The 57,671-nt window shown below is 56.0% G+C and carries 50 protein-coding genes and 1 pseudogene (1 of these 51 running past the window's edge); 19 read left to right on the top strand and 32 right to left on the bottom strand.

Going from position 1 to position 57,671, the window contains the following annotated elements; translation table 11 throughout:
* The 14 genes from hflX to HHJ16_RS00775 form a co-directional block, all read right to left on the bottom strand.
* Positions 1-22: the 5' end (the start) of a GTPase HflX gene (gene hflX, locus HHJ16_RS00840; RefSeq protein WP_293639900.1), read on the bottom strand. It extends 1,139 nt beyond the left edge of the window; 22 of the gene's 1,161 nt are visible here — the first part of the coding sequence; it begins with the start codon at positions 20-22; its stop codon lies beyond the left edge, outside the window.
* A 17-nt stretch (positions 23-39) separates the two neighbouring features.
* The gene (hfq, locus tag HHJ16_RS00835; RefSeq protein ID WP_293639898.1) at positions 40-291 is read right to left on the bottom strand and encodes an RNA chaperone Hfq; all 252 of its coding nucleotides are present in this window, start codon (positions 289-291) and stop codon (positions 40-42) included.
* A 68-nt stretch (positions 292-359) separates the two neighbouring features.
* Entirely contained in the window at positions 360-1,703 is a 1,344-nt protein-coding gene (der, locus tag HHJ16_RS00830; protein WP_293639896.1) for a ribosome biogenesis GTPase Der, read from the bottom strand.
* Positions 1,704-1,729: 26 nt separating this feature from the next.
* Positions 1,730-2,875 (bottom strand): outer membrane protein assembly factor BamB, encoded by a 1,146-nt coding sequence (gene bamB, locus HHJ16_RS00825; RefSeq protein ID WP_293639894.1) that lies wholly within the window; start codon positions 2,873-2,875, stop codon positions 1,730-1,732.
* Positions 2,872-3,567, bottom strand: a complete 696-nt coding sequence (locus HHJ16_RS00820) for a tetratricopeptide repeat protein (protein WP_293639892.1) — start codon at positions 3,565-3,567, stop codon at positions 2,872-2,874. Before HHJ16_RS00820 ends, bamB begins: the two co-directional genes overlap by 4 nt.
* Positions 3,568-3,653: 86 nt before the next feature.
* Positions 3,654-5,012: a histidine--tRNA ligase gene (hisS, locus tag HHJ16_RS00815; protein ID WP_293639891.1), complete on the bottom strand. Its 1,359-nt coding sequence runs from the start codon at positions 5,010-5,012 to the stop codon at positions 3,654-3,656.
* Between the two features lie 5 nt (positions 5,013-5,017).
* Positions 5,018-6,292: a flavodoxin-dependent (E)-4-hydroxy-3-methylbut-2-enyl-diphosphate synthase gene (gene ispG / locus HHJ16_RS00810; protein ID WP_293639890.1), complete on the bottom strand. Its 1,275-nt coding sequence runs from the start codon at positions 6,290-6,292 to the stop codon at positions 5,018-5,020.
* Positions 6,292-7,212: a RodZ domain-containing protein gene (locus HHJ16_RS00805; protein WP_293639889.1), complete on the bottom strand. Its 921-nt coding sequence runs from the start codon at positions 7,210-7,212 to the stop codon at positions 6,292-6,294. Before HHJ16_RS00805 ends, ispG begins: the two co-directional genes overlap by 1 nt.
* Positions 7,205-8,014 carry a type IV pilus biogenesis/stability protein PilW gene (gene pilW / locus HHJ16_RS00800; RefSeq protein WP_293639888.1) on the bottom strand — a complete coding sequence of 270 codons (810 nt, stop codon included), beginning with the start codon at positions 8,012-8,014 and terminating at the stop codon, positions 7,205-7,207. Before pilW ends, HHJ16_RS00805 begins: the two co-directional genes overlap by 8 nt.
* The gene (rlmN, locus tag HHJ16_RS00795; RefSeq protein ID WP_293639887.1) at positions 8,011-9,159 is read right to left on the bottom strand and encodes a 23S rRNA (adenine(2503)-C(2))-methyltransferase RlmN; all 1,149 of its coding nucleotides are present in this window, start codon (positions 9,157-9,159) and stop codon (positions 8,011-8,013) included. The genes pilW and rlmN overlap by 4 nt, the downstream gene beginning before the upstream one ends.
* An 80-nt stretch (positions 9,160-9,239) precedes the next feature.
* Positions 9,240-9,665 carry a nucleoside-diphosphate kinase gene (gene ndk, locus HHJ16_RS00790; RefSeq protein ID WP_293639886.1) on the bottom strand — a complete coding sequence of 142 codons (426 nt, stop codon included), beginning with the start codon at positions 9,663-9,665 and terminating at the stop codon, positions 9,240-9,242.
* A 115-nt stretch (positions 9,666-9,780) separates the two neighbouring features.
* A complete protein-coding gene (locus HHJ16_RS00785) occupies positions 9,781-11,352 on the bottom strand; it encodes a pseudouridine synthase (RefSeq protein WP_293639885.1) in 1,572 nt (523 codons plus the stop codon).
* Between the two features lie 10 nt (positions 11,353-11,362).
* On the bottom strand, positions 11,363-12,088 hold the full coding sequence (gene scpB, locus HHJ16_RS00780) for an SMC-Scp complex subunit ScpB (protein ID WP_293639884.1): 726 nt from the start codon (positions 12,086-12,088) through the stop codon (positions 11,363-11,365).
* Positions 12,089-12,188: 100 nt separating this feature from the next.
* Positions 12,189-13,223 (bottom strand): RluA family pseudouridine synthase, encoded by a 1,035-nt coding sequence (locus HHJ16_RS00775; protein ID WP_293639883.1) that lies wholly within the window; start codon positions 13,221-13,223, stop codon positions 12,189-12,191.
* A gap of 17 nt (positions 13,224-13,240) precedes the next feature.
* Here HHJ16_RS00775 and HHJ16_RS00770 point away from each other — a divergent pair, with 17 nt between their 5' ends.
* The gene (locus tag HHJ16_RS00770; RefSeq protein ID WP_293639882.1) at positions 13,241-14,065 is read left to right on the top strand and encodes an outer membrane protein assembly factor BamD; all 825 of its coding nucleotides are present in this window, start codon (positions 13,241-13,243) and stop codon (positions 14,063-14,065) included.
* Here HHJ16_RS00770 and HHJ16_RS00765 read toward each other — a convergent pair.
* Together HHJ16_RS00765 and HHJ16_RS00760 are read right to left on the bottom strand one after the other, a co-directional pair.
* Positions 14,028-16,034, bottom strand: coding sequence for an ATP-dependent DNA helicase (locus HHJ16_RS00765; protein WP_293639881.1), 2,007 nt, complete (start codon positions 16,032-16,034; stop codon positions 14,028-14,030). The genes HHJ16_RS00770 and HHJ16_RS00765 overlap by 38 nt on opposite strands.
* Complete coding sequence (locus HHJ16_RS00760; RefSeq protein WP_293639880.1) at positions 16,034-16,237, bottom strand: YdcH family protein; 204 nt, start codon at positions 16,235-16,237, stop codon at positions 16,034-16,036. Before HHJ16_RS00760 ends, HHJ16_RS00765 begins: the two co-directional genes overlap by 1 nt.
* An 87-nt stretch (positions 16,238-16,324) precedes the next feature.
* Between HHJ16_RS00760 and HHJ16_RS00755 the strand changes: the two genes are divergently transcribed.
* The gene (locus HHJ16_RS00755) at positions 16,325-17,083 is read left to right on the top strand and encodes a protein phosphatase 2C domain-containing protein (protein WP_293639879.1); all 759 of its coding nucleotides are present in this window, start codon (positions 16,325-16,327) and stop codon (positions 17,081-17,083) included.
* Positions 17,084-17,090: 7 nt separating this feature from the next.
* On the opposite strand, the gene HHJ16_RS00750 is transcribed toward HHJ16_RS00755, so the two are convergent.
* The 9 genes from HHJ16_RS00750 to HHJ16_RS00710 form a co-directional block, all read right to left on the bottom strand.
* Complete coding sequence (locus tag HHJ16_RS00750; RefSeq protein ID WP_293639878.1) at positions 17,091-17,750, bottom strand: hypothetical protein; 660 nt, start codon at positions 17,748-17,750, stop codon at positions 17,091-17,093.
* A complete protein-coding gene (zapE, locus tag HHJ16_RS00745; RefSeq protein ID WP_293639877.1) occupies positions 17,747-18,850 on the bottom strand; it encodes a cell division protein ZapE in 1,104 nt (367 codons plus the stop codon). Before zapE ends, HHJ16_RS00750 begins: the two co-directional genes overlap by 4 nt.
* Positions 18,851-18,869: 19 nt before the next feature.
* Positions 18,870-20,297, bottom strand: a complete 1,428-nt coding sequence (lpdA, locus tag HHJ16_RS00740) for a dihydrolipoyl dehydrogenase (RefSeq protein ID WP_293639876.1) — start codon at positions 20,295-20,297, stop codon at positions 18,870-18,872.
* Positions 20,298-20,361: 64 nt separating this feature from the next.
* On the bottom strand, positions 20,362-21,630 hold the full coding sequence (gene odhB, locus HHJ16_RS00735) for a 2-oxoglutarate dehydrogenase complex dihydrolipoyllysine-residue succinyltransferase (protein WP_293639875.1): 1,269 nt from the start codon (positions 21,628-21,630) through the stop codon (positions 20,362-20,364).
* 48 nt (positions 21,631-21,678) lie between these two features.
* Positions 21,679-24,567 (bottom strand): 2-oxoglutarate dehydrogenase E1 component, encoded by a 2,889-nt coding sequence (locus HHJ16_RS00730; protein WP_293639873.1) that lies wholly within the window; start codon positions 24,565-24,567, stop codon positions 21,679-21,681.
* Between the two features lie 204 nt (positions 24,568-24,771).
* Entirely contained in the window at positions 24,772-26,694 is a 1,923-nt protein-coding gene (locus HHJ16_RS00725; protein WP_293639871.1) for a propionate--CoA ligase, read from the bottom strand.
* 36 nt (positions 26,695-26,730) lie between these two features.
* Positions 26,731-27,714 (bottom strand): MDR family oxidoreductase, encoded by a 984-nt coding sequence (locus tag HHJ16_RS00720; protein ID WP_293639869.1) that lies wholly within the window; start codon positions 27,712-27,714, stop codon positions 26,731-26,733.
* Positions 27,715-27,875: 161 nt separating this feature from the next.
* Positions 27,876-28,499: an isochorismatase family protein gene (locus tag HHJ16_RS00715; protein ID WP_293639867.1), complete on the bottom strand. Its 624-nt coding sequence runs from the start codon at positions 28,497-28,499 to the stop codon at positions 27,876-27,878.
* A 23-nt stretch (positions 28,500-28,522) separates the two neighbouring features.
* Positions 28,523-29,167, bottom strand: coding sequence for a TetR/AcrR family transcriptional regulator (locus HHJ16_RS00710; RefSeq protein ID WP_293639866.1), 645 nt, complete (start codon positions 29,165-29,167; stop codon positions 28,523-28,525).
* Positions 29,168-29,269: 102 nt separating this feature from the next.
* Between HHJ16_RS00710 and HHJ16_RS00705 the strand changes: the two genes are divergently transcribed.
* Both HHJ16_RS00705 and HHJ16_RS00700 read left to right on the top strand, forming a co-directional pair.
* The gene (locus HHJ16_RS00705; RefSeq protein ID WP_293639864.1) at positions 29,270-30,907 is read left to right on the top strand and encodes a 4-hydroxyphenylacetate 3-hydroxylase N-terminal domain-containing protein; all 1,638 of its coding nucleotides are present in this window, start codon (positions 29,270-29,272) and stop codon (positions 30,905-30,907) included.
* Positions 30,908-31,015: 108 nt separating this feature from the next.
* Positions 31,016-32,023, top strand: a complete 1,008-nt coding sequence (locus tag HHJ16_RS00700) for a D-2-hydroxyacid dehydrogenase family protein (RefSeq protein WP_293639863.1) — start codon at positions 31,016-31,018, stop codon at positions 32,021-32,023.
* Between the two features lie 190 nt (positions 32,024-32,213).
* On the opposite strand, the gene HHJ16_RS00695 is transcribed toward HHJ16_RS00700, so the two are convergent.
* The 5 genes from HHJ16_RS00695 to HHJ16_RS00675 form a co-directional block, all read right to left on the bottom strand.
* On the bottom strand, positions 32,214-34,370 hold the full coding sequence (locus HHJ16_RS00695) for a hypothetical protein (RefSeq protein WP_293639862.1): 2,157 nt from the start codon (positions 34,368-34,370) through the stop codon (positions 32,214-32,216).
* 940 nt (positions 34,371-35,310) lie between these two features.
* Complete coding sequence (locus tag HHJ16_RS00690) at positions 35,311-36,441, bottom strand: branched-chain amino acid ABC transporter substrate-binding protein (RefSeq protein ID WP_293639861.1); 1,131 nt, start codon at positions 36,439-36,441, stop codon at positions 35,311-35,313.
* Between the two features lie 232 nt (positions 36,442-36,673).
* A complete protein-coding gene (locus HHJ16_RS00685; protein ID WP_293639860.1) occupies positions 36,674-36,997 on the bottom strand; it encodes a hypothetical protein in 324 nt (107 codons plus the stop codon).
* Positions 36,994-37,431, bottom strand: coding sequence for a DNA polymerase III subunit chi (locus tag HHJ16_RS00680; protein ID WP_293639858.1), 438 nt, complete (start codon positions 37,429-37,431; stop codon positions 36,994-36,996). The genes HHJ16_RS00685 and HHJ16_RS00680 overlap by 4 nt, the downstream gene beginning before the upstream one ends.
* A complete protein-coding gene (locus HHJ16_RS00675) occupies positions 37,428-38,984 on the bottom strand; it encodes a leucyl aminopeptidase (RefSeq protein WP_293639857.1) in 1,557 nt (518 codons plus the stop codon). Before HHJ16_RS00675 ends, HHJ16_RS00680 begins: the two co-directional genes overlap by 4 nt.
* A 69-nt stretch (positions 38,985-39,053) precedes the next feature.
* On the opposite strand from HHJ16_RS00675, the gene lptF reads away from it, so the two are divergent.
* The 6 genes from lptF to HHJ16_RS00645 all read left to right on the top strand — a co-directional run bounded on the left by lptF (position 39,054) and on the right by HHJ16_RS00645 (position 44,203).
* Positions 39,054-40,178 carry an LPS export ABC transporter permease LptF gene (lptF, locus tag HHJ16_RS00670; RefSeq protein WP_293639856.1) on the top strand — a complete coding sequence of 375 codons (1,125 nt, stop codon included), beginning with the start codon at positions 39,054-39,056 and terminating at the stop codon, positions 40,176-40,178.
* The gene (gene lptG / locus HHJ16_RS00665) at positions 40,175-41,320 is read left to right on the top strand and encodes an LPS export ABC transporter permease LptG (RefSeq protein WP_293639854.1); all 1,146 of its coding nucleotides are present in this window, start codon (positions 40,175-40,177) and stop codon (positions 41,318-41,320) included. Before lptF ends, lptG begins: the two co-directional genes overlap by 4 nt.
* Before the next feature lie 19 nt (positions 41,321-41,339).
* Positions 41,340-41,717 (top strand): CbiX/SirB N-terminal domain-containing protein, encoded by a 378-nt coding sequence (locus HHJ16_RS00660; protein ID WP_293639853.1) that lies wholly within the window; start codon positions 41,340-41,342, stop codon positions 41,715-41,717.
* Positions 41,718-41,805: 88 nt separating this feature from the next.
* The gene (locus HHJ16_RS00655) at positions 41,806-42,750 is read left to right on the top strand and encodes a CysB family HTH-type transcriptional regulator (protein ID WP_293639852.1); all 945 of its coding nucleotides are present in this window, start codon (positions 41,806-41,808) and stop codon (positions 42,748-42,750) included.
* Positions 42,747-43,955, top strand: coding sequence for a pyridoxal phosphate-dependent aminotransferase (locus HHJ16_RS00650; protein ID WP_293639850.1), 1,209 nt, complete (start codon positions 42,747-42,749; stop codon positions 43,953-43,955). Before HHJ16_RS00655 ends, HHJ16_RS00650 begins: the two co-directional genes overlap by 4 nt.
* A gap of 89 nt (positions 43,956-44,044) precedes the next feature.
* Positions 44,045-44,203 (top strand): DUF3309 family protein, encoded by a 159-nt coding sequence (locus HHJ16_RS00645; protein ID WP_293639849.1) that lies wholly within the window; start codon positions 44,045-44,047, stop codon positions 44,201-44,203.
* 107 nt (positions 44,204-44,310) lie between these two features.
* On the opposite strand, the gene hrpA is transcribed toward HHJ16_RS00645, so the two are convergent.
* Both hrpA and HHJ16_RS00635 read right to left on the bottom strand, forming a co-directional pair.
* Positions 44,311-48,231, bottom strand: a complete 3,921-nt coding sequence (gene hrpA / locus HHJ16_RS00640; RefSeq protein WP_293639848.1) for an ATP-dependent RNA helicase HrpA — start codon at positions 48,229-48,231, stop codon at positions 44,311-44,313.
* Positions 48,232-48,309: 78 nt separating this feature from the next.
* Complete coding sequence (locus HHJ16_RS00635) at positions 48,310-49,530, bottom strand: GGDEF domain-containing protein (protein ID WP_293639847.1); 1,221 nt, start codon at positions 49,528-49,530, stop codon at positions 48,310-48,312.
* 205 nt (positions 49,531-49,735) lie between these two features.
* Here HHJ16_RS00635 and argA point away from each other — a divergent pair, with 205 nt between their 5' ends.
* From argA to HHJ16_RS00590, 9 genes and pseudogenes are all read left to right on the top strand, one after another.
* Positions 49,736-51,085: an amino-acid N-acetyltransferase gene (gene argA, locus HHJ16_RS00630; protein WP_293639846.1), complete on the top strand. Its 1,350-nt coding sequence runs from the start codon at positions 49,736-49,738 to the stop codon at positions 51,083-51,085.
* Positions 51,086-51,313: 228 nt separating this feature from the next.
* Positions 51,314-52,081, top strand: coding sequence for an amino acid ABC transporter permease (locus tag HHJ16_RS00625; RefSeq protein ID WP_293639845.1), 768 nt, complete (start codon positions 51,314-51,316; stop codon positions 52,079-52,081).
* The gene (locus HHJ16_RS00620) at positions 52,068-52,790 is read left to right on the top strand and encodes an amino acid ABC transporter ATP-binding protein (protein WP_293640015.1); all 723 of its coding nucleotides are present in this window, start codon (positions 52,068-52,070) and stop codon (positions 52,788-52,790) included. Before HHJ16_RS00625 ends, HHJ16_RS00620 begins: the two co-directional genes overlap by 14 nt.
* Before the next feature lie 97 nt (positions 52,791-52,887).
* Positions 52,888-53,109 carry a hypothetical protein gene (locus HHJ16_RS00615; protein ID WP_293639844.1) on the top strand — a complete coding sequence of 74 codons (222 nt, stop codon included), beginning with the start codon at positions 52,888-52,890 and terminating at the stop codon, positions 53,107-53,109.
* 35 nt (positions 53,110-53,144) lie between these two features.
* Entirely contained in the window at positions 53,145-54,665 is a 1,521-nt protein-coding gene (locus HHJ16_RS00610; RefSeq protein ID WP_293639843.1) for a 3-hydroxyacyl-CoA dehydrogenase, read from the top strand.
* Position 54,666: 1 nt separating this feature from the next.
* Positions 54,667-55,446, top strand: coding sequence for an oxepin-CoA hydrolase, alternative type (locus tag HHJ16_RS00605; RefSeq protein ID WP_293639842.1), 780 nt, complete (start codon positions 54,667-54,669; stop codon positions 55,444-55,446).
* Positions 55,447-55,582: 136 nt separating this feature from the next.
* Positions 55,583-56,308, top strand: coding sequence for a Crp/Fnr family transcriptional regulator (locus HHJ16_RS00600; RefSeq protein WP_293639841.1), 726 nt, complete (start codon positions 55,583-55,585; stop codon positions 56,306-56,308).
* 3 nt (positions 56,309-56,311) lie between these two features.
* Positions 56,312-57,421 carry a phosphotransferase gene (locus tag HHJ16_RS00595; RefSeq protein WP_293639839.1) on the top strand — a complete coding sequence of 370 codons (1,110 nt, stop codon included), beginning with the start codon at positions 56,312-56,314 and terminating at the stop codon, positions 57,419-57,421.
* Between the two features lie 58 nt (positions 57,422-57,479).
* Positions 57,480-57,671: pseudogene (locus tag HHJ16_RS00590) on the top strand (acyl-CoA dehydrogenase); the annotation flags it as partial.

The following is a 57,671-nucleotide window of genomic DNA, read 5'->3' as shown; positions in this document are numbered from 1 at the left end:
GGACGAGCGCTTTTGTTTTCACTGGAACATCGTACGCGCTCAGGTGGCGAGACTTTCTTCAGGGTCTCCGGTCGCGAAGCTAACCGCGCGACCGGGAACGATGGTAGAAATGGCGTGCTTGTAAACCATTTGAGTCACAGTATTGCGGAGAAGCACTACATATTGATCGAACGATTCGATTTGGCCCTGTAATTTAATCCCGTTAACGAGATAAATTGAAACAGGAACGTGCTCACGACGCAAGGTGTTGAGAAATGGGTCCTGAAGCAGCTGGCTTTTGTTGTTGCTCACGATATTTTCCGTGTTTGAAAATGAAGAGATGATGACCTTACCACAGCCGATCTGACCGGCGTGTAGTCCTAAGTTGATTCCTTACCCGCGAAGGGATTTTGTGAACTTTTCATCTGAATGCGCAGTGGCGTTCCGACTAACTCGAACGCTTTACGAAACCGCCCTTCCAGGTAACGCTTGTAGGCCTCTGTGACATGCTCCAGCGAGTTGCCATGAACAATGATGATCGGTGGATTCATTCCGCCTTGGTGGGCATACCGTAGCTTGGGCCGGAAGATACCCGAACGCTGGGGTTGCTGAAACTGCACCGCTTCCAACAGCAGGCGCGTCAGCACCGGCGTGGACATCTTGCGATTGGCCGACGCGTGAGCTTGAACGATAGATTTCCAAACGGGGCCCAATCCTTGACGCTTGATGGCCGAGATCGGGAGAATCGATGCAAATTTCAAAAAACCCAATCGTGTCTCAATTGAGCGCTCAAGTAGTTCGCGCTGGTAGCCATCAACTGCATCGGATTTGTTGATGGCCACCACTACCGCACGACCACTTTCAAGTATGTAGCCTGCGATATGGGCGTCCTGATCAGTCACACCCTGCGTCGCGTCAAGCAGTAGCAAGACGACGTTCGCACTTTCAATGGCCTGCAAGGTCTTGACAACAGAAAATTTTTCGATCGCTTCGAAAACCTTACCTTTACGCCGTAGCCCAGCGGTGTCAATAAGCTCAAACTTTTGACCGTCTCGTTCAAAAGGGACGGAAATTGCGTCACGGGTAGTTCCGGGCAAATCGAATGCCACCAGACGTTCCTCCCCGAGCCAGGTGTTGATCAGCGTGGATTTTCCGACGTTGGGGCGGCCCGCCACGGCGAGTTTGATGACGCTAGGGTCCTGCGGTTCGACGTCTTCTTCGGGGTCTGCCAGAGCAAGAGGAGCCAGCGCAAGATCCACCAGCGAGCGCATGCCTTGGCCGTGAGACGCGGAAACCGGCAAAACCTCTCCCAACCCAAGTTCGAAGAATTCGGAAAATTGAACGCCCTCTGTCATGCCTTCTGCCTTGTTGGCCGTGAGCAGAGTCGGCTTTCCCAACTTGCGTAGGTACTTGGCGATGTCATAGTCTTGGGCGCTAATGCCCGCCCGGGCGTCGACGACAAAAATTACTACGTCGGCCTCTGCGACGGCCTGCCGGGTTTGCTTGGCCATTTCCTTATAAATGCCCGTAGCGGCGTCAGGCTCAAAACCACCTGTATCGATAACGATGTACTCGTGGATTCCCAAATCGCCATTGCCATAATGACGGTCACGGGTCAGCCCGGCGAAGTCGGCCACGATCGCATCCCTCGTCTTGGTCAGCCGATTGAAAATCGTCGACTTACCCACATTCGGGCGGCCTACCAGCGCAATCACAGGTTTCATGAATACAATTTTTAGTTAGGCGGATGTTATTCGGGTTGAAAGCCGTACACGCCGCCATTATGGGTTACCGCAATGAGCGTGTTGCCAGCTAGCACGGGGGAGGCAACGATCGCCGATCCGTCGGTGGGCAATCGATTCAGCAAAGTGCCGTCATCGCGGGACAGTAGATGGATAAAACCCGTGAAATCGCCAACGACCACAGAACGTCCCGCCACTAAAGGAGCGGTGAGGCTACGGTAACGCAGACGATCTGTTGACCAGACTTTCTCGCCGTCAGCGCGACGCCAGGCAATCACCGTTCCGTCGGTTTCCGTGCCGAACAGCAGGCGATCGTCCCCATGTATTCCTTGTACGCCATTGGCGGGCTTGGTCCAGAGCAAATTTCCGCTGGCGGCGTTGACGCAACCTATGGTGGCCTGAAAAGCCCGCACGCACACGTTATCGCCTTCCCTGCTGACGCGCCCTACCAGATCAACAAGGCGCTCCACATCATTGATGCCACGGGGTGAAGCAATCGGCGTTTCCCATCGAATACTGCCGTTGGCAGGATTGAGACCCGCCAGGCGACCGGACAGACCAACCACCAGCGTGTCGCCAACAGCCAGCATCACGCCAGACTGGCGAAGCACCAACGGCTCGCTGGGACGCTGCTGGACCCACAGCTTACGGCCCGTCTGGCCGTCAAAGGCATTGACCGAACGGTCCGCAGCCAATACAAATACGCGTGCACCTGCCACAAAGGGCGCGGTGAAGGCTTGAGCGCTAAGCTTTTGACGCCAAAGCTCGCGCCCGTCCTGCAGTGCGATGACTTCGTTGGCTTTTGTCACTACCGCGACAACTTTTCCGTCGCTCCCGACACCTGCTGCGATGGGCGTGTTGAGGGCGACACGCCAAAGGTCGCGGCCGGTTTTAGCCTCCAGCAAGGCTACCGTGCCCTCACTGCTTGCGACAGCTACGCTGTCACCGGAGACACTCACTTCAAGCGGAAAATCCACCTTTCCGATGCGACTGTTCCAACTCTGGCGAGCCGACGCCAGTGCCGTTACTGGCTGCAGTTCTGCCGGTTGTGGTTTGGTTGCACCGCCAAAACAACCACTCAGAAACGCTACTACGATAAGCGCTAATGGTGCGCCAACTGAAAGGGCCCGAGGACTTTTAGACTGGTTATTCACTTCTTTACCTCAGAATTGGATGCAGTCGTATTTGACTGGACTTTTGCTGCAGCGGGATCGACTCCCAATGTATTCAACTTAACCTCTACCAGCCGTCGGTATTCAGCGCGCTCGTCAAGGCCTTGATAGGCTTTTTCATATTCAGTTTTAGCCTCGCTTTTTTTGCCTTGCGTCGCCAGAATGTCGCCGCGCCGATCAGCAGCAAGTGCCGCAAAGTCCTTTGGAAAAGAACCAGAGACCTGGTGAAGGGCTTCGGCATAGTCTTTCTTTTCTAAAAGAAGACCTGCAAGGCGCAATTTGGCCGTGGCTTTGTAGCCTTCATCCGACGATTGCTCGGCGACCCAGCTCAAAGCGGCGCGGGAAGCCTCCGCATTACCTTTGTCGTAATAGGCCTTGGCGGCCAGCAAGCTGGCTTGCTCGGCGTAAGTCGTGCTGCCAAAACGGTTTTTCATGTCAGACAGTGACCGATCAATCCTCGCTAATTCGCCCGATTGCACCGCACGTTCGACCTCGTCATACATCACTGCAGCCTGCGCCGCCTGATTACGCTGCCAGTATTGATAGCCGTTCCACGCTGCAAAGGCACCTAAAACTGCAATCAATGCCCAAGTAATCAGATCCCCGTATTGCTTCCAGAAGTGCTTGAGCTCGTCAAGCTGTTCCTGTTCTTCTAAATCGAGATGTTTTGCCATAAAAAAGCTGCTTGTTTCTGCCCGATAACGGCGCGGATTGAATTGGATTGATTGTAAAGGGCAGGTGTGAACCTCCGCCCTCCCGCTTAGCTTCGTAAGGTGTGAGCCCAGGCCAGCACATTGTCGAGTGGCTGAAGCGTTTGGGCCTGCGCGGCCTCGGCTTTATCACCCCGTAAAGGTTTGACGGCGACGCAGCCGCCAGCAAGCTCACTCGCGCCAAAAATCAGCGCGAATCTTGCACCGCTGCCATCGGCTTTCTTGAATTGCGATTTCATGGTGCCCATCTCCTCAGTGCTAAGCCTGGCGTGCATCTGTACACTCACTCCGGCCGCACGCAAAGCCTGTAACGTTTGCAAGGCGACCGACAGATTCGATGCCTCGGGAATCACTGCATAGGCGTCCGGCACAGAAAGCGCTACGGTTTCGCCTTGCTCCCTAATGAGTTCGAGTACGCGCTCGACCCCCAGCGCCCATCCAACAGCGGGAGCGGCCTTTCCACCCATCTGCTCCATCAAATAGTCATAACGTCCACCGGCGCAAATGGTGCCTTGCGCACCCAACCTGTCGGTCATAAATTCAAAAACCGTCAGGTTGTAATAATCCAACCCCCGCACCAATCGAGGATTCACTGTCCACTGAATTGAGTTTGCGTCGAGGATCGCTTTCAGCCCGTCAAAATGGGCCAGCGACTGGGACCCCAGAAAATCAATTAAGCGGGGAGCACTTTCGATCACTGCCTTCATCGCTGGGTTTTTACTATCCAGAATTCGCAGTGGATTGGTGTACAGACGTCTGTGCGCCTCGTCGTCCAGCGCGTCTGCATGCTGCTCAAAATGGGCGATGAGCTGGATACGGTGTTCAGCGCGTTCTTCGGGCTGCCCCAAACTGTTTATTTCCAGGCGCCAGTCGGTCAGGCCGAGTTCCTTCCAGAGTGCAGCCGCCAGCAGAATCAACTCGGCGTCAACCTCAGGGCCAGAAAAACCCAAGGCCTCCGCTCCGATCTGATGGAACTGCCGGTAACGGCCACGCTGCGGCCGTTCACGACGAAACATGGGGCCCATGTAATAGAGGCGTTTACCGCCGTCGTAGAGCAGGTTGTGCTCCGTAACCGCACGAACGACGCTTGCCGTATTCTCTGGGCGCATGGTCAGATGATCGCGGTCGCCATATTTGTCTGCGCGGTCGTCAAAAGAATACATTTCCTTTTCAACAATGTCGGTGACCTCGCCAATACCGCGCACAAACAGCTGGGTGTGCTCAAGAATGGGCGTACGGATGTTTCGGTAGGCATAGCGCCCCATCAGGGAGCGGACTTTCTCTTCAAGCCATTCCCAACGAGCTGAATCAGGCGGCAAAATATCGTTCATGCCTTTGACCGCTGTCAATTTCTCAACTTTTGCCAAAGGCGATTTCTCCGTATCAGCGGAAGTTAATTTTTCAAGCATGGGTTTTAAACGACTTCAATGGCTGTTTTCGTGCCAAAGCGTTTTTCAATGTAGTTCTGAACAATGACTTGAAACTGCTGCGAAATATTGTCGCCGCGCAAGGTCAGCCTTTTTTCGCCATCAATAAACACCGGCGCGGCCGGTGCTTCGCCCGAACCGGGCAAACTGATGCCTATATCCGCATGCTTACTTTCACCAGGACCGTTCACAATGCAGCCCATCACAGCAACTTTGAGCCCTTCGACGCCCGGGTATTGCTTACGCCAAACCGGCATCTGAGCCCGCAGAAAGTCGTCGATCTGCTTGGTCAGTTCCTGAAACGTGGTGCTGGTAGTGCGCCCGCATCCGGGGCAGGCGGTCACGCTGGGTACAAAAGTTCGCAAGCCAAGTGCCTGAAGAATTTCAGCAGCAATCACAACTTCTTGAGTGCGCGCTTCCCCTGGCTGGGGGGTCAAAGAGACGCGAATGGTGTCTCCGATACCTTCCTGGAGCAAAATCGATAGCGCTGTTGCGGAGGCTACCGTTCCCTTGGTACCCATCCCGGCTTCGGTTAGGCCAAGGTGAAGGACGTGATCGCTGCGCTTTGCCAATCCCCGGTACACGGAAATAAGGTCCTGAACGCCACTGACCTTGCAGGACAAAATAATCTGGCTGCGACTCATGCCCATCTTTTCAGCAAGCTCGGCGGACTCAATCGCCGAAGTAATCAGCGCCTCGTACATGACCTGTTTGGCGTCCCACGGTGCAGCACGTGCACTGTTGTCGTTCATAAGGCTGGTTAGCAGTTCCTGGTCCAGACTACCCCAGTTCACCCCAATCCGAACCGGTTTATCCCAGCGCATGGCCGCTTCTATCATCTGACCAAACTGGGTGTCGCGTTTGTCGCCCTTGCCTACATTGCCAGGATTGATACGATATTTCGATAGCGCCTCGGCACAAGCCGGGTAATCGGTTAGCAGGCGGTGGCCGTTGTAGTGAAAATCGCCAATCAAAGGCACATCGATACCCATGCGGTCCAGTTGCTCCCGTATGTGCGGTACGGCTTCGGCCGCCTCAGGCGTATTCACTGTAATACGGACCATTTCGGAGCCCGCCAAAGCAAGCTCTTTGACTTGAATGGCCGTGCCAATTGCATCCACCGTATCGGTGTTAGTCATGGACTGAACACGTACTGGCGCGTCGCCGCCCACAGTCACGAGGCGAGAGCCCCAGACAACTTGAGCTTGTAGGGAACGCCGACTCTTCGGAAAAGCCGACTCTATTGGAAGACCGGGTTGCATTATTTCACCTCGAATCGGGCCACGTTATCTCTGGCTACTGCAGTCAGATCAAAGGCCTGCCCGCGTATTTGAACTTGCATGACATCGGCTCTGCCGACCACGGTGGTCAACGGCAATGCGCCGGATACGCCAGCGGTTTCACCAGAGGTCAATGTACGGCGAAGCAAAACGGACCCTTTCGCATCAGTCACCTCAATCCAGGACTCACCCTTTGCACGGAATGTCACGATGCCATTGAGTGCAGTTCGTAAAATCGGTGAAATCGGGTCGCTCGATGCTGCCACTGAATCTACCAAGTTGGACGGGGAAATCTGTTCAGTGGATGCGGCAGGCGTCTCCTTAACGGCTTCATTGGCAGCCGCTACAGGCGCGGGATCACCTGGCTCGTTTTTTGCCAGCGCACTGTCCGACCCCGGCCTGCTCGACACGAAGTTCTGCTCGATGTTGGGTAGAAAAATCAAGACCAGTGCACCCAACAACAAGGCCAGACCGGCGAGCACACTGGGCCGTGAAATCTGCATTAATAAAGCCGGCCCCCGACCATCTCCCGGAGAGCGAAACGGCGTGTTGATGCAGCCAGCCGTGTAGTCCGGTTGGATGGCCCTTGCTGAGGGCAGCCGCTGAAGCACCTGAGTCGGGTCAAGTTTGAGCGTACGACACACGCTGGAGGCCAGCGCTCGCACAAAAACCGTGTCGAGCAACAGGTCGAACCGGTCGTCCTCCAGCGCTTCCAGTTTTTTTACTGGGACTTTGAGTGCTGCTGCCAACGCTGCGATGTGCACACCTGCAGCCTCCCTTGCAGCACGAAGCAAGGCGCCAGCGGTCGGCTCCGGGGCACTCTCACTTTGGCTGATACTGTTGCCAGAAATGGCGACATTCGCATCGAGGTTTCCAGAAAGTAGTAGGTTCAGGTCAGTCATTGAACAAACCTTTTTCGTAGGAGGCAGTCTCAGGAGATTGTCCAAACCGTTTCTTCAACTGATCGGCCAACTGAAGCACTGCATCCTGATTATTCAGCTTCCGTTCAATCTTGATACCGAGCCAGAGGGTTTCAGCGTTGGCTAATTCACTATTATTCAAACGACGAATATAAAACTGTGCGCGCGTCAACTCTCCGCGCTCATAGAGAAGATTGGCCAAGTTATACCCGGTGACCGGGTTGCCTGCATCAAGTTCATATGAGCGCATCAAACTTTGTTCCGCCTCGGAGCGCTGTCCCGCACGAACTTGGCACACTCCCTGAGTCATAAGCGTTTTGGCCTTACCGCTGTAAGTTGGATTGGCGGCCGCTTGAGCAAAGAACTTAAAGGAATCGTTGTACCGGGCTTGCTGGCACAGGAACCATCCATAGTTGTGCGCCACATCTGCATCACGCGGGTTCAACGCAAGCGCCTTGCGAAAACTGTCTTCTGCAAGAGGCGTATCGTTAAGCCGCATGTACACCAGACCGCGCAGGTTTAAAGCGTCTACAAAAGTCGGATCGATCACCAGCGATTGTTTGACTTCATCGAGCGCAACATTGATCTGACCCTGTTCGAAATATCCGCTTGCAAGTTCGAGGCGCAGCCGGGCGCGCCGGCGTTGTTCGGGTTCATCGGATTGAGTGACTATGTCATTTCCATTTCCGGATACCCCGGGACCAATTTGGTGGTTAGCACACCCTTGCAGCAAAAACGCACCCCAACACGCCGACATCCAGATTGCATTGGTGAAAAATCTCATGCCTTCATCCCCTTGACAACAACCACCTTGATGCCTTCGAGCATTCCTTGCCGCTGAGCGGCCATGCGCTGATCTACACCGGTCCGGTCTTGAACGTCACCAGCCAGCTGCCCGCAGGCCGCGTCAATGTCATCGCCACGAGTTTTACGGACGGTTGTAATAATGCCCGCATCCAACAGAATCTTTGCGAATAATGCGATCTGCGGCATCTTGGAACATCTCAGGCCAGAAGACGTGAACGGATTGAATGGAATCAAGTTGAATTTGCACGACAGGCCGCGGGCAGCGTACGTTTGCATCAAGGTGACAAGTTGACGTGCGTGCTCAGGCTGATCATTAACCCCTTCAAGCATGCAGTATTCAAACGTAATGAAGTCGCGCGGAGCGGACGCCTGGTAGCGGATACAGGCTTCCAACAGCTCGGCGATAGGATATTTTTTATTCAGGGGGACCAAGTTGTCTCGGAGCGCATCCTGCGGCGCATGCAGCGATACAGCGAGTGCCACCGGGCATTCTTTGGCCAGCCGGTCAATCATCGGTACCACGCCAGAGGTCGACACGGTTACCCGACGACGCGACAGTCCATACCCATGGTCGTCCAGCATGACTTTTAACGCGGGCAGCAACTGCGAGTAGTTCTGCAAGGGTTCGCCCATGCCCATCATCACCACGTTGGAAATAACGCGCTCTTTCTTGTGTAGATGCTGACGCAGGAAATGCTCCGCGAACCACAATTGGGAAACGATTTCACCAGTGGTGAGATTCCGGCTGAACCCCTGGTGCCCGGTTGAACAAAACCGGCAACCTACGGCACACCCTGCCTGAGATGAAATGCAGAGGGTTCCACGATCAGCTTCAGGGATGAAGACGGTTTCAATAACATCTCCCCCCCCCACGTCAAATAACCATTTGACGGTGCCGTCAATCGAGTCGTGACGGGACACCACCTTGGGACACTGGATGTGAGCCGACCCTGCTAGTTTTTCCCGCAAAGACTTTGCCAAGTCTGTCATCTGCGCAAATTCTGACGCCCCTTTTTGATGTATCCAACGGAAAAGCTGCGTGGCACGAAATCGCCTTTCTCCGTGTTGCTCACAAAACGCGGCCAGACCTTCCAGATCGAAATCAAGAAGGTTGGTTGTCATCGCAGTGCGCAGGTAAAGGGGCCGCCCCAGACAAGTGACGTCCCTAGGAAGGGGAAGCAAAGCATGGGGATGAACACGGTTTAGCGCGAGTAGACGTTCATGCCAGCAAAGAAGAATGCGATTTCTTCCTTTGCAGTTTCGACAGCGTCAGAGCCATGCACAGCATTGGCATCGATGCTGTCAGCGAAATCGGCACGAATGGTTCCCGCATCAGCCTTCTTTGGGTCGGTAGCGCCCATCAGGTCGCGATTCTTCAAGACAGCGCCCTCACCTTCCAATGCCTGGATCATTACAGGGCCGGAAATCATGAACGAGACCAAGTCCTTGTAGAAGGGACGCTCTTTGTGCACGGCATAAAACGCTTCGGCTTCGCCCCGCGATAAATGAACCATTTTGGCGGCAATCACTTGGAGCCCTGCAGCTTCAAAACGTGCATAGATTTTGCCGATCACGTTTTTTGCTACCGCGTCAGGCTTGATGATGGAGAGAGTGCGTTCGATCGCCATGTGTTTTCCTTAACCTTAGATTTTCAAAATATTCAAAAATTGAATAAAGCTTTTGATTTTAACCTGTGGAAAGGCGCATTCGGATGAACTTCACAAATGGATTACATCAGCGGGCTCAACGATTTCCACCTCGGTTTCCACCGCCACGGTTGGGGCCCCCGCGGCGCTGACCACCACCGCCACCCATGTCGCCAGCATTGCCACCACCTCCACTGCGCCGCTGCCCCTGGTCTTGTCGCTGACGGGTGAAAGTATCTGCACCAATATAGCCAAACGACGTTTTCATGGGATCGGGCTGCGCGCCGCCGCTACTTTTGTCGCCCCAATCATCGCGCCGCTTTTGCCGAGGCAAGCCACCGGTGGGCGCCGGTTGCCCAGACCGAGGGCCCGGGTTGAAATTACCGCTCTGGCTGCGGCCTTTCCCACCGCGCCGCCTGTCGCTTCCAGGCGCAGAGTCAGTCCGTTTAATAGGGGGCTGCAAATCATTCGGATCCTGTTCGATCCCGGCTTGCGGCAATTCATTGGGATAGCCCGCATTGTTGATTGAACGCCCGCCGCGGGCGCCGCGCGAAAGTTCATTTCTGCGAGGGCTCGGGCCTCCGCGATGCTCATCACCCCCCTCATTCGACCGATGTACTCGATTTTTTGTGGCATCCCGGGGATCGGGGCGAGCTTCGGAACGCGTCACCGCGTTGGTCAAAGACCAAATATCACGCTCGTCCAGTTCGACAAACGCGCCACGCTTCAGGCCGCGCGGCAAAAGCATCGCCCCGTACCGGATCCGAATCAGTCGGCTGACTGCATGACCCACGGCTTCAAACATTCGCCTGACCTCGCGATTACGACCTTCAGAAATTGTCACCCGATACCAGCAATTAGCACCCTCGCCGCCACCCGCCTCAATCGAGCCGAAATTTGCCACGCCGTCGTCAAGCGTCACGCCGTCAAGCAGACGTTTTTTTTCCTCGTTATTCAGCGCGCCCAATACACGCACGGCATACTCCCGCTCCAAGCCGAAGCGGGGATGCATCAACTTATTGGCCAACTCACCCGAGTTGGTCAAAAGTAGCAAGCCCTCGGTATTCAGGTCAAGACGACCCACGGACTGCCATTTGCCCTGAAACAGTTTTGGCAGCCGCCGGAACACGGTCGGTCGATTCTGGGGATCGTCGTGCGTGACCACCTCTCCTGCTGGCTTGTGATAAGCAATGATGCGAGGCGGCGGCGGATCAATCCGAACTCGAACGGGCTTGCCATTGACCTTGACGGTATCGCCGAACTGAATGCGCTGCCCGATGTGGGCCGGCTCGGAATTGACCGAAATTCGTCCCTCAAGAATTAACTGCTCCATTTCTAGCCGGGAACCCAGACCAGCCTGCGCCAATACTTTATGCAGCTTCGGCGTCTCCGGCTGCGGCAACAATACCCGTTTCGGCAAATCAAGACCCTCATTGTCTTCATCCGCGTCAAATTGACCGGTTACCACGTCTTCAAACCGGATCGTGGTTGGTGAAGACGTCGACACGCGTGGCTGGGTCGAGGGTTGTGGCGTCGAAGAACTTTTCAGCTTGCCGGGAGCTATTGAATCAGGAGCGCCTTGTGTCGAACATTGCGGCACTACAGCGCTACTTCCATCTTGCTCGGAGGGGGCCGGAATTGCGGACTCGGGATGGTCTTGTTGGTTCATACTTTTACATTCATGCGTGAGAATCGCCGGCGTCCTGCGTACAAGGCTCGGCTTCTGGACTGTTGCTGGTAGTGAGCGCTGAGGCCACCTGATTTTCAGGATTCAATTTCAGCCTAGCGGTTTCGTCGTCGGTGACCTTCAAGGAGGCGTCCAGACTCACGGATGGGATCGGTGCGGGTTCTGAAATATTAAACTCGATTTGTTCAAGCATTGAAACCTGCCCCGAGGTGCTGTCCATGGCGGGAAGCTGAGCCAGCGATTCGACGCCCATATCATCTAGGAACTGCTTGGTCGTGGCATAGAGTCCAGGCCTGCCTACGGTTTCCCGGTGACCAATTACCTCAACCCATCCGCGATCTTCCAACTGCTTGAGAAGCATGCTATTGATCGTGACGCCGCGAATATCCTCCATGTCGCCGCGCGTCACGGGCTGGCGGTAAACAATGATTGAGAGCGTTTCCAGGGTTGCCCGACTGTAGCGTGGAGGTTTTTCCGGATGCAGTCGGTCCAGGTACTCACGCATTTGCGGCCGACTTTGAAAGCGCCAGCCCGACGCCACTTGAACCAGTTCCACGCCGCGTCCCGACCAATCGTTTTGAAGGTCTTCCAGCACTAGTTTCAGGCTGTCGGCGTTGAGTACCCCGTTAAACAAGACACCCATCTCACGCAAAGGCAGCGGTTGCTGCGCGCAAATAAGTGCTGTTTCGAGGACGCGCTTTGCATCCATCGTATTCATGATTGTGATCGTTCCGAAAAAAAGCGGGGAAATGCTTGTCCGCGCATTGCATTCAGGCGCGGTCTCCTCGTCAGGGGCGCGATGTGCTGGTAGCTGAAAACTACGAAATTTGATTGTATATCAGCCCTAAATCCGCGATGGCAGCCTGCAAGTCTGGGGGCGGCGCTGATCTGAATTCCATCAGGGCGCCCGTGACGGGGTGCTGAAACGCCAGCTTGCATGCGTGCAGCGCTTGGCGGTGCAGATTAGCTACAACCGACCCCCCATAGAGTTCATCCGAGACCAAGGGATGGCCAAGAAAAGCCATGTGAACCCGGATTTGATGGGTCCGCCCGGTGTGTAACTTGCACTTCACCAGGCAGTACCGTTCTCCATTTTGAAGCAACGATAGCTCCGTGGAGGCCGACTTGCCGGAATTCCTTTCAAGATCAACCACCGCCATGCGCAAGCGATTGCGGGGATCTCGCCCAATCGGTGCATCCACCTGGCAGCATCTTGCCCCCTGCCATGCGCCATGGGCCAGTGCAATGTATTCCCGTCTGACGTTACGGGCCGCAATCAAGCCTACCAGCTGGTCCATCGCGGTTCTCTGGCGGGCGACCACCATTAACCCGCTGGTGTCTTTGTCCAGACGATGGACGATGCCCGCACGAGGTAAAAAGGACGAAGAGGGGTCATATGCCAACAATCCGTTGAGCAAAGTTCCGCTCCAGTTTCCAGGCGCGGGATGCACCACAAGCCCGGCAGGCTTGTTGATCACCAACAAGTAGGGGTCTTCAAACACAATTTCCAGCGCCATGGATTCAGGCCGGAAGGCTTGACTTTGCGGCGTAGGCCGCAACTCGATACTCAGCTCATCCCCAGCCTTCACCCTGGCGGCCGTTTTAGTCACCGTCAGGCCACCCACCCGCACCACCCCTGCCTCTATCAATTGCTGAAGATAATTGCGGGAGAACTCAGGCACAATAGCAGCCAACGTACGGTCCAAACGGCTGCCGTGGCTCGCAACAGGAACCGTCACCTGACGGATCTCCATTTCCGCAGTGCTCTCCGCGTCCTCCGGAGCGTCATATTGCTGTCCTTCAGCGGCAACAGCGCCCGATATAATCAATTTGCTTTGTACAGAATCAGTCATCAAGAAGGTCGATTGCAATGTTTTTCACTAAATTATCGGTAGGCCTCAAGGCAGTACTGCCCGCTGCAGCCGTTTTTGCATTGTCTTTTGTAATCGCAGGCTGCTCGACTACCCCAGCCCCGGATCGCACCGCCACTTGGAGTCCGAAAAAGATTTACTCGGAAGCCAAAGATGAAGCGGACTCCGGTGCCTACGACAAGGCGATTCCTCTTTATGAGAAATTGGAGGGACGAGCAGCCGGAACCCCGCTGGCCCAACAAGCTCAGATCGACAAAGCGTATGCCCAGTATAAAGGCGGAGAACAGGCCCAGGCCGCGGCAACGCTAGATCGGTTTATGAAACTTCACCCCGCCAGTCCCGCTATGGATTACGCGCTGTACCTTAAAGGTTTGGTGAACTTCAACGACAACCTTGGTATTTTCGGCTTCATTTCACGGCAGGATTTGTCTGAACGCGACCAAAAATCGGCGAAGGAATCGTTCGAATCGTTCAAGGAACTATCGACCCGCTTTCCGGATTCACGCTACGCAGCGGACTCGCGCTTGCGCATGACCTACATCGTGAATTCCTTAGCCCAATCCGAGGTTCACGTTGCTAGATATTACTATTCCCGCGGAGCCTATATTGCCGCTATTAATCGTGCTCAAAGTGCGATTTCTGACTATCGCGACGTTCCAGCACTGGAAGAGGCCACCTTTATTCTTTATAAATCCTACGACGCGCTGGGCATGATTGAATTACGAGATGACACCCGTCGCATCATGGAAAAAACCTATCCTCAAAGCCAGTTCTTGAGCGCGGGCTTCAAGTCCGTGGACAAGCCGTGGTACAAGTTTTGGTGAAACTAGCGAGCTTGTCCAGCAATTCTTGCTCCGATGTCAGCCTTTGCATCGGGGGAAGTGCTCTTAACAGACGCCGCCCGTAACCCATGGAAATCAAACGGCTGTCACAGACAACCAAGATCCCCTGATCGGTTTCCCTGCGTATGAGACGCCCCGCCCCTTGTTTCAGTGCCACAGCTGCTTCAGGCAAAAAATAGTCGTTGAACGCACTGCGCCCCTGTGATTCAAGCATTTTCGAGCGGGCTTCGGCTAAAGGTTCGTTAGGCGGAGGAAAAGGCAGTTTGTCGATGATGACCAACTGAAGCGCATCGCCAGGCACGTCGATACCTTCCCAAAACGATGCCGACGCAACCAATATGCAAGCCCGGTCCCCTTTGCTGTTTCCTTCCCGAAAGCGGTCAATCAAAACCCGTTTGGGCATACTTCCCTGAACCAGGACCTCCAGCTCGCCCGAGCGCTCGAAAGCGGTCTGAAGCGCTTCCCCAATTGCTCGCAGTGCCCGTAGCGTGGTGGTCAGCACCATCGTGCGCCCCCCCAATTGCCGCGACCAGATCACCGCCGACGCCGCAACCTTTGCGCTATGCGAAGGGTCGCTGGGTTTCGGGAAGTTGTGTGGAATATACACAGCAGCTTGGCGTTCATAGTCAAAGGGGCTACCAACCCGCAGCACTTCAGCCTCTGCCAATCCGCAGGGCTGGGTAAACCACGTGAGCTTCGGATCGTCGCCGAGCGTTGCCGAGGTAAATATCCAGGATTTTTCGGCACCTCCCGCGGCGCCCAGCACCTTACTCTTTACCGCCCTCGAAATATCCAGCGGTGACTCGATCAGCCGCAACTGGCTTCCCACGTCAATCCAGCGCACACAACCCGGCTCGCAGGCATCAACAAAACTTTTAGCCCGCTCTGCCAATTCAGTGGCACGCTCATGCAGTCGGACAAAGTCAGGCGCGAGCTCCGTGACCGTGTCCAGCGCCACACCCGCCTGTAGGCAGGACGCATGGACCGCTTCCAGTGCTTGATTCCAGACCTTGGCATTCAGGCCCTCAGGCCCTTCGTCGGTCCAGCGCAGTTTGGTGCCCGGCAACTGCTTGCCCGCACACAAGCGCAACTCGCGGGCTGCCAGCTCGGTAGCCGCAACGACTGTTTGCCAATCTACCAGCCCGCGAGCCAGTTGCAGACCGGCCGCCAACAAGTCGCGGGAAAAATCCAGTAGCTGGCCGGTTGTGAGATTTCGCCCTAAAAATTGCACCCCAATTTCATTCAACTGGTGCGCTTCATCAAATATCGCAATGCGTACCGAAGGCAGCAATTCGGCCACGCCAGACTCGCGTACCGCAAGATCGGCAAAAAACAGATGGTGGTTGACCACCACCACATCCGCTGCCATGGCCTCCCTGCGAGCAAGGTTGACATGACAAACCCGGAAACGCGGGCATTGTGCACCCAAGCAATTTTCCCGAGTAGAGGTCACCAAGGGAATTACCGGTGAGCGCTCATCCAACCCAGGGAGTTCTGCCAAATCACCAGTCCGTGTCAGTTGGGACCACTTTTCAACGCTTGCCAGCGCACGCATTGGAACGCCATCAGGCAGTGATGTCTCCTGGCGAGCCATTTCCATGCGGTGCAGACACAAATAGCTTGCCCGCCCTTTGAGTAACGCCGTACGCACCGGCAGCCCAAACGCCTTCACCAAGTTAGGTAAATCGCGGCCGAACAGTTGATCCTGCAAGGCTTTGGTCGCGGTCGACAGTAAAACCCGCTCACCGCTCAACAAGGCAGGGACCAGGTAAGAAAACGTTTTTCCCACACCGGTACTGGCTTCCACTACGAGCGGATAGGCGCCTTCTATCGCCCGCGTCACAGCTAAAGCCATCTCGGTCTGACCGGGACGCGGAACAAAATACTCCGAGGCACGGGATAAAACGCCACCCGGCGCAAACGCCTCTTCCACTGCAAACGCCAAACTCATCAGGCCGGCTCAGGAGAGTCCAACGACAATTCGAGCTGCAAGATCTGGTCGCGAAGCTGAAGCCGGCGTTTTTTGAAACGCCTGAGCAGCAGTTCGTCAATGGGCCGGGCGTGCGCCGTCATGTCTACCAAAACATTCAAGTCCGCATGTTCGATTTTGAGTTCGATCAGTTGCCGTTTCGGAGAGTGTAAATTTAAGTTCAAGGTATTTCGATCTGTACGCGATGCTTAATCTGATAATACGTTGATTGCAACCATAAATCGAGCCCTCGCGGGTTCGGCTACCACACGATGTCCAAAGGTTATCGAATCACAGCATCCACGGGCATCCACAAAGGTGATCGAGACTATCAACAGGACCAGGTGAATCTGCTGAGTCACCCGCGGGCTTCTGGCTGTCTGTTAGGCATAGTGGCGGACGGCATGGGGGGTCGCAGCGGCGGGCGTAAAGCCTCTGACCAAGTCATGCTGACGGCCAAACAGCTTTTCGAACGTTATGCCCCGGCCACTGATGACGCACCTTCAATGCTCAAGCAGATCATTGAAGAAGCCCATATCGTGATCAAACTGACCGCAATATCGGCTGAACAGGAACCTCACAGCACGCTGGCGGCATTTTTGATCAACCCAGGCGGGGCCTGCCACTGGGCGCATACCGGCGACTCCCGGATTTACCACTATCGGGGCAACAAGCTAGTGCATAGAACGGTCGATCACTCGTATGTACAAACTCTGGTCGACAAAGGAGAAATCACCGAAGAGGAGGCCAATATCCACCCTCAATCAAATATTTTGATGAGTTGCCTTGGCACCGAGGAAGCACCTTCCGTCACACAGCATTTCATCCCCCAATTGCGTCCAGATGACATTCTGCTTGCCTGTAGTGACGGAGTCTGGCACTACTTCACCGCTAACGAAATGGGTTCAGCCTTGTCCATTTTGTCGCCTCGCGAAGCGACCGAATTTTTAATTAAAAAAGCCAGATCGCGTGCGCGCGGCGTTGGTGACAATCTGTCGCTGGTGATTGTCAAGCTTGAGCCTTTGGGCTAGAAAACGCTTACTCTGGCAAAGGCAAGGGATTTGGGGTGCGCTTGTCCCGCTTCAGCTGATCGCTTTCATGCTGAGCCCGCCGAGTCCCCGCTTCTTTCTGGCGCTCGTTGAATTTTTTAGCTTCTTCCGCTGCGGTAGCGGGAATGTCCGCTCGTGATCGCGCTTTTTGCCGATTGTCTTTGAGCTTCTCCGCGTTGGCTTCACCGTTAACCTTTTCACTGGACTGAACTGAGGCTCGATCCTGCTGTTTTTGCTTATCCCGATCCAGTCGCGACTGGTAATCCTCTACGGCTTTGGCGCGCAGGTCAGCCGCTTCCTGTAGCTTTTCAGGGGATGATTTTTCTTCGGTTTTTCGAATCTGTTCCGCCCCTTTAATTTTTCGCTCCTCATCGTTAAGAGCGATCTCCCGCCCCCGCAGATCAGCCCTCGCCTCACGCCGCCTGGTGTTCAAGTGATCCAGGCAGCCGTTGACAGCAAATCTTTTGTAGCAGGCAGCATCTTCCGCTAAAAAGCCAGCCTCCAGCTTGGCCCGCTCGGCACTGATTTTTACGCGCTCTGCGTCGATAGTGCCACGCCGAGCCGGAGGGGCCGCCACTTCTCCGCCAGTTTGCGCACCTGTGAGCGCGCTTAGCGTCGCAATAAAGACGGCAAGGAAAATTTTTTTCATGTTAATGTCGTGTCAACATTTCTACGCTCCAGAGCAAGAAACTCCATTGATTGCATTTCGTTGAGCCGCGAAACCGTACGGGGAAACTCATGCACCAAGGGTCCTTCTGTATACAACGACTCAGGGGCCACAGCGGCCGACATGATCAATTTGACCCTGCGGTCATACAAGACATCCACCAACCAGGTAAACCGCCTGGCTTCTGATGCCATCCTGACCGGCATGTGGGGCACGTTGCTCAGCAGCACAGTATGAAACTGGCTGGCAATCTCCAGGTAGTCGTTTTGTGATCGTGGCCCACCGCACAAGGTTTTGAAATCGAACCAAACGGCTCCTCCGGCCTTTCGCTTTGCCCTGATTTGCCGCGACTCAATCTGCAGAACTGGAGTTTCATCCTGTGACTCCGCCAGACGATTAAAGGTGTCCGTCATCTCGGCCTCTGCCTGGGGACTGAGTGGTGTATGGTAGAGCTTCACATGCTCTAGCGTACGCCTCCGATAGTCGGTCCCGTTGTCGACACTGAGAACCTCCAGATGGGCCTTGAGCAGCTCTATGGCGGGGAGGATACGCTCCCTGTGCAGCCCGTTGGGGTAAAGATCATCGGGACGAAAGTTCGACGTTGTGACAAAGCCGACACCGTTCTCAAACAACGCGATCAGCAGTCGATGCAAAATCAAGGCATCCGTGATGTCCGCCACATGAAACTCATCAAAGCAAATCAGCCGATAGCGCTTGGAGATGCGCTTGCCCAACTCATCGAGCGGGTTCACTGTGCCCTGGAGCTCATGCAGTTCCCTATGTACTTCCCGCATGAATTCGTGAAAATGCAGCCGGATCTTGCGCTTGAGCGGTACGGCGCCATAAAAACAATCCATGAGGAAGCTTTTACCCCGTCCCACTCCTCCGTACATATAAACGCCCCGCGGAATGTCGGGCCGGTTGATAAGCTTCTTGAAGGTATTCGATCTTCGCTCTTTGAACGCCGCCCATTCAGTGGCACAGCGCTCCAACGCATCGATCGCACGTAATTGAGCGGGATCACTTGTGTACCCCCGTATCGCGAGTTCAGCCTCGTAGGCTGAACGCACCAGATAAGTCACTGATTCCGCACCCAGATCGTCAAAAATTCAGGGTGCGCTTGTCCACCGCTAATGCAGCCTCTTTGGTAGCTTCGCTGAGCGACGGGTGCGCGTGGCAAATACGGGCGATGTCTTCGCTGCTGGCGCGAAACTCCATCGCCATCACGCATTCGGCGATCAGCTCGCTGGCCATCGGACCAACGATATGCACGCCAAGAATTTCATCGGTTGCGGCATCTGCCAGCATTTTCACCATGCCCGTGGTATCTCCCATGGCGCGCGCACGACCATTGGCCATGAAAGGGAAGGTGCCGGCCTTGTAAGCACGCCCTGTGGCTTTCAATTGCTCCTCGGTTTGGCCAACCCATGCAATCTCGGGGTTGGTATAAATCACCCAGGGAATGGTGTTGAAGTTGACATGGCCGTGTTGCCCGGCGATACGCTCAGCTACCGCGACGCCCTCTTCTTCTGCTTTGTGCGCCAACATAGGACCCCGCACGACGTCACCCACCGCCCACACATTGGGCAAATTGGTTTTACATTCGTGGTCGACCACGATGGCGCCGCGTTCATCGAGTTTTAATCCCACCGCTTCAGGTGCAAGACCAATCGTGTTGGCTATTCGGCCAATTGAGATAATCAATTTATCGACATCGAGCGTCTTGCCTTGACCCTTTGAATCAATATAGGCAATTGACGCGCCTTTTTTCCCGGATTTAATCTCGCCAACCGTCACACCGAGTTCAAGCTTCAACCCCTGTTTAACAAAAGCTTTTTGTGCTTCCTTGGCAATCTGCTGGTCCACAGCGCCCAGAAACGTAGGAAGTCCCTCCAGGATGGTGACCTCGGCACCTAGCCGTCGCCAGACCGAACCCATTTCAAGTCCGATCACGCCCGAACCGATTACACCCAGCCTTTTGGGTACAGCAGGAATTCGCAGCGCGCCGTCATTGGAGAGAATAGTTTCTTCATCAAACGGCACACCCGGCAGCGCACGCGCGATCGAACCGGTAGCCACAATTACGTGTTTGCCGGAGATGACTGCAGCGACAACGCCTGCAACATTGATGTCGTAGGCGCCGTTTTTAGCAGAGACAAAGGAGCCACGGCCGTGGAAAAAAGTGACCTTATTCTTTTTAAATAAGTACACGATGCCATCGTTGTTTTGTTTGACGACGGAATTTTTGCGGCTGACCATCTTGGCAACATCTAGTTCCAAGCCCTTCACCTCGATGCCATGGTCCGAAAAGTGGTGGCCCGCTTGTTCGTAATAATCCGAGGACTGCAACAGGGCTTTGGACGGAATACATCCAATGTTGGTACAAGTACCGCCCAAAGCCGGACCGCCATCGGCGCTTTTCCATTCGTCGATACAGGCGACGCTAAAGCCCAGCTGGGCTGCGCGGATAGCGGCAATATAGCCACCCGGCCCGGCACCGAGTACGACCACGTCAAATTGTTGGGGCATGTTCTTTTCCGTAAATTGAAGGCCAGACTGGTAGTCCAACTACTGCAGCCTGGTTTGACAGTCTCTAAATATCGAATAACAGGCGGGCGGGATCTTCCAGAGCCTCTTTCATGGCTACCAGGCCCAACACTGCTTCACGGCCGTCAATGACCCGGTGGTCGTAGCTCATGGCAAGGTAATTCATTGGGCGAATCACTATCTGACCATTTTCAACTACCGCCCGGTCTTTGGTTGCGTGCACGCCCAAAATGGCGGACTGCGGTGGGTTAATAATCGGGGTGGACAGCATGGAGCCGAATACGCCGCCGTTGGAGATAGAGAACGTCCCGCCCGTCATCTCTTCAATACCCAGCTTGCCGTCACGTGCCTTGGCGCCGTATTCGGCAATCTTCTTTTCGATTTCAGCAAAACTCATCTGGTCGGCGTTGCGCAGGATAGGCACCACCAAGCCGCGCGGCGAGCCGACGGCGATACCAATATCGAAGAAGCCGTGATAGACAATATCGTTGCCATCCACACTCGCGTTGAGAACCGGATATTTCTTCAACGCATGCACAGCGGCTTTTACAAAGAAGCTCATAAAGCCAATCTTGACTCCGTGCGCTTTTTCAAACTTCTCTTGGAAACGCTTGCGCATCTCCATTACAGGGGCCATGTTGACTTCATTGAAAGTAGTCAAAATGGCGTTAGTGGATTGCGACTGCAGCAGACGCTCGGCGATGCGGGCGCGAAGGCGGCTCATGGGAACGCGCTGCTCAGGGCGATCACCCAAATCGACAGGATTGGCAGGTGCAGCCACTTTTGGTAAAGCAACGGTTGGCACCCCTGCAGGAACTGCGGTCGCCGCGACCGATTTGGCCGCATTGGACCCCGTTGCAGCCAATACGTCACCTTTAGTGACACGGCCCTCCTTGCCGGTTCCCGGGACAGAGCCAGACGCCAAGTTGTTGTCTGCCATCAACTTGGCAGCTGCAGGCATGGCCACACCGGCCATAGAGCTGCCTGCTACGGCAGCAGAGGCTGAGAGCGGCGGCGCTGAAGCCGTAACAGCAGCAGGCGCAGTGGCAGCCGCTACGGCTGCGCCTGCCTTGCCCTCCGTATCAATTCTCGCGATTACCTGATCCGACACCACCGTGCCGCCATCCGGCACCAGCAACTCAATCAGCACCCCGGCAGAAGGCGCGGGCACTTCGAGCACGACTTTGTCGGTTTCGATCTCAATCAGGATCTCGTCCGTGGCAATTGCCTCGCCGACCTTTTTTTTCCACTGCAACATGGTGGCTTCCGCCACGGACTCGGACAGTTGGGGAACTTTGACTTCTACGATAGCCATTTTGATTCTTTCGGGTATTTTTTGTGTTTTTTGTGGTTCGCCGCGACTTCACTTGGTCAGGACAAAACCCTTGAGCTTGCCAAACGCGCCATCCACCAGCGCTTTTTGCTGTTCTTGGTGCAGGTGGGAATAGCCTACCGCCGGAGAGGCCGATGCTGCGCGGCCAGAGTAACCAAGCTTCTGGCCATCGAGCATATTTTCGTGGATGTAATGCTGCACAAAAAACCAGGCGCCCTGGTTTTGCGGCTCGTCCTGGCACCAGACGATGTCGGCAGCATTCGGGTACTTTTTCAGCTCCGCTGCAAAGGTTTTGTGCGGAAACGGGTAAAGCTGCTCGACGCGCAGGATCACCACGTCGTCAACGCTTTTTTCCTCCCGCTTCTTGGCCAAGTCGTAATACACCTTGCCCGAACAGGCAATGATGCGCTTAACCTTGTCCGCCTTTTTGTTGATCTCTTCTTTTTTCTCGGGAATGATGGTCTGAAAACTACCCTTGATGAACTCGGAGATCGGCGAGGTTGCGTCTTTGTTACGGAGCAAGGACTTGGGTGTCATGATTACCAGCGGCTTGCGCAAGTTGCGCACCATCTGACGGCGCAACACGTGGAAGATCTGGCTGGCGGTGGTCGGCTGAACCACCTGCATATTGGTGTCGGCAGACAACTGCATGAAGCGCTCAAGGCGAGCGGAGCTGTGTTCAGGTCCTTGTCCTTCGTAGCCGTGCGGCAGCATGAGCGCGATGCCGTTGACACGGCCCCACTTCACTTCGCCAGAGGCAATGAACTGGTCAATCACGACCTGGGCGCCATTGGCGAAGTCGCCAAATTGTGCTTCCCAAATCACAAGGGTGTTCGGATCGTTGGACGCGTAGCCGTACTCGAAAGCCAGTACCGCTTCTTCCGACAGGATGGAGTCGATCACCACAAATGGAGCCTGATTGTCGGCCACATTTTGCAAGGGAACGTAGGTTCCAGTGTCGAACTTCTCACGGTTCTGGTCGTGAATCACTGAATGGCGGTGGGTAAAAGTACCGCGCCCGCAATCTTCACCTGACAGACGTACCGGGTAACCGCTCGCTACCAGCGAGGCAAATGCCATGTGTTCGCCCATGCCCCAATCAACCGGGATGTCGCCGCGCCCCATGGCCGCCCGGTCGTCATACACTTTTTTGACTAAATTATGGGGGGTCACACTGGGGGGGATCGTAGTAATTCTCTCGGCCAAACGTTTCCATTCGGCCATTGGAATGGCGGTTTCTCCGGCATCCGTCCACTTCTGGGCGAGGTAACGGCGCCAGTCCACTGCGTACTTGCTCTTGAAATTCGTGAGCACGGGATCGAACGTGCTCTTACCGGCATCGAGCGCTGCCCGCGTGGCCTTGACCATATCCTCACCGAGCGTCTCGCCCATGCCCTGCGCCGTCAGCTTGTCGGCATACAGGCGGCGAGTGCCGGGATGCTGCGCAATTTTTTTATACATCAGCGGCTGGGTCAGTGCAGGCGTGTCCTGTTCGTTGTGACCCAGTTTACGGAAGCAAATGATGTCGACGACGACATCTTTCTGGAATGCCATGCGGAATTCGAGTGCCAGCTGGGTAGCCAGCACCACGGCTTCCGGGTCATCGCCGTTAACGTGAAGCACAGGCGCTTCGATCATTTTGACCACGTCGGAGCAGTACAGCGTGGAACGGCTGTCTCGCGGGTCGCTGGTGGTAAAGCCGATTTGGTTATTGATGACGATGTGCACCGTACCGCCCGTGAAATAGCCCCGGGTTTCTGCAAGCGCCAGCGTTTCCATGACCACGCCTTGTCCGGCAAAAGCGGCGTCGCCATGCACCAACACAGGCAACACCTGCAAGCCCTTCGGATCGGCCCGGCGGTCCATGCGGGCACGAACCGAGCCTTCCACCACCGGATTCACGATTTCGAGGTGGGAGGGATTAAATGCCAGCGACAAGTGGACGGGCCCGCCTGGGGTCGTGACATCAGAGCTAAAACCCTGGTGGTATTTCACGTCTCCGCTGGGCAGATCTTCAGGTGCCGTATGGTCAAATTCGGCAAACAAGTCGGCGGGCACTTTACCCAGCGAGTTGACCAGCACATTAAGGCGACCCCGATGCGCCATGCCAATGACGATTTCCTGCACGCCGACTTCCCCGCCGCGCTGGATGAGTTCGTCCATGCTGGCAATAAAGCTTTCACCGCCTTCAAGCGAGAAACGTTTTTGGCCGACATATTTGGTGTGCAAAAAGCGCTCAATACCTTCGGCCGCGCTAAGCCGGTCAAGGATGTGAAGTTTCTTTTCCTGGGTGAAGTTGGGCTTGCTGCGAATAGCCTCCAGCTTTTGCTGCCACCAGCGCTTTTGGTTCTGGTCGGTGGCGTACATGTACTCGGCACCAATCGTGCCGCAGTAGGTCTCGCGGAGCGCGTTTATCAGTTCCCGCAAACTCATGGTGTCTTTGCCGAAGAAAGTATTGCTGGTGTTAAACACCGTTTCCTGGTCGGCATCCGTGAAGCCGTAGAAAGACGGCTCCAACTCAGGAATTTTGTCGCGCTCGGCCCGTTTCAGGGGATCCAGGTCAGCCCAACGAACGCCGACATTGCGATAAGCTGCGATAAGTTGCTGGGCCGCCGTACGCTTGCGCCCCATTTCCAGGTCGGCATTCGCGACCACAACCTTGGTCTGACCTTGCTTGGCACGCTCGGCAAAGGCATTGATGACCGGCATGTGCGGCACGTCTTTGGCGTTGCTGCCATCCACTGCGGGAACATGCTGCAAGGCGTCGAAATACTCGCGCCAGGTTTCAGGTACGCTGCCCGGATTGGCGAGGTAGTTTTCGTACATCTCTTCGACATAAGGCGCATTGCCGCCGAAAAGATAGGTATTGCCTTGATAGGCGGTGTAGACAGATGCAGGTGACTGCGCGTTGGAATTCATATCCGCTGACCTCCGTTTCCCTTGGGGAAACATTAGCTGGTTAAAGCTGGTTAATTAACCTTCCGCAACACGGCTTGACCGATTAGCGGGTGCGACTGTGGCACGAAACGCCTTCAGAAACAACCGATATTGTGCCACCGAACCGTGACAGCGGAAAGGCTGTCGTCCTATCAATTGCCAGTTGTTGCCGCGGCCATGGCTGGCTTATTTAGTCACCAAATCCTTCACTTGCTGCAGCGCAGCTGGATCGTCCATTGTGGTGAGATCCCCCGCATCGCGGCCTTCGCACACGGCTTGAATAGCGCGACGCAGCAGCTTGCCACTGCGCGTCTTGGGTAAGGCGGTCACAAAGCGAACCCTGGCAGGTCGCGCGACAGCGCCGAGATCGTTGTCCACCCGCTTCATGATTTCGGCTTCGAGCTTAAGTGATACTGCGCTGTCTTGTGACGCGCTGGCATCCTTAAGCACTACAAATGCCATGGCAACCTGCCCTTTCAGCGCATCGGCCACTCCGACCACGGCCACTTCTGCCACCTGCAAGTGGCCGGAAATACTTTCTTCAATTTCGCGCGTGCCCAGCCTGTGTCCCGCCACGTTGATCACGTCATCGGTGCGGCCCAGAATGAAGTAATAACCGTCTTTATCCCGTATGCCCCAATCGAACGTGTTGTAAACCATTCTGCCGGGCACACTTTTCCAATAAGTATTGACGAAGCGCGCGTCGTCATTCCAAATGGTTTGCATAAAGCCTGGTGGCGTGGGCCCATCTAGGACAACCACCCCTTTCTCGCCAGGCACGGTCAACTCCTCTCCGGTGGATTCGTGCAGCAGTTTGACGTTGTAGCCATACATCGGAACGCCTGGGCTGCCAAACTTACTGGCTTTTTTCTCGACGCCGTTGGCAACGGTCAAAATCGGCCAACCGCTTTCGGTTTGCCAGTAGTTATCGATGATGGGCACATTCAGGCCTTCACTGATCCAACGCGCGGTGGGTTCGTCCAACGGTTCGCCGGCGAGGAATAGCGCACGCAGGCTGGAAAGGTTGTATTTTTTGAGCAGTGCTGGGTCCTGCTTTTTAAGCACACGCACTGCAGTCGGTGCGCTAAACATGGTGGTAACGCGGTATTTTTCCACCAAGCTCCACCAAATGGCGCCATCAGGTTTGCCGTCCATACCTTGTGTTGGAAGCCCTTCATACAGGATGGTCGCCATACCCCCGATGAGTGGTCCGTAGACAATGTAGCTGTGGCCCACCACCCAGCCGATATCACTGGTTGAAAAAAAGGTTTCGCCTGCCCGTCCATCAAAAATGTGCTTCATGCTGGCCGCCAGCGCTACAGCGTAACCGCCCGTGTCACGCTGCACGCCCTTGGCTTTGCCGGTAGTTCCACTGGTGTAAATGGTGTAGCTGATCGCCGTCGAGTCCAGCCATTCGCAAGGAATTTGGGCATCCAGGTGTATCGCACGGAGATCGTCCCACAGGTGGTCGCGCCCTGCCACTATCGCCATGGGCGCTAATTTGCGGTTGGCTAGCAGCACCGCTTCGGGTTTATGGTTGGACAGGCGGATCGCCTCGTCCAGCAGCGGCTTATAGGCCAACGCGCGTCCACCGCGCGAACCCGCATCGGCACTCACAATCACTTTTGGCGTTGCATCTTCGATCCGCGCGGCCAGCGACCCACTGGCGAACCCGCCGAACACCACACAATGAATCGCACCAATTCGCGCGCAGGCGAGCATGGCGAATGCCGCTTCGGCAATCATCGGCATGTAAATCAATACACGGTCACCCTTTTGCACACCCAGCGCCTTCAGGCTCGCCGCCATCCTCTGCACTTCAAGATGCAAATCTTTGAAGGTATAGGTTTTCTCAAGGCCTGTTTCGCTAGAAACGGCGATCAGGGCCGCTTGATCAGCCCGGTCTTTGAGATGCCGGTCTACGGCGTTGTGGCAAAGGTTGGTTTCGCCCCCTTCAAACCACTGTACGAACGGCGGATTGTCGTAGTTACAAACCCGGTCAAAAGGTTTGTGCCACTCGATCAGTCGGGACTGTTCGGCCCAAAATGCGTCTGGCTGGTCAATGGATTGCCTATAAAAATCGGCGTAGTTGGCGGGTGCATTGCTCATGGCTTGTCTCGATTTTGTGTTGTAAATTATTCAGATTCAGATCTTGACCACGATACGTCCGCGGATTTTTCCTGCCATTAGCTCAGCCGCTTTTTCGGCGGCTCGGGACAGCGGCACCTCTTCAATCATGGCTTCGAGCTTGGCGGGATCCAGGTCCTTCGCCAAACGATCCCATGCCGTTTGGCGGCGCGCCAGTGGGGCCATCACGCTGTCGATGCCGACCAACGTGATGCCGCGCAAAATAAAAGGCATCACCGTAGAAGGAAAGTCAGCGCCCTGGGCCAACCCACAGGCCGTCACGACCCCTCCGTAACGGGTTTGAGCGCAGGCGTTGGCCAATGTGTATGAGCCCACCGCATCCACCACCGCGGCCCAGCGCTCCTTTTGCAGCGGTTTGCCGGGGATAGAAAGCTCTGCTCTATCAATCACGCGGGCGGCACCGAGCTGTTTGAGGTAGTTTTGCTCACTGGCCTTGCCCGTTGCGGCCACTACGGTATAGCCTAGTTTGCTGAGCAGCGCGACGGCCACACTGCCTACGCCGCCGGTGGCACCCGTGACCAACACCTCCGCAGAGGCACTTGCCGGCATGATGCCGTGTTGTTCAAGCGCCAACACGCAGAGCATGGCCGTGTAACCTGCCGTGCCGATCGCCATCGCCTGACGCGTGCTGAACGCCTGCGGCAACTTGACCAGCCAGTCCCCCTGCAAGCGTGCGCGTTCGGCCATTAGTCCCCAGCGAGTTTCGCCCAGACCCCAGCCGTTGTGCACAAATCGGTCACCAGCCTTCCAGTGAGGGTGAGTGGACTCCAGTACCGAGCCGGCACCATCGACCCCTGCCACCATGGGCCAGTTGCGCACCACGGCACCGGTGTTGGTGATCGCCAAGCCGTCTTTGTAATTGAGGGTTGAGTAGTCCACCCTCGCTAAAACGTCCCCTGGTGGCAATTGGGATTCTTGGATTTCAGCGATAGCGGCTGAAAAACCGGCCTCGGATTTGCTGAGTTGAAGTGCCTTGAACAAGGAATGTCTCCTGATAAGTCTTGGTTTGTCTGGATTAAAAAGCAAACAACTGTATTTTTATTATTCATGACGGACTTGCATCACGCTGACGCGAGCCCCGAGCAGCCTGATCTTTTTTGATTCAGGCGGGGCAAAGAGGTCACCAAGACAGGTCCAACCCTTTATTTGATCAGGGTCTGGATGTCCCTGAACAGGTCGTGCTCAGCCGTACGCAGCCATTCAAACGCCACCATCTCGGTGGTCACCAGCTCAGCACCATTACCCGCCAGCCTGTCAAATGCTGCGTCGCGGTTGCGTTCAGTGCGGGAGCTACAAGCATCCGTCACTACCCACACCTCGAACTCCTCTTCCAGCAGGTCCAGCGCGGTTTGCATCAAACACACATGCGCTTCGCAACCGGCGATCACAATGGTGCTTCGCCCGGCTTCTTCCGGTTCCGGCGGTTTTTGAAGGTACTTGGGCAGACTGCGTGCGTTACCGCCCATCGGCGCTTTGCGTGCGGGTGGGCGCAACCAGTCAAGCAAGCCATCCGCAACGGCGCTGAAATGCATCTTGGCAAGTGTTTTACCGCCAGCCGCATCAATCGCAGCCTGCAATTCCGGCACGTTCTGCCCCAGCTTTTCAGGGTTCTCTGCCGTACCCCATACCGGCACCTCAAGCGCCCGGGCCATCTGGGCCAGACGCACCGCATTGGCGATCACGAAGTTCTTCTCAAAAATGGCGGGCATCAGCCGGATCTGGTAATCCACAAGTACCAGTTGGGTGTCATCAACGTCAAGCAACATATTAATTCCTGAAGGTCTGGCAGTTAGGGGACTTTTCCACCGCTTCGCTGCAGGCGCTTGACCAGCCCAAGCAGGTAGGCGTCAAAAAGCAGCGTGGCATTTTGCCCAAACATGCGGATACGTCCCGTGTGCTGCAGCAGCAGCAAACCCACACCGTGGGCAAATAATGAAGTATTTTCGCTCAAAGCTTCTTCCGGGCTCAGCCCCATGGCCTTCAAAGCAGCTTCGCAGGGTCCGAGCGCATCGTGCAGGCGATCATTAAGCTGGTAATTGAGGTCGGCAGTCAGTCCGCGCGGGCGCATGCCTTGCATCAGGTAAAACCCCAGATCGAGATCACGCGGGTTTGCCGCATAAAACCCGAACCAGGCGCTGGCAGCGGCCTGCAACAACTCGGCAGGACTGAGTCCGCAAGTGCGAGCACCTTTCGTCGCGGCGTCCACTGCTGCGTTCAGGCGTTCCAGCGATTCCGCAAGCAGCGCACCGTAAATCGCTTCCTTGCTTTCAAAATACGAGTAAATCGCCCCTGGGGTATATCCCGCCTGTTTGGCGATTTCACGAATGCTGGCCCCTTCGATGCCATGCCGCTCGAACACCGAGCGGGCAGCGAGCAATACGAGCGAACGGCGCGAATTGTTCATGGCCTGTTGGCGTTGCAGTTTGGCTTGCATCCGTTTAATGTAAACCTGAAAAAGCTGTGGCAATGTAGCAATTGAACACTTGATCATTAAATTAAACGTCGTTTAAAATAAACTCCAACCAGGAGACTTTCCATGAATGCACCCGCCCCCACCGCGACGCTGATGTCTGGCGACGACTTTCGCGAATCCCTGCGGCGCTACAAGCCGCGCGTGTTTCTGGACGGTCAACGGGTAACTAGCGTGGTGGATGAACGCGGTTTTGGCCCTGGCATCAATGCCATCGCCCTGACTTATGACTATGCGCTGAAAGCGCGTTACGCACCGATCATGACGGCCGTGCAACACACCAGCGGCAAGCTGGTAAATCGTCTTTCGCACATCAACACCAGCAGTGGCGACTTGCTCAACAAGCTTGAGGCCGTGCGCTTGGTCTGCCAGGAAACCGGTTGCGCCCAGCGCTACCTGACGCACGACGCACTTAACGCCATAGGCCAGGTCTCGGCACGCATCGACGATGCGCGAGGCACCACTGAAAACAGCGCGCGCTTCCACCACTATCTACACCGCATTCAGGAACAGGACCTCACATTGGGTGTGGCCATGACCGATGCCAAAGGCGACCGCAGCAAACGCCCGCACGAGCAATCCAATGTGGACAGCTACCTGCACATCGTTGAGCGCAACGTCCTCCAAAATGGCCAACGCGGCATCACTATCAGCGGCACCAAGGCGATCGTGACTGGCGCGCCGTATATGCATGAACTGCTGGTCATGCCTTGTCGCAACATGGGCAAAGAAGATGCCGACTTTGCAGTCTGCTGCGCGGTACCCATCGACGCGCCTGGCGTGACCATCGTCGCACGCCCTGCCGGACGCCCCGGTGAAAAGGTCGAGCACGGCGCAGCCCTTTTTAGCCGCAAATATGGCCAGAGCACCGGTGTAGTCATGTTCGACAAAGTGTTTGTGCCCATGGAGAACGTGTTTTATGCCGGTGAATGGGAACACTCCGGCCACTTGACCTACAGCTATGCTACCCACCATCGCCACACGTGCATAGCGGCGCGCGCAGGGTTTGGAGATCTTCTGATTGGGGCAGGCGCATTAATGTGCGAGGCCAACGGCTTTGACCCTGCCAAGGAAACCCATTTGCGTGAACAGATGGTGGAGCTCATCACTATCACGGAGAGCTTCTATGCCTGCGGGGTGGCCGCAAGCGTTTATGGCAAGCCGGACGAACACAGCAAGACTTTCATGCCCGACCCCGTATTCAGCAACATTGGCAAGCTGTTATTGGCTACCAAAATTTATGACATGCACCGCATCGCGCACTACGTGAGTGGCGGCCTCATAGTCACGCTGCCCGGCCCTGACGAAGACCACAATCCCGAAACCGGTGCAAGACTGTCTGAAGTGTTGCGTGCCAACCCGGACGTGCCCTACGAGCAGCGTATAGAAACTGCCCGCTTCATTGAAGACTTGACCGCGGGCTATCAGGGTGGCTGGTATAGCGTGATCAGTCTGCATGGCGGTGGCTCTCCTGCCGCGATGAAGCAGGAAATTTACCGTAATTATCCGATCGGTTCCAAAGTCGAACTGGTGGAGCGCATTCTGGAGCGCGGAATAGGCGCTGATGGATCACCTTCCGCTGCCGCTCATGACCCTGGCCGGTCCATTACGCAAAACAGACAGCCTGGTAAATGCTGCGACACGGGTTGCACAACGCCGGGTCAGCCCGTGATGGTGGACTTGCCCTCCCGACGTGTGAGTTAAAAACTTATATTGCTTTTGCGCCCGAGTGCTGCTGTTTAATAGCTGAACTTGAATACCTTCAGTAAGTCTGCCGCAAATGATGAGAAATCCAGCAGGCACAATAGCCACATGAATATTGTGATCCTTGATGACTACCAGGACGCAGTGCGAAAACTGAACTGCGCTGCCAAATTGGATGCTTACCCTGCCAAGGTCTATACCAATACAGTCAAAGGGATAGGCCAACTGTCGGTCCGACTCAAGGACGCTGATGTGATTGTGTTGATTCGCGAACGAACCCAACTAAATCGTCAGGTGATTGAAAAGCTACCCAAGCTCAAACTGATAGCGCAAACCGGTCGTATCGGTAACCATGTCGACGTGGCGGCCTGCACAGAACGCGGGATTGCTGTCGCCGAAGGTATAGGGTCTCCCACCGCTCCTGCTGAACTGACTTGGGCGCTGATAATGGCCGCGATGCGCCGTATTCCCCATTACGTGGCGCATTTGAAGCATGGCGCTTGGCAGCAATCAGGACTCAAGTCCGCCTCAATGCCGCCCAATTTTGGCATCGGTTCGGTTCTGAAAGGTAAGACGCTGGGTATCTGGAGCTACGGCAAGATTGGGCAAATCGTTGCGGGCTACGGGAGAGCGTTTGGCATGCGGGTGGTAGTTTGGGGGGGTGAAGCATCGTGCGAACGGGCTCAGGCTGAGGGTTTTGAAATAGCTGCTAGAAAAGCCGAACTCTTCGAACAAAGCGACGTGCTAAGCCTGCACTTACGGCTGCACGAGGAAACTCGCGGCATCGTGACGCTGGAAAATTTATCGCGTATGAAGCCCAGCGCCTTGCTGGTCAATACCTCGCGGGCAGAACTGATCGCGCCCGAAGCCCTGCTCGCCGCACTTAATCGGGGGCGCCCAGGCTTGGCGGCCGTTGATGTCTTTGAATCAGAACCCATTTTACAAGGCCATGCGTTGCTTCGGCTTGAGAACTGCATTTGCACGCCGCACATCGGCTATGTCGAGCAGGATAGTTACGAGCTGCATTTCGGGGCAGCCTTTGACAACGTGCTCAACTTCATTAAGGGCACGCCCACCAACATTGTCAATCCCACCTACGTACACGTCCGACGGTAGCGGAGCCATGGTGGATCAACCATGGCCCATGGAAAGGCTGGTTTTCGGTCCTCGAAGCGAGCGAATGCGGCACCGAAGTTAGCCCCCCCTCTGAAGATGCGGCCAGCGCAGTACACGGCGCGACAGCCCCTGGTCGCAAAGTATGTTCTGGGAGCCGTCGAGCGTCTAACAACGCAGTTAAACCACCACCCTACGTAGTTTTAGACGGCGGCTGTTTTACCGGATCCAGGTCAAAGTCGATGAGGTTTCTCGACTGCTGATGAGATGGCAACTCGCTGACGGTGGCTGGGGGCAGGATCTCGGGCACAGCCTTGTCGTGAAAATGGAATTGATCACTCAAGTCAATGTCCAAGCCAAGTCGGGGCGAAACATGGGGTTGAATCGAGCCGATAGATGTCTCCGTAAAAACTGCCCGAGCTGGGGCCGTGTCTTTAAGCTCGGCCGAAAGTGGCAGGCTACCGGTCGTTGCAAAGTCAGTCGCGTTGTGCAAGACCTCTGACGCAGTAGACGAATCGGGCGCTGGCGATGCACTCGGTGCAATATTCCCCGACCCGGTGGGCCGCTCAACAATTTTCTTTGCAATCGCATGAAGCAGAAGCAACTCGCGGTAGGCCGTAACACTGAAAACCTCATGAATGGAATTTGGTTTACGGAAAAAGGATTCCTCAATCACCTTGATGACCTCGGGTGTAGGCCATAGTGACTCAATTTTCGACAACGCCGCCGGATAGAACTCCAGGCCCTGTGTGTCCGTGGTGTACTCGTCAAATACGGGCACCTGGGCATTAAAAATTTGATTGAACTCCTGGCGCAGCAGATCGTAATCGTCGTTGTAGCCCAAGCTGCGGTAAAGGTCAAAGAGGTCAAGATAGACCAATGCGCTGGCATCCACACTGTCGGTAATATGATGGCGCAAAACCTCTACGGCCATGTCAAAGTCGCCCAGAGACACGAAAAAGTCGGCCTGCTGCTGTACGTCGAACAGTTCTTCTGCATTGCCGACGCGTGGCGAGCCCGTAACGCCCGGCAGACTTCGCGAGAAGTCCGGGTGGCCTTTCGATTCAATCGGCCTGAAGCCTTTAGCCGACTGCGGCATCCTTGCGTTCTGCTTCTTGGACTCAGCGCCTGCGGCATTGAGATCGAGGTCCCGTTTGGAGTTTACTGGCGGGTCAATCGGGACCAGCGGTTGGACCTTGGACTGCCAACTTGCTGGCGCAAGGTTTCCCGGGACTGCGTCCTGCCCCTCAAATTTATTGTCTGGGTCAAGCCTTCTGCGCCACCAAGGACCAAGCGTAAATTCACTATTTATTCGTTGATTGCGGGTCCAGAAAAAGACAACAGCGAGGGCCGCCATCAGCAACGCCCCCAGGACGTAAACCAGCCAATTGCTATAGCGCTCGCTACGCGACAGCTCAAGCTGGACTCGTAGTGCCTCCACTGCGTTCTCACTCTTGCGACCCTGGGCCAGAATGTTAGCCACCTCCGTTTCCAGGAACTTGAGCCTCTGGCTGTCGCGCAACACGTCTTGGGGTTGGACGTTAAGCGCTTGCCAGAGCGCGGCTGCCGCAGCTCGTTGTTGCGTATCCGTCGAAGGCATAGTCAGGATCTCGAACGAAGAGCGCAACACAGGATCCCGCTCGGCGGACAGGTCAAGGGGATCGAGCTTCAACCGGGCACTCAAGGATTTTTGGCCTGGTTCCCGTGGTAGCTTGGCCGCCGGATGGACTGGCGGAATGGTCAAGGCGAGTGCGAGGACCCTGGCGCGCTGATCATTGGCCGCGCTTGCTGAAGGGTTGGCTTCAGCCTTTGCTCTGAAGGCCCTTCTGCGGGGGCTGGTTAATGCAGGATCTGCTTCCACAGTCCCGGCTGGCGCACCGGATCTTCTCGCGACGTTGCGGGGGGGGGCTAATTGCACGGCCACCACAGCTTCAGCAATAGTGTCCGTTGCTTGAACAGCATTGTTGCCCGACACTTCCGGCAGCAGCACGTACTTACGCGTGCTGTTCTGCGTACAGCCTTCGCGCACAAGCACTGTCACTATGGGCTCGTCCACGGCAGAGGTGGTCTGGATTCGGATCAGCGCTTCAGTGGCTTTCGCACCTGCTTCAATGACAGTGCTCACCCGGCTTGGCGGGATCTGGCTGTCCCCGAAAAACACATTGGCAGACACGCAGGCCGACGCGCGGCTTTCAGACTCGTTAAATTGAACCGGCAGCGTTACGTTCAGGGGTCTGCTCAAAATGGTCGCACCGCGCATACGCCCCAAAGACACTGCCAGGCTGCTGGTTGTAGCACTCAATAGCACAGCACCGAGTAGGTATTTAAGGAGAATCTCGGTGACTTTCATAGGCTTAAGGATAGTCCGAACAAATCGTTACCAACGGAAGTAACAAAGGATTAATTTTCAAATAGTGTAATTTCATGAGAAATTGCCGGAAATTCCGTCGGTTTTGCGACTTCCTTGGGCTTTCATCACCATGGGCAAAACATTTGTCCCGTTCGCGGGCGCATTCATGCACCGAATCCTGTCAATTTGCTGCGCATCATCCAAAAGCTGGACAGCGTAAACAACGTGATGCGCTCAGCCGTGCTTTTCTTCAGGTCTCCATAGAACACGCTCGCAAATCCAGACTGGCGCTTGATCACCCGAATGGGTGTTTCACCCCGCCTGCCTTGGCATCAGATCGTTCTTCGTTGCCCTGATAGCCAGCATCCCCAACGGCTACGGCCTTCTGTTTATGCAGCATGGCGTTTCCTCCTGCGATATTTCTCACAACGCCAGATTTTGCCATAATGGCCTTACATATAAAAAGTGTATTTCTTAGCTAACGGTAGGTTTCCGTCTCGTCGGCAGGCAGAAATCAGCTTCCAATCCGAAGCTACCCGAACGCAAGCGTGCTAATTTGGTCAAAATGACTGTGCCTGCGAATTTGATTATAAAAACCCTCAATGTTTGCGTAACCAGACTAAAACCGTGGCCCAATCCTGGAAGCCACGGCGTCGTAGCGCACCGTCGCAGGTCAGATCGCCTTTTTCTACTTGGAGCAACCAAGCCCCATTAAAAAGTCAGCCAGCAATCCCGCTGACTCATCTTGGCTGCTGATTCCATTTGATTTGACTTGCCTTTCTGGATTCTCAAGGCGTCAACTTATTTCAGGATCGGGCAAATCCTTGATTCCATTGACTCGCCTTTTCTTGATGAAAAAACTGTCAACCTTATTCAGGACGGGTCAGAGCCATGAAAAAAGCCACCCCATGGTGGCTTTTTTAGTGACTGCTAAATAGCTTTAGTTCAGGGCCGACTTTTTGCCGTCTTTGTACACATACAGAGTGATGGCTGGATTTCTCAGTTCGCCGTTGGGTTCGAAAGCGATGGTGGTGGTCACACCTTTAAAGTTGGATTTAATCAACTCTGGAACGTAGACTTTTGGATCGGTTGAGTTGGCCCGCTTCATGGCATCAACCAGAACGAACGTTGCATCATAGGTATACGGGCTGTAAATTTGGAACTGACCAGGGTATTTGGCGTCGTAACGTTTTTTCCAGGCTTCACCGCCCGGCATTTTGGCCAAGGAAGCGCCCCCTTCCGCGCAAACAACATTACCGATGGTCTTGGCGCCACCGGCCAACTTGGCCACTTCAGCCGTGCAGATGCCGTCACCGCCAAAATATTTGACGTTGCTCATTCCGAGCTGTTCCATCTGGCGCAACATCGGGCCAGCTTGTGCATCCATGCCGCCAAAGAAGACCGCATCAGGGTTTTTGGATTTGACCGCGGTAAGGATGGCCATGAAGTCCGTGGCTTTATCGGTTGTGTATTGCTCGTCAACCACAGTCATGCCTTTTGCCAACGCCGTTCTTTTAAAGACTTCAGCAACACCTTGGCCGTAGGCAGTACGGTCATCAATGATAGCGACCCTTTTCAGCTTCAGGGCGTCAGCAGCGTAAAAAGCCAGGCCGGCGCCCAAAGCGTTGTCGTTGGCGATGATGCGGTAGGTGGTCTTGTAGCCAGGCTTGGTCAGACTGGGGTTGGTTGCAGCGCCCGTCACCATGGGAATACCGCAATCGTTGTAAATCTTGGCTGCGGGAATCGTCGTCCCCGAATTCAAATGACCGACAACGCCAGACACTTTAGAGTCGCACAGTTTTTGTGCAGCTGCCGTGCCCTGTTTTGGATCAGCCGCATCATCTTCAGCAACAATTTCAAACTTGATTTTTTTGCCCCCGATGACCACATTTTGTGCATTCAGGTCTTCAATGGCCATGCGTACGCCATTTTCGTTGTCTTTTCCGTAGTGGGCCTGTGAGCCGGACATCGGTGCCACGTGCCCAATTTTGACCACGGCTTCTTGAGCGGACGCAAAACCCGCGCCCATAGCAATACACGCCGCAACCGTCAGTTTTAATTTCATTTGCATAGAGACACTCCGAGTAGGAAATTACCGTTAAAGGTTGAGAACAATTTTTTTTACTCAACGGGGCAGAACTTAACGCAATTTCCGGGCCCGCGCCATAGGAACGTCCCTAATTTCTTTCAATAAGGGATTTATTCAGAGATCAGATGAGCTTTCTAATTTCAAGTTTTAGCAAGCGCCGTCTTAAAAGAATACCCTTGTAAAAATTCGGCGACAAGGCATCATTGATCTAAGGTCAAAGCCTCGGTTGAGCCAGTTCCTGCTCAAAGGCATCGTTCACGCATTGGCGCACAACGAGTTCAATCTCTTCCCGAAGGCGGGGCGCGAGGGTTTGGGTATGCGCCAAGATCACCTGCTTGACCGTCTCCCGCAAACGCCGCTCGAGCATCAGGTCTATCCGCTGCAAAACACGGTGCACAATTTCATCCTCCCGCTCAGGAGAAAGCGCCAGAAGAACGCCACTCTTGTTCAAAGCGGGCCCTGCAGTGGACCTGAGTGCAGGCTGGACTACCTCGGTCAGCGTGGGGACGAAACGAGGCGGGACCGAAGGACTACTCATGTGTCCTCCTGAATAATGGCAAGGTCATGCTGCTTCATGGTGTACCCCCTATCGGTGTAGTGCTTCCAGCGGCTACGTGCCGAAACGCGGTCATCGTCAGCCTGTGTCACCACGTCGATAAGGCGCTCAAAACGCTCAAATCCCACAGGAATTCTTTGCCCCAGATTGACTAAAACGTCGTAATGCATGCATCCCGTGAACGATTCGGCAAGAAGTACTGGAGCAGCCCCCTTACTGTTTTCTGCGGCGCCGGCAAGGCAGTGCGGCACAAACTCCGTGGGCGAAAAACTCCATAGCAATTGATCAAGTTCGGCCAGCACTTCAGGCCCTGCCGTTACCACAACATTGGCGCCACTGAAGTAGGCCTTGCGCAGCAAGCGACAGCTGTAGGCGAGCCTGTCACGCACGTTGAAATGGAAAGCAATTTCAGTCATGTGCGGGTTTTAGGAGCAGCCGTTCTTCTTTTCACTGGCGTGACTTTAGGGCGGGCTTCAGCGCGGGCTATAGGCAGCGTTTTAAGCGCTGCTTTCTTCCCCGCCACAGCAGAGGCCTGACTTAGTAAAAAGTCCAACAGCAGGGGCACCGGGCGCCCTGTCGCCCCTTTAGCGGCCCCGCTTTTCCAGGCCGTACCGGCAATATCCAGATGCGCCCACGGAAAACCAGCCGTAAAACGCTGCAAAAACTTTGCAGCGGTCACCGCGCCGCCTGCTCTCCCTGCCACGTTGGCGACATCGGCAAAATTCGTTTTGAGACCCTCGGCGTACTCTTCATCCAACGGCATCCTCCAGCACAAATCCAGGGATGTTTCACCGGCTTCCGCCAGCGACGTGGCCAACTGCTCGTCCGCTGAAAATAACCCGCTGCGGACTCCCCCCAACGCCACCACGCAGGCGCCAGTGAGTGTCGCTATGTCCACGACCGCCCGAGGCTTGAAACGCTCTGCGTAAGTCAATGCGTCGCACAGCACCAGCCGTCCTTCCGCGTCGGTATTCAGAATTTCGATGGTTTGCCCATTCATGCTGGTGACTACGTCGCCAGGTTTGATGGCTCGCTCGCTCGGCATGTTTTCGCAGGCCGGGATCAATCCCACCACGTTCAGTGCTGGTTGCAGTTCCGCGAGCACCCGAAAGATCCCCAGCACGCTCGCAGCGCCGCACATGTCAAACTTCATCTCGTCCATCTCGGCCGCGGGTTTGATGGAAATACCCCCCGTATCAAAGGTAATGCCTTTGCCGATCAGTACTACAGGCGCCTCGGCCTTGGCAGCACCTTCATAATGCAACACAATAAAGCGTAGCTGCTCTGCAGAGCCCTGTGCGACGGCTTTGAACGCACCCATGCCCAGCTTGTCAATCTCCTTCAGACCTAAAACTTCGGTCTTAATGTGAGGCAATTTACCCAGCTCCCGGGCTGCACCCGCCAACAGGGTGGGGGTTGCATGATTCGCCGGCCGGTTGCCCCATTCTTTGGCCAACTCAATACCTTTGACCAGCGCCGCGCCTTTTTCGAACCCCGCCATGGTCGTTACTGAATCATTCACAGCGACTACGACGCGTTGCAATTTTGCTGGACTTGCTTTGGATTTGGTGGTGCGGTAGGTGTACGTGGCGTCGCCGCAGGCCACAACAGCTGCGCGCACCGATTCGGCCTGCGGGTTATTCAACGCACTGAGGCAGAGAACTGCGCGCTGGACGGTGCTGGTTTTTAAAGCCCCCATCGCCGCATTCACAGCAGTACGGACATTTTTTGGACTCCCATCACCCGCCCCCACCAGCAATACCCGGGTCGCCGCGATGCCCGGCGTGCGGTAGGCGCTGAGCAGCTTGCCGGGTTTGACCTCAAAGTCACCCGATTTGATGGCAAGTGCAGCCAGGACAGACAGGGGATCGCCCTCTGAATTCAAGTCTTGCGGTATGAGTACCACCAGCGCATCACATTTTTCGCTACAAATTCGGGTACGGGTCAGTGTTTTGAGTTCAAAGTTCATAATTCACGGTCTGGTAAATAAACCAAAATAAAACAAAAATAAAACGACTCGAAAGCGCTTATCCCTTCAATGTTATTCCAATCTTCAATTCGCAGAGAGTTAGCACGCAGTTTCGGCGCAACCCTGGTGGTGTTGATCACCATCGTCATGACCATTGTGCTGATTCGCACACTCGGCCAAGCCTCGCGAGGATTTATCAATCCCCAGGATGTCATGCTATTCATGGCTTTCTCGGCTTTGGGCCGTCTGCCGACCATCTTGACGCTATCCCTCTTCATTGCCATGGTCAGCACCTTGTCGCGCATGTACCGTGATAGCGAAATGGTGGTGTGGTTCACCAGCGGCCAGGGACTTGCGGGCTTCCTTGTGCCGCTGTTTCGCTTTGCCTGGCCGGTTCTTATTGTCATTTCCCTGATGGCACTCTTTGTGTGGCCATGGACCAACCAGCAAACCAAGGACATGCAAAGCCGCTACGAGCAACGCGGCGACCTGGACCGAATTGCACCGGGACAGTTTCAGGAATCGTCCAACGGCAACCGCGTATTTTTTATTGACCGTGATCTGGCAGGCGAACAAGCCAGCAACAATGTGTTTATCGCTGCAACCGAAAATGGCAAAAGCTCTCTCACCACGGCGCGCTCAGGCCACATTACGACCAAAGGAGATGCCCAGTTCCTGATACTCGAAAACGGCCAGCGGCTTGAAAATGTTATTGGGCAATCAGCCCTCAAAATCAGCGACTTTGAAGAATACGGTACCAAAACGGGGGCCGCGAACTCCCTCACTGAAAGCGCGCCGGAAGCCAAGCTTCTGTCCACCCGCGCCCTCATTAGCACCCCCACACCTGGCAACCTCGGTGAACTGGCTTGGCGGCTCGGTCTGGCCTTGGCGGCAATTAACTTCGTGATTCTGGCGCTGGCGCTGGCCAGCGTGAACCCGCGCGGCGGGCGCAGTGGCAACATGATTTTTATTTTGCTGACGTTTGTGGTTTACAACAACTTGATCAATCTGGGGCAGAGCTGGATTTTCGTTGGCCTTATCAGCTTTAGCAACTTCTTGTTGACCCTGCACGGTGTTGTCTTGCTGCTGGGCTTGGGATGGCTGGCAAAGCGGCATACCAATTGGGTTCTCAGGCTGACCCCGCGCGTGCGCCATGCACCACCTGCCGTGCGCGTTAATGGGAACCGCCCATGAAAACCATACGCCGTTTGATCTACGGCGAAGTGCTGGCGGCCATTGCCTTAGTGGCGCTGGGCTTTCTGGCCCTTTTCTTCCTTTTTGACCTGGTCGATGAGCTGCAATATCTTGGCAAAAATAACGGCTTAAGCGCGGCCGCCAACATTTACCAGGTCAGACACGCGCTGTTGTACGTGGCTTTGCTCATACCCAATCATCTCTATGAACTGCTACCCATCTCGGTGCTGATCGGCACCATTTTTGTCATGGCTCGCTTGGCTCAAAGTTCTGAATACACGATTTTGCGCACCAGTGGATTGGGGCCGTGGCGCGCGCTCAAATTGCTGCTGGTGCTGGGTGCATTTTTTGTGGTGTTCAGCTTTGCGGTAGGAGACTACGTGGCACCAGCCAGCGAGCGCGCGGCACAGTTGCTCAAGGCGCGCTACCAAAGCAAGATCACCGTCGGCCAGACCGGTGCGTGGCTAAAAGAGAAACAGGCCTACGACACCTACGTGGTCAACGTCAAGGAGTTGTCACCTGACAACGAAATGCATGGAGTCAAGATTTTTGAATTCAACAACAAAGGGCTGATTCTTTCGATCACCCAGGCACCGGTCGCTAAATTTACGCAGGGCGACGCCTGGCGGCTTGAACAGGCCAACCGCGCAGACTTTGAGGTTCCGGCACTTTCTATCGCCGCCCCCAAAGTCGGGGAAAACGCGAAAGTCACTCGAACTACCATCGACAGCTTCCGATGGCCCACCGCGATCAGCGCAGAGATGGTTGCGGTAGCGCTGCTCAAACCCGACCGGATGAGCACGATCGACCTTTTCAACTACATCCGGCACCTCGATGCCAACGGCCAAACGGCCCAGCGCTATGAAATCGAGTTCTGGAAAAAACTTTTTTACCCGCTTAGCTGCCTGGTGATGGTGATGTTGGCCTTACCGTTTGCCTACCTTCATTTCCGCTCGGGCGGCATCGCCGGCTATGTGTTTGCCGGCGTCATGATCGGTATCAGCTTTTTCTTACTGAACAACGTGTTTGGCTACATCGGTAATCTGCGCGACTGGCAGCCTTGGCTGGCGGCCGCTGCACCAGGACTGCTGTACATGGCGGTTTCGTTGGCTGCATTCGGCTGGTTAGTTGTCAGACACTGAAGACCCGGTTGCCCGAAAAATGACGCTTAAGCAATCGAGCCTTTTAGGTATTATTCTGTTCGCTCATGGCTCTCGCGACCCCCAGTGGAGAGCGCCGATTGAAGCCGTCGCCGAGCAAATCCGCGCCCGCCGACTCGGCACCAAGGTTTGCTGCGCCTATTTGGAACTTTGCACCCCGACGCTGCCTGAGGCCGCAGTTAATTTAATTGCGGCGGGTGCGACGCAATTAAGAATATTTCCTCTTTTCCTTGGGGTCGGCAAACATGCACGTGAAGACTTGCCGCTACTGATAGAACAACTGCGGGCCGCTCATCCTGACGTAGCGATCGAACTCCTGCCGACCGCCGGCGAGTACGCCCAGCTCACGGCCCTAATGGCCGACATCGCTCTTTTCTGAGTCAAAAGGAAAAAGAAATTAAGGGACTCCACCCACCTCGTTAGCTTAAAAAAGGCATACTAAAGAGAATGATTATTCTTTATTCGGTATGAATCTCCACCAATTCCGCTTTGTCCAAGAAGCCGTACGACGCAACTTGAATCTCACCGAAACAGCCCGTGCCTTGAACACGTCGCAGCCCGGCGTTTCCAAGGCCATTATTGAGCTTGAGGAAGAGCTGGGTGTCGAGATCTTTGCGCGACATGGCAAGCGCCTCAAACGTGTAACCGAGCCCGGCGCGCACGCACTCCAAAGCATAGAGATCATCATGCGCGAAGTGGGCAACCTGCGGCGTATTGGCGAGCAATTTTCGGCACAGGACAGCGGCACGCTTTCCATTGCCACTACCCACACCCAAGCGCGTTATGTCTTGCCGCACCCGGTGGCCAAGTTGCGCGAAGCTTTCCCCAAAGTCAATGTCAGCCTGCACCAGGGCTCACCCGACCAAGTGGCCCGTATGCTCATTGACGAAGTGGCGGAAATCGGCATCGCTACGGAATCCCTGACTCAATTTTCCGAACTGGTGACGCTGCCCTGCTACGAGTGGCAACACATGCTGGTGATGCCGATGGATCATCCGCTGGCTAAAAAGGACAGCATCACGCTGGAAGACTTGGCCCACGAACCGCTGATCACCTATCACCCGTCGTTTACCGGGCGCACCAAGGTTGATCAGGCTTTTGCGGCAAAGCATTTGCAGCCTCGCATTGCCCTCGAAGGCATTGACTCCGATGTGATCAAGACCTACGTACGACTAGGGTTGGGCGTCGGCATTGTGGCGGAGATGGCGCTCAAGGACGATGGCACCAACAGCGACTTGGTGGCCCTGCCTGCCGGTTCGCTGTTTGGCGTGAACGTCGCCCGCGTGGCGTTCAAACGCGGTGCCTACCTGCGTAATTTTGTTTACAAATTTGCCGAGCTGCTTAGTGATCAACTCGACCGTGCAGTGATCACCAAGGCCATGGCGGGCCGAGGCAACGATTACGAAGTATGACCATCGCAATGCAACATACGCTGGGCGCAAGCGCACCGCGCACCCCGCCGCTAAAAAGCAAACTGCCAGATGTCGGAACAACCATTTTTACCGTCATGTCCACGCTGGCAGCGGAAAAAGGTGCGGTCAATCTGGGCCAAGGCTTCCCTGACTTTGATTGCGACCCCAAGCTGGTACTGGCGGTGCTGGAGGCCATGAACGGCGGATTGAACCAGTATCCGCCCATGGCGGGAATACCTGTATTGCGCCAAGCTATTGCCGCCAAGTTGGTAAAGCTGTATGGCCGAAGCTACAGCGCCGACCAGGAGATCACCATCACGGCGGGGGCCACGCAAGCCATCATCACCGCCATTTTGGCCGTAGTCCACCCTGGCGATGAAGTGGTCGTGCTGGAACCCTGTTACGACAGCTATGCGCCTAATATTGAATTGGCGGGTGGAACGGTGGTGCGAGTTCCTTTAACACCCGGCACATTTCGTCCCGACTTCGACAAGATATCGGCTACTATCACCAGCAAAACTCGCGCGATCATTATTAATTCGCCGCACAACCCCAGCGCAACTGTCTGGCCTCAGGCCGACATGTTGAAGCTGCAGGACCTGCTGGCGCCAACCGATATCTTGCTGATCAGTGACGAAGTCTATGAACACATGGTGTTTGACACGACTGATGGCGAGGCACACCAGCGCCACCAAAGCGCAGCGCGCTTTCCAGGGCTTTCGGCACGGGCATTCATTGTGAGTAGTTTCGGCAAGACTTACCATGTGACCGGCTGGAAGGTTGGCTATGTCGCAGCGCCTGCCACGCTAACGGCGGAATTCCGCAAGGTGCACCAGTTCAATGTCTTCACCGTCAACACGCCTATGCAGCATGGTCTAGCCGCCTATATGGCTGATGACCGTCCTTACCTCGGCTTGCCGGCTTTTTACCAGCGCAAACGTGATCTGTTCCGCAGTGGATTGGTCAACACCCGGTTTAAATTGCTTCCTTGCGAAGGCAGTTACTTTCAGTGCGTTGAGATCTCACAAGTCAGCGACCTCAGCGAAATTGATTTTTGTAAATGGCTGACCACGGAGGTCGGAGTTGCAGCCATTCCGCTGTCGGCATTTTATGGTGACGGGTTCGACCAGCGCGTAGTGCGTTTTTGTTTTGCCAAAAAAGACGAAACCTTGTATCTTGCACTGCAACGCCTGGCCAAACTGTAGGCATCTCCTGACGTTTAAATGCGTCGCCTTCTTGCCCGTTTTCACCCCCTTCCTGGCAACAATCATGGTACACAACAAGGAGTGTTTCAATGTCCCTATCGCTCATCCTGCTCATCATTCTTATCCTGATCCTGGTCGGCTCCCTACCGACTTGGGGGCACAGCCGGAGTTGGGGTTACGGTCCCAGCGGGGGCGTCGGCCTGATCGTTATCATTCTGGTTGTTCTACTCCTGATGGGGCGCATCTAGTTTTCAACTCGCCCTCCACCACCCCGAAAAAAAGGACCTCGCCATCGCAAGGTCCTTTTTTTAAATCCCCTTTTTGGATTCAAGCTGTACCGCGCTATGGCGCTGATTCAGCTATTTAACTGAGTCCACAATTTGTCCAGCCGTTTTACGCTGACCGGCTGGGGCGTACGCAACTCCTGTGCAAAGAAGCTCACCCGCAACTCTTCGAGCAGCCAGCGAAGCTCTTGCATGCGGGCGTCTATTGCACCCTTGCGGTCTGCTACCAGGCGCCAGTACCGCTGCTCCTGCGGCCGCAATTCGTTCAGGCGCGTGGCATCACGCGCTGGGTCAGTACGCCACTTCTCAAGCCGGAGCGTGATCGCTTTCAGATAACGTGGAAAGTGCTGCAGTTGGGCGTATGGCGTAAGGGTTAAAAACCGTTTTGGCATCAGTCGATGCAACTGCTGCGCGGCGTCAAGCGCGGCATCAGTGGCATTTTTGACGTCCTTGATTTTCCGCTGTGCCACGGCGAACTCCATCAGGATGCTGGCGGCCAAGCGCGTCACTTCGCTGGCAATCAGGGTCAGGCGCCCCCGCCCTTCGTCGTTGCGTTTTTTAAAATCTGCTTCGCACGTAGGAAGTGGCTCCTGCAGGAAAGCGCGGTCCAACGCTACTTCAATGATTTGCTGACGCAGCTCCTCCAAAGTGCCGCCACCCGAGTGGTCGGCAGCCCGGCCCACCAACATGTAAGCCGTGGCTGTTTTTTGCAGCTCCGGGAGATTTTTTTCAAGGTACTTCAGTGCATCTTTGATCTGCAATGAAAATAGCCGCCGAAGGCCACCGCGGTGTTTGGCGACTGCCACATCGGGCTCATCAAACACCTCAATCTTCACCGAGTCACCCAAATCGATCAGCGCCGGAAAGCCAATCAGCGTTTGAGACCCTTTGTGAATCTCCATCAGTTCGGGCAACTCGCCAAAACTCCAGGTGGTGTAGTGTTCCGGCGTTCTCGATGCTATTTTTTCAGGCGCTACTGGCGCTGTTTGCGCGGGGACTAAGGACCTATTTGACGCTGTTGGTTGTAGGGCGTCGGTGCTTTTTGCGGTCGCACTTCCTACCTTCGTTCTCAAGTTTTTAAGACCTGCTAGCGCTTGGAAGGCGCCTCGCGCCTGCGCTCCCAATTCGCCTTTTAGCGCACCGAGGTTTCGGCCGGTGCCGAGCTGCCGGCCATGCTCGTCCACTATGCGGAAGTTCATGAACAGATGCGGTGGCAGCATGTCCAGCTTCATATCGGCGCGCTTGATATCGAGCGAAGTCGCATCGCGCACCCATTTCAGCACAGCGTCGGTCAGGGAACCGCTGCCAAACACCGCCGGCAGACTCAGTTGTTCAGCCATGCGGCTTGCCGTGTCTGGCAGCGGCACCAACCGCGAACGGGGCCGCTGGTGCAGGGTTTTAATCAGCGCCTGGATTTTGTCTTTCAACATACCCGGCACCAGCCACTCGCAGCGCTCTTCGTTCACCTGGTTCAGGGCAAACAGCGGGACGTCCACGGTGACGCCGTCTTTAGCGTCGCCGGGCTCGTGCAGATATACGGACGCGCAATCCACGCCACCCAACCTCAGGGTTTTGGGAAAGGCCTGACTGGTGATGCCTGCAGCTTCATGCCGCATGAGCTCATCGCGCGTCAGCAACAACAAGTTTGGTTGTTTTTTGACTTCGTCTTTGAACCAGCGTTCACAGCTGGCTCCACTGCACACCTCTGCCGGCAACTGCTGGTCGTAAAAAGCGTAAATCAGCTCTTCGTCCACCAGCACATCTTGCCGACGCGCCTTGTGTTCGAGGTCTTGCACCTGCTCGATCATCTTAAGGTTGGCGGCAAGAAACGGCAGTTTGGAGTCCCAGTTTCCAGCCACCAGCGCCTCGCGAATGAAGATCTCACGCGCCGTCACAGGGTCCACCCGGCCAAAGTTAACCCGCCTGCCGTTGTAAACCACCAACCCATAGAGCGTGGCACGCTCAAGCGCCGTGACTTGCGCGGCTTTCTTCTCCCAATGCGGGTCGAGCAACTGCTTATTTAAAAGGTGACCAGCCACCTGCTCTATCCATAGCGGCTCGATGTTGGCAATGCCACGGCCAAAAAGCCGGGTGGTTTCAACCAGCTCAGCCGCGACAATCCAGCGGCCCGGCTTCTTGCTGAGCTTGGCGCCGGGATGGCGGTAGAACCTGATCCCGCGCGCGCCCAGGTACCAATCCTCCTCGTCGTTTTTGCAGCCAATATTGCCCAATAGGCCGCACAACATCGACAAGTGCAACTGCTCATAGCTCGCGGGTTTATCGTTGAGCGTCCAGCCTTGTTCGCCCACTACCGTGTGCAGTTGAGAGTGAATGTCGCGCCATTCGCGCACGCGGCGGATATTGACGAAGTTTTCACGCAGCAAGCTTTCGTATTGCCGATTGGAAAGCTTGTGCTCCGCGCCATGCCCGCCTCGGCTGTCGCCCAACCACTTCCAAAGCTTCAAATAACCGCTAAATTCACTTTTTTCATCGTCAAATTTGGCATGGGCCTGGTCGGCTTGGGCCTGCCGGTCCATCGGCCGGTCGCGCACATCCTGCACGCTGAGCGCGCTGGCAATCACCAGCACCTCATCGAGAGCCTGGCGGTCTTTTGCCTCCAGGATCATGCGGCCTACCCGGGGGTCTAACGGCAGCTTTGCCAGCGTTCGGCCCACTGGTGTCAATTCGTTGTCGTCGTCCACCGCACCCAATTCGGCCAGCAGCTGGTAGCCGTCGGCGATCGCGCGGCGCGGCGGTGGCTCGATGAAGGCAAAGTCTTCGATCGTACCCAAATGCAAGGCCTTCATCCGCAAAATCACCGAGGCGAGCGAGCTGCGCAGGATCTCCGGATCCGTAAACCGGGGCCGGCCCGCAAAGTCTTTTTCATCATAAAGACGGATGCAAATGCCATCCGCGACGCGCCCGCAGCGTCCCGCCCGCTGGTTCGCCGCGGCCTGCGACACCGGCTCCACCATCAACTGTTCCACCTTGTTGCGAAAGCTGTAACGCTTGACGCGGGCGGTGCCCGCATCTATGACGTAGCGAATGCCTGGCACGGTGAGCGAAGTTTCGGCCACGTTCGTGGCGAGCACGATACGTCGCCCACTGTGGCCGTCAAAAATTCGGTCCTGCTCTGCCTGGCTGAGGCGGGCAAACAGCGGCAGCACCTCTGCATTGCGGTTCAGGGGCTGATGGGCCAGGTGTTTGCGCAAGTGATCTGCAGCTTCGCGAATTTCGCGCTCACCAGGTAGAAAAATCAAGATATCGCCGGCGCTGTGCGGGTTAAGCCACAGCTCATCTACCGCATCCGCAATGGCGTCGTTCAAATCGTAGTCGCGCGACTCTTCGTAGGGCCGGTAACGCTGCTCCACCGGAAACACGCGGCCGGACACCATGATGACCGGCGCCGGCCCTTTGGCGGAGGCGAAATAGTCGGCAAAACGCTGCGCATCGATGGTCGCCGAGGTGATGACCACTTTCAGGTCAGGCCGGCGCGGCAGCAACTGGCGCAAGTAGCCTAGTAGGAAGTCGATGTTCAGACTTCGTTCATGGGCCTCGTCGATGATGATCGTGTCGTAGGCTCTAAGCAGCGGATCGGTCTGCGTTTCGGCCAGCAAGATACCGTCCGTCATCAGCTTGACGGAGGCATCCCGGCTCAGCCGGTCCTGAAAACGGACCTTGTAGCCGACCACGTCGCCCAGCGGCGTTTTCAGTTCCTCGGCAATACGCTTTGCGACGCTGGAGGCTGCAATGCGGCGCGGCTGGGTATGTCCGATCAGCTTGCCCTGGCCGGCCGGGTAATTGAGTTTGCCGCGACCCATCGCCAGCGCAATCTTCGGCAACTGCGTGGTTTTACCTGAACCAGTTTCGCCGCAAACGATGATGACCTGGTGCGCAGCGAGCGCAGCGGTAATATCTTCGCGCTTGCCGGAAACAGGTAACGAGTCGGGAAAGGTGATGGCCAGGGGGAGCAAGGAGAAGTCAGCAGTCAAAGGCGCTGATTATCGGTGTTCTTGCCGGCGCTAGAGTTTGAGCAGTTATCGCGCCGATGCCGGTTGCGCGCCCGCGGTTTAAGACGCAAGCACCGGCACGCCCACAATCTCTCCGCTTTTTTCGTCGTACCAGGCAACCCGGCTGGGGTAAGCCCAGGCCGTTCGCGAAGTACCCCGCCCCATGGCCACCGTGGTGGTTGCACGCGCATCATCCCCGGACACCCTCAACACCCCTACCCCGACATCGGCAGTCCACCGAGTTTGCTTAGGGGCCAGCGACCCGGCTTCCGGGCGGGTATGGAGGATCACAGGCTTTGACAAGCGCGCCTGGACCGCGTGCGCCAGCTCGATCAGGTGGCCACTGTCCTCGCAGTTGCGCACCAACAGCAAAAACCCGTCGTCGGCCAGCCGACCCATTTCAATATGCGCTGGCACCGTGCGCCGCAAGCGGCCGGCGCACACAAACAATGCATGGTTCAACGCGGCCAGACTATAGAGATTTTTGAGCACATACAAGTTGGCGATGGAAATCACAATAACGCCCAGCGGCGCAGGCTTGTCGCGGTAATGCTTGAATGCAGCGCCCACCATGTAACCCGTTTCCACGTCCGAACGCATGCGGGTGACCGGGTCATAGTTCGGTCCCTGCGCCATCACCTCGTGCAACTCAATGAGGTAGGAATACCGTATCCAGAGCACCGACGCCATAGTCGCCAGATAGGCCGTCGCAGCAAGGGCACTGACGGCGTGAACCTGCCAGGGTACATGGGCCCGGTCCAGCGCAATCCAGCCGAGTCCGGCCAGGGCCACCAGCATGAAGGAAACCCCCGATACCGCCACCCAGGCCAGCCGGTCACCGCGCAAGGCGCTACGGATGCTTGAGGCCAGCGCCACCACACCGAGCAGGCAGGCCACGGCCGTGCTCAGCCCCAGCGCCTGCAGCGGTCGAACGAACCAGCCGGCCACGATCACGGCAGCCGCCAGTGCAGCCAGCGCCGTGATGACTTGTCGCCGCGTCTTGGGCGGTTGCAGAATGCCGAGAATGGAAAAAAGCAGGTACGCCAGCAGCGTAGACACCAGGCAGGCCACGAACGCCAAAAATCGCGCCAAGGTGTTGGGATCAGCAATCGGCAACTCGCCCAGAAAGGCGGTCACAAAAAAAGCCGATGCCACTGCCGACAGGGCTGCATTGAGGGCAATTCGGCGCAGGGAATGAATGAAGGCAACCACCGAACCTGCCAGCATCAAGCCGGTCGTCCCGAAAAAGCAGCCCCAAAAACCGATTACAAATTGTTCCATTTGGGTGAACAATACCTGTCCTGCCGATATAACGCAACTTTGGACAGTAGACGTGAATCGGCAAGGAGGCCGCCGCTTCCTCCCTTACACTCATTGCAATTTTTCCATGTTTTCCGGGAAATAGCTTCGAGCCCCTGAAACACCTGCTTTTCAACCGCCTGTTAGCCCATCTTCGCGATCGCCTTCCGAACCCGAAAGCGCACCCATGTCTGCCGTCTTCAATTTCACATTTGTCCCCTGGTTTCGGTCGGTAGCGCCGTATATCCACAAATTCCGTAATCAAACCTTTGTGGTGGGCGTCTGCGGCGAAGCCATTGCCGCGGGCAAGTTAGCGCACATTGCGCAGGATCTGGCGCTGATCCAGAGCATGGGCGTGAAGATCGTGCTGGTGCACGGTTTTCGCCCGCAAGTCAACGAACAGCTCCAAGCTAAGGGCCACGCAGCCAAATATTCACACGGCCTGCGCATCACCGACGAAGTGGCGCTGGACAGCGCCCAGGAAGCCGCCGGCCAATTGCGATATGAAATTGAGGCGGCCTTCAGCCAGGGTCTTCCCAACACACCCATGGCCGGGTCCACGGTGCGCGTCATTTCCGGTAATTTTCTCACTGCGCGCCCGGTGGGCGTTCTGGATGGCGTTGACTTCCAGCACTCGGGCATGGTGCGCAAGGTCGATGTCGGCGGCATATCACGCACGCTTGACTTTGGCGCGATGGTTCTGCTCTCGCCGTTTGGCTTCTCGCCCACCGGAGAAGCCTTCAACTTGACGATGGAGGAGGTGGCGACCAGCGTGGCCATTGCGCTGCAGGCTGACAAACTGATCTTCCTGACCGAAATCCCCGGTATCCGCGTCAAGCCGCTCGACCCCGAAGGCGAGGACAACCCGATCGCCACCGAGCTGCCACTGGCCGCCGCCGAGCAGTTGCTATCCCACCTGCCGAGCCCCCAGCATCCCACCGACACGGCCTTCTATCTACAGCACTGCGTCCAGGCCTGCAAGGCTGGCGTGGAACGCAGCCACATCATTCCGTTCGCCACCGACGGCTCGCTAATGCTGGAGATCTACGTGCACGACGGCATCGGCACCATGGTGGTGGACGAAAAGCTGGAATCCCTGCGCGAAGCCACAGGCGACGACGTGGGCGGCATCCTGCAGCTGATTGAGCCGTTTGAAAACGATGGTACCTTGGTCAAACGCGGCCGCACCGAGATCGAGCGCGATGCAAACCTGTATACCGTCGTCGAGCACGACGGCGTGATCTTCGCCTGCGCCGCGCTGTATCCCTATCCGGAAGCCAAGACCGGTGAAATGGCGGCGCTCACCGTGTCGCCGCAAAGTCAGGGCCAGGGCGATGGCGAAAAAATCCTCAAACGGATCGAGCAGCGAGCCCGCGCCAACGGCCTCCAAAGCATTTTTGTCCTCACCACACGGGCCATGCACTGGTTCATCAAGCGCGGGTTTGTTTTGGTTGACCCGGACTGGCTGCCGGAAGCCCGCAAACGCAAGTACAACTGGGACCGGAAAAGTCAGGTGCTGGTCAAGAAACTTGGTTGATTGCTAGCGTTACCATTGCCGCACTTTCGTTTGCGTCCTTACCAGGGCGTTTAACGCTCCTCACAAATTTCAGTCGCTACTCTGATGGACTTCACCATGACTTTCCCGAACAATACGGCGGCTTCAGCCGACCTGGCCGCAGCCAAGTCCGGCAGGTTGCCGGTGCAGATCTGCCGAAAATGGTTCATGGCTGCAACGCCAGCCCAATAATCACCAACCGGATTCGTTATGGAGCAAGTCCTCTGGTTCGGCTGGTTTCGCGCCGACATTATTTTCCAATACGCATCACTGTTTTGGCAAGGTCTTCAAATGACCGTCGCGATTACGCTGATTTGCATTGTTCAGGGCACGGCATTGGGTCTGGTGCTCGGCTTGGCGCGCCTGGCTGAAGCCCGCCGAGCACCTGCAAAACAGCTTTGTAAATACGCTTTACGCTGGCCCTCGATTGTTTTCGTCAGTTTTTTCCGGGGCACCCCTCTGTTCGTACAGATTCTGTTGATTCACTTTGCAGTGCTCCCGCTGTTTATCAATCAGGCGGATGGCCTGTTGATTTCGGGTGAAGCCGCGCGCAACATCAAGCAAAACTATGGTGCTTTTCTGTCAGGGGTTGTCGCTCTCACCTTGAATGCTGGGGCCTATATCTCCGAGATCTTTCGGGCGGGTATCCAGTCGATTGACCGGGGCCAGGTGGAGGCCTCGCGGTCACTGGGTATGTCCTTTCCCAGAACCATGTACCACATTGTGCTGCCGCAAGCGTTTCGTAGAATGCTGCCGCCTTTAGGCAATAACGCCATTGCATTGCTAAAAGACTCGTCACTTGTTTCGGCGATTGGTTTGGCGGAGCTGGCCTACGCCGCACGCACCGTGGCTGGCGCCTATTCGCGCTATTGGGAGCCCTATCTCACCATCTCGCTGATGTATTGGGTGCTCACGCTGGGCCTTGCATACGGCATTAACAAATTGGAGGATCGCTATGGTCGAGGTGATTCGCGTTGAAAGATTGACCAAACAGTTTGGTCACCTCCCGGTGCTGCGCGGTATCGACTGCACCATCAAGGCGTCTGAAGTGGTTTGTGTGATCGGGCCGTCCGGGTCGGGTAAGAGCACCTTTCTCAGGTGTCTGAATGGTCTGGAAGACGCATCGGGTGGAAAAGTGCTGATACACGGCATTTCAGTGCATGAACCCCAAACCGATGTGGATGCGCTGCGCTCAGAAATTGGCATGGTATTTCAGCGGTTCAATCTTTTCCCACACAAAACTGTGTTGGAAAATATCACATTGGCTCCCACGAAAGTACGCGGATTGACCGCTGCGCAGGCTCGCATCCGCGCCACCGAGCTGTTGGACAAAGTTGGACTTCTCGACAAGATTCAGGCCTACCCAAACCAGTTATCCGGGGGGCAGCAGCAGCGGGTAGCTATCGCAAGAGCCTTGGCCATGCAACCGCGCATCATGCTGTTTGACGAGCCCACCTCAGCGCTGGATCCTGAAATGGTCGGCGAGGTGCTAGCCGTCATGCAAGCTTTGGCGGAGGAAGGGATGACCATGGTGGTGGTCACGCACGAAATGGGTTTTGCACGCCAGGTTGCTGATCGGGTGCTGTTCATCGACGAGGGTCTGGTGGTTGAAGAAGGCGTTCCCGCCGACATTTTTGACCGGCCCCAAGAAGAACGCACGCGCAGATTCCTGAGCAAGGTGTTGTGAACCACAAGGTCGGCAGATAACTTTGACCGCGCCCGCCAGAAACGACACTTTGCGTCAGCACATCAGATCACAGCGCCGGGAGGTGCAGAAAAGCCCGATGGTAGTTGTCGCACGGGCCTTAGCGCTTGAATACCGCAAACAGCAAACTCAAACGGCTTGCCACGTAATGGGCTTCAGCGCCAGCGGCTACTTTGTGCACTGGCGACGCAAGAATGCGAACAAACGTATCAGTGATGAAGCCCTGGTGGCACGCGGCACACCCACCGAAGCCCACATACTGAAGTGGCGACGAGGTGCGTCCAACAAGGCACGTTCATAGCACCGCAGCGGAACCGGGTCAGCCATAATTCATAAATGGAACTAATTTACCAAACCGTTGGAATTGTTGGCGCGGGTGCCATGGGCCGAGGCATCGCCCAGATTGCCGCGCAAGCGGGAAGCCTCGTCAAGTTAATGGACGTGCAGACCGGCGCAGCAGAAAAAGCCCGTGAGGCGATTTGCACGCAATGGGATAAGCTGGTTGGGAAAGGCCGTTTGGAGGCCACTGCGGCGGCGGGCTACAAGGCCCGGCTCTTGGTGGCGGACAGCTTGGCCGATCTTGCAGATTGCGACTTGATTGTCGAAGCTATTGCGGAGCGTCTGGATGTCAAGAAAACCTTGTTCGCTGAACTTGAGGCGCTTGTACCCCCTCACACCGTATTAGCCAGCAACACCTCGTCACTGTCGATTACAGCCATTGCAGCGGCGCTGAAGCAGCCCGAGCGCGTGGCTGGCTATCACTTTTTCAACCCGGTCCCGCTGATGAAGGTGGTGGAAGTCATCGCCGGTTTGAAAACCAGTGCGACTGTCTGCAGCGCCCTGGCCAACTACGCTCGCCAGATGGGACACACCCCCGTTCTGGCCCAGGATACCCCCGGCTTCATCGTTAACCATGCTGGTCGGGGCTACGGCACCGAGGCGTTGCGCATTGTGAGCGAAGGCATCGCCGATTTCGCCACCATAGACCGTATCCTGCGTGACCAGGCCGGCTTCAAACTCGGTCCTTTCGAACTGCTGGACCTGACCGCACTGGATGTCTCTCACCCGGTCATGGAGTCGATCTACCACCAGTATTACGAAGAAGACCGCTATCGCCCTAGCGTGATCACCGCTCAGCGCTTGGCAGGCGGGATGCTGGGCCGTAAAACCGGCGAAGGCTTTTACCGCTATACGGACGGAGTAGGCCAGGTTCCCGCCGAAGCACCAGCGCCAGAAGTTTCTGAAATACCACCCATTTGGGTATCGCCCCGGGCGTCCCGACGATCAGAGCTGTTGCAGTTGCTCAAAAATCTCGGTGCCAACATCGAAACGGGTCACGCTGCGTCGCAGGAGGCGCTGTTGCTGGTCGCTCCGCTGGGTTTTGACATCACCACCGTCGCCGTGGTCGAGCGGCTGGACCCGTCGCGCACCGTAGGTATAGACATGCTGATCGACGACGGCATCACCAAACGGCGTGTGCTGGCGACCAACCCTGCGACTCGCACCGACATGCGCGATGCTGCACATGCGCTGTTCGCTCGCGACGGTAAACCGGTCAGCGTGATCCGGGACAGCGGCGGATTTGTGACGCAGCGCGTCGTCGCCACCATCGTCAACATTGCCAGCGACATCTGTCAGCAGGGCATTTGTAGCCCGAAAGACCTGGAAACTGCCGTCACGTTGGGGCTAGGCTACCCCTTGGGCCCATTGGCTATGGGCAACCGTTATGGCCCGACCAACATTCTGGAGGTGCTGTTCAATATGCAAACCGTGTATGGCGACCAACGCTACCGCCCTTCCCCTTGGCTGCGGCGCCGCGGCGCCATCGGCCTGAGCCTGATGCACGAGGAAAGTTGAAATGGCCGGCGCACTGAAAACTACCAGCGAGGGGCGCACCCTCATACTGACGCTCAGTAACCCCGACTTCAAAAATGCGCTCGGTCCAGAAATTTACGCAGCCGGCATCGAGGCCTTCAATTCTGCCGAGAATAATCCCGAAATCCGCAGCGTAATAATCACTGGCGAAGGCTCGACGTTTTGTGCCGGTGGCAACCTGCAACGGCTGCAAGCCAACCGGCGTGAGGCGTCCGCCGTACAAGCCGAAAGCATCGAAGGTCTGCACAATTGGATCGAGGCGATCCGCACCTATCCCAAACCGGTGATAGCTGCGGTCGAAGGCGCTGCGGCCGGTGCCGGTTTTTCACTGGCATTGGCCTGTGATTTTGTCGTGGCCGCTGAGAACGCCGTCTTCGTGATGTCCTACAGCACGGTCGCGCTGTCACCCGACGGCGGAGGCAGCTGGAGTCTGGCCCGCGCTTTGCCGCGCGCTTTGACCAGCGAACTTCTCATGTGCGGCGAGCGCATCAGCGCCCAGCGGCTGCACGACTTAGGCCTGGTGAACCGCGTATGCGCCGCTGGCAATGCCCTCACCGCGGCCCTGCAGCTATCCGAACAGCTGAATGCACGCGCACCCAATGCGCTAGCCAGCATCAAGGAGCTTATTAACGAGTCGCCGGCGAGCACACTGAGTCAGCAGCTTGCGAGTGAGCGCGATCATTTCGTTCTGAACCTGCACCACGCCAATGGTGCCGAGGGCATCGAAGCCTTTCTGCAAAAACGAACGCCCCAGTACCGTTGACAAACCCCGCCTTGCGACTGCACCAGGTTCACGCGGCAAGACGATTCACGTTCGACACCCAGGCGACAGATGACTGGCGCAGGGCGCGTCTCTCAAGCGACAATGCGACTCTTATGAGTCACTCAAAAGACAGACCATGGACGATCCAATTCTTACTATAGACGAAAGAGAGGCCATTAATAATGGCCGCTGGTTTTCCTCCCTATCCCCTTCTTTGAGGCACGACATACTTCGATGCGCTTACGTCAGACGCCACAAAGACGGCGAACTCATTTCGGCCCGGGGCGACCCGCCGGAGGAATGGATTGCCTGCGCCAAGGGTGCCGTGCGTGTGAGTTCCACCTCGCTCTCAGGCAAGCAGATCACGTTGACTTACGTAGAGCCGGGCATTTGGTTCGGCGACGTGGCGATTTTCGACGGCGACCGGCGCACGCACGACGCCTATGCACATGGCAGCACCACCATCCTGTGCGTCGCAAAAGCCGACTTCAAAAAAATACTGGCAGCGCATGCGGAGCTTTACGAAGCCATGCTGCGCCTGCATGCACGGCGCATTCGCCAGCTTTACGGCCTGGTGGAAGATCTCAACACACTGCCGCTGCGGGCACGCCTCGCCAAGCAGCTGCTTCACCTGGTGCGAAGCTATGGCGTGCCGAGCTTGGCCGATGGACGCGAGGTGCGTATCGGCCTTCAACTGGCGCAGGAGGAGTTGGCCCAGTTGCTCGGTGCCTCACGCCAGCGGGTCAATCAGGAACTCAAGTCCATGGAGCGCGAGGACGCCATCCGCATCGAGCCGGGTGGCTTGGTGGTGCGCAACCGCGAAACTCTGATGCGCATTTCTGAAGCTGAGATTGATAAATAAGCCATGAACAACTTCGACCACTTTGTAGGAACCCGGGCGGTATCCAGCGCGCACGCTGTTGATACCGACGCCCTGATCGCCTACTTGAATCAACACCTGGATGGTTTCAACGCCCCGTTGACCGTTGAGATATTCAAAGGCGGGCAGTCCAATCCCACCTACAAACTAATCACCCCCAGTAAGTCCTATGTGATGCGCGCCAAGCCCGGCCCGGTCGCCAAGCTACTGCCTTCCGCCCATGCGGTAGAGCGTGAATTCAAGGTCATGAAGGGCTTGCAGGGTAGCGACGTTCCGGTCCCAAAAATGTATTGCCTTTGCGAAGACGAATCGGTCATCGGACGCGCTTTTTATGTGATGGAGTTCGTCGCCGGCCGTGTCCTCTGGGACCAGTCCCTGCCCGACCTGACAAACCACCAGCGCGGCGAGATCTACGACGAAATGAACCGAGTCATCGCCGCCCTGCACAAGGTCAAGTTTGCAGAGCGTGGACTGGCCGACTATGGCAAACCCGGCAACTACTTTGAGCGCCAAATAGGCCGCTGGAGCAAGCAATATACCGCCTCGGCCGACGGGGCAGGCCCGATGACCCAGCCCGTCCCCGAGATGCTCAGTCTGATGCAATGGTTGCCGGCCAACATTCCGACCAGTGCGCGCGATGAAAGTATGGTTTCCATCGTGCATGGCGACTTTCGGCTTGACAACCTGCTTTTCCATGCCACCGAGCCGCGCGTGCTTGCGGTATTGGACTGGGAACTGTCCACGTTGGGCCACCCGCTGGCCGATTTCAGCTACCACTGCATGGCCTGGCATATTCCACCGGGCGCGTTCCGCGGCATTGGTGGGCTGGACGTTGCCAGCCTGGGCATTCCAACGGAGGCCGAGTACATTCGCCGATATTGTGAGCGCACCGGGCTGACCACACCCGAGGCGCTCAAAGCCGATTGGAACTTTTACATGGCCTACAACCTGTTTCGCCTCGCCGCGATTTTGCAAGGCATTGCCAAACGGGTCGAAGCGGGCACCGCTTCCAGCGCCCAGGCAGTCAGTTCAGCGGCGGGTGCGCCGTTGCTGGCAAAGATGGCTTGGGACTTTGCGCTTAAAAGCCGAGCTTGAAACCAGCGACTTTTCACCATCACCCCCGACCATACCGTTAATACTTTTAGGAGATTTCATGGACTTCGACTACACCCCCAAAGTACAGGAACTGCAGAACCGCCTGCTTCAGTTCATGACCCAGCACGTCTACCCGAACGAAGTCGGATTTTTTCGGGAAATTGCTGAAAACCGTGCCAAGGGAAACGCCTGGATTCCCACCAGAATCATCGAAGAACTCAAGCCGAAAGCGCGTGCAGCAGGTCTCTGG

It is taken from the genome of Polaromonas sp. (assembly GCF_012927485.1).
Taxonomy (GTDB): Bacteria; Pseudomonadota; Gammaproteobacteria; order Burkholderiales; family Burkholderiaceae_C; genus Polaromonas.
The sequence above is the reverse complement of the archived record's forward strand: the minus strand, read 5'-3'. Positions and strand labels throughout refer to the sequence as shown.

Coding starts and splice junctions, on each gene's coding strand:
- der (WP_293639896.1), bottom strand. CDS start 1,703: ATGAAACCTGTGATTGCGCTGGTAGGCCGCCCGAATGTGGGTAAGTCG.
- HHJ16_RS00820 (WP_293639892.1), bottom strand. CDS start 3,567: ATGGCAAAACATCTCGATTTAGAAGAACAGGAACAGCTTGACGAGCTC.
- hisS (WP_293639891.1), bottom strand. CDS start 5,012: ATGCTTGAAAAATTAACTTCCGCTGATACGGAGAAATCGCCTTTGGCA.
- ispG (WP_293639890.1), bottom strand. CDS start 6,292: ATGCAACCCGGTCTTCCAATAGAGTCGGCTTTTCCGAAGAGTCGGCGT.
- HHJ16_RS00805 (WP_293639889.1), bottom strand. CDS start 7,212: ATGACTGACCTGAACCTACTACTTTCTGGAAACCTCGATGCGAATGTC.
- pilW (WP_293639888.1), bottom strand. CDS start 8,014: ATGAGATTTTTCACCAATGCAATCTGGATGTCGGCGTGTTGGGGTGCG.
- rlmN (WP_293639887.1), bottom strand. CDS start 9,159: ATGACAACCAACCTTCTTGATTTCGATCTGGAAGGTCTGGCCGCGTTT.
- ndk (WP_293639886.1), bottom strand. CDS start 9,665: ATGGCGATCGAACGCACTCTCTCCATCATCAAGCCTGACGCGGTAGCA.
- HHJ16_RS00785 (WP_293639885.1), bottom strand. CDS start 11,352: ATGAACCAACAAGACCATCCCGAGTCCGCAATTCCGGCCCCCTCCGAG.
- scpB (WP_293639884.1), bottom strand. CDS start 12,088: ATGAATACGATGGATGCAAAGCGCGTCCTCGAAACAGCACTTATTTGC.
- HHJ16_RS00775 (WP_293639883.1), bottom strand. CDS start 13,223: ATGACTGATTCTGTACAAAGCAAATTGATTATATCGGGCGCTGTTGCC.
- HHJ16_RS00770 (WP_293639882.1), top strand. CDS start 13,241: ATGTTTTTCACTAAATTATCGGTAGGCCTCAAGGCAGTACTGCCCGCT.
- HHJ16_RS00765 (WP_293639881.1), bottom strand. CDS start 16,034: ATGAGTTTGGCGTTTGCAGTGGAAGAGGCGTTTGCGCCGGGTGGCGTT.
- HHJ16_RS00755 (WP_293639879.1), top strand. CDS start 16,325: ATGTCCAAAGGTTATCGAATCACAGCATCCACGGGCATCCACAAAGGT.
- HHJ16_RS00750 (WP_293639878.1), bottom strand. CDS start 17,750: ATGAAAAAAATTTTCCTTGCCGTCTTTATTGCGACGCTAAGCGCGCTC.
- lpdA (WP_293639876.1), bottom strand. CDS start 20,297: ATGCCCCAACAATTTGACGTGGTCGTACTCGGTGCCGGGCCGGGTGGC.
- odhB (WP_293639875.1), bottom strand. CDS start 21,630: ATGGCTATCGTAGAAGTCAAAGTTCCCCAACTGTCCGAGTCCGTGGCG.
- HHJ16_RS00730 (WP_293639873.1), bottom strand. CDS start 24,567: ATGAATTCCAACGCGCAGTCACCTGCATCTGTCTACACCGCCTATCAA.
- HHJ16_RS00725 (WP_293639871.1), bottom strand. CDS start 26,694: ATGAGCAATGCACCCGCCAACTACGCCGATTTTTATAGGCAATCCATT.
- HHJ16_RS00715 (WP_293639867.1), bottom strand. CDS start 28,499: ATGTTGCTTGACGTTGATGACACCCAACTGGTACTTGTGGATTACCAG.
- HHJ16_RS00710 (WP_293639866.1), bottom strand. CDS start 29,167: ATGCAAGCCAAACTGCAACGCCAACAGGCCATGAACAATTCGCGCCGT.
- HHJ16_RS00705 (WP_293639864.1), top strand. CDS start 29,270: ATGAATGCACCCGCCCCCACCGCGACGCTGATGTCTGGCGACGACTTT.
- HHJ16_RS00700 (WP_293639863.1), top strand. CDS start 31,016: ATGAATATTGTGATCCTTGATGACTACCAGGACGCAGTGCGAAAACTG.
- HHJ16_RS00695 (WP_293639862.1), bottom strand. CDS start 34,370: ATGAAAGTCACCGAGATTCTCCTTAAATACCTACTCGGTGCTGTGCTA.
- HHJ16_RS00690 (WP_293639861.1), bottom strand. CDS start 36,441: ATGCAAATGAAATTAAAACTGACGGTTGCGGCGTGTATTGCTATGGGC.
- HHJ16_RS00685 (WP_293639860.1), bottom strand. CDS start 36,997: ATGAGTAGTCCTTCGGTCCCGCCTCGTTTCGTCCCCACGCTGACCGAG.
- HHJ16_RS00680 (WP_293639858.1), bottom strand. CDS start 37,431: ATGACTGAAATTGCTTTCCATTTCAACGTGCGTGACAGGCTCGCCTAC.
- HHJ16_RS00675 (WP_293639857.1), bottom strand. CDS start 38,984: ATGAACTTTGAACTCAAAACACTGACCCGTACCCGAATTTGTAGCGAA.
- lptF (WP_293639856.1), top strand. CDS start 39,054: ATGTTATTCCAATCTTCAATTCGCAGAGAGTTAGCACGCAGTTTCGGC.
- lptG (WP_293639854.1), top strand. CDS start 40,175: ATGAAAACCATACGCCGTTTGATCTACGGCGAAGTGCTGGCGGCCATT.
- HHJ16_RS00660 (WP_293639853.1), top strand. CDS start 41,340: ATGACGCTTAAGCAATCGAGCCTTTTAGGTATTATTCTGTTCGCTCAT.
- HHJ16_RS00655 (WP_293639852.1), top strand. CDS start 41,806: ATGAATCTCCACCAATTCCGCTTTGTCCAAGAAGCCGTACGACGCAAC.
- HHJ16_RS00650 (WP_293639850.1), top strand. CDS start 42,747: ATGACCATCGCAATGCAACATACGCTGGGCGCAAGCGCACCGCGCACC.
- HHJ16_RS00645 (WP_293639849.1), top strand. CDS start 44,045: ATGTCCCTATCGCTCATCCTGCTCATCATTCTTATCCTGATCCTGGTC.
- HHJ16_RS00635 (WP_293639847.1), bottom strand. CDS start 49,530: ATGGAACAATTTGTAATCGGTTTTTGGGGCTGCTTTTTCGGGACGACC.
- argA (WP_293639846.1), top strand. CDS start 49,736: ATGTCTGCCGTCTTCAATTTCACATTTGTCCCCTGGTTTCGGTCGGTA.
- HHJ16_RS00625 (WP_293639845.1), top strand. CDS start 51,314: ATGGAGCAAGTCCTCTGGTTCGGCTGGTTTCGCGCCGACATTATTTTC.
- HHJ16_RS00615 (WP_293639844.1), top strand. CDS start 52,888: ATGGTAGTTGTCGCACGGGCCTTAGCGCTTGAATACCGCAAACAGCAA.
- HHJ16_RS00610 (WP_293639843.1), top strand. CDS start 53,145: ATGGAACTAATTTACCAAACCGTTGGAATTGTTGGCGCGGGTGCCATG.
- HHJ16_RS00605 (WP_293639842.1), top strand. CDS start 54,667: ATGGCCGGCGCACTGAAAACTACCAGCGAGGGGCGCACCCTCATACTG.
- HHJ16_RS00600 (WP_293639841.1), top strand. CDS start 55,583: ATGGACGATCCAATTCTTACTATAGACGAAAGAGAGGCCATTAATAAT.
- HHJ16_RS00595 (WP_293639839.1), top strand. CDS start 56,312: ATGAACAACTTCGACCACTTTGTAGGAACCCGGGCGGTATCCAGCGCG.